Consider the following 57,462-nt stretch of genomic DNA (forward strand, 5'->3'; position numbering starts at 1 on the left):
CAACTGCTCATCCACGAACAGGCTGTTTCCCCGCCGACGGGCGTGCCCCTGCAGCGGCAGCGCGATCAGATTGCCGAACCCGCCGAGCGGCATGGTGTCCTGGCTCGGGAAGAAGCGATCATAGGAGCCGAACCCGATCTCCGGACGTCGCTCCATCGTGTCAGTCAACAGCGATGCGCCAAGAGCGCGGGCGGTTCGTGCCGGCACGGCGTCGGCGAAGAAGATCCAGACATGCCCGCCATTGCCGGAACGGGATCGCTCAAGTGCCGCAGGCACCCCTCGCAGGCGGCAGGTTTCCATCATGGCCAGCGCGTCCTCGGCCCAGCTTGCCTTGTCAAAGTCGGCTGCGAGGAACCGGCAACTCTCATCGGAAAGCAGCGGGTAAACGCCTGCCACGAAGTCGCCGGCATCCGATCGCGAGGATGCGCCGCCGCGCAGATGCTTGTCGATCACCTCGTTCGTCACGGGCAGGAAAGCCTGGTGCGCGCACTCGCCGCATTTGACCTGTGGCTTGTCGCAGAGTCCGCGTTTCCATTCGTTGCCGCAGGCGGGTGCATAGCCACCGCGCCCGGTCTTGCGATTGTCCCAGCGCAGTGGGAAGACATCCTCGCGACCGGCGAACAGCCTGCGGAACAACGCGACCTTCTTATCTGTCGGCGATGTCGCGGTCACCGGAGCGTCGGAGAACAGGGAGATCGCATCAGCTTTTCGGTGCTCGGTCGATTGTTGCGTCGCGACGGCGTCCAGCGCTGCGATCACCGCTGCCCGCTCGTCATCCAGCGCCTTGAGCCGGGCCCGCAGCCGCGCCGCTTCATCCGTGCCGGCAGATCCGTTCACATTGCTGCAGTCGTTTCGGGCAACCGATCACGGTAGACTCCGCGGATCACTTTTTCGGCGCTCTCGCGGTGATAGAAGGGCTGCAGCTTTCGGCTTCCAGCGATCGCCGGCACCAGACCGGCGCTCCGCAGATGTTGATGAACCCTCACGCATGCGTAGCTTTGCCGGGGATGCGCGCCAACTCGGCAGCGCTGACGAAGCGCGCGCCGAACGCTTCGACCTCTGCTCGCCGTAAGGCGGGCATGATCCTGAGGGGTGTCTGTTTCCTGTCGATTGTCAGCCATCCCATTTGCTTGAGCTTTGCGACCGTCGGGATGGTCACGCCGAGGTGCCGCGCAGCTTGCGCCATGAGCATGAACATCGGATCGTCCTCATATTCGAGGCCGGTGATCACTGCGTCGGTATCGACCAGTATCTGCGCAAAGCCCCGTTCGCCGCGCAAGCGGCCCGTAGCCCTGATCTGGCCACGCAGCAGCCCGCCGATAATCGCCTCCGAAGAGCGATAACAGATGCGCACGGCCCGCAGGATCGTCTCGCTGCCTGGCGGCGGCGCTGTGACGAACGGCGCATCGCCGTGCAAAGCCATAAGGAAGCGGTCGAGATCTGCCAGACGATACTGCGCCGGGATCGACGCTCCACCAAGCGGGAAGGCGCGGGGAAGATAATGTCGCGCTATGAGCGCCTTGAACAGCCCGAGACCGACGCCGAGATAACGCCGTGCGTCCTCGGGAGAACAGGACTCGCGGAAGAAGGCCGTCAACGGCTCCTCGAGGGATTTCGGCACGACCATACCCCGGGCGTTGCTCGGCAGCGAGTCGATCAACCTCAATGCCGCAGCTACGGTCGCGACCCGTTCAGCGGATACGCCGCAGAGCTTCGCCAGACCGCCTAGCGTGGTGAGATCGCCTTCTGTTGCGGGTTGGCGGAACAACATCGTGCCTGCTGTTATCGGCACATTCTTCACCACATGATTCCTGACGACCTCCCGGATCGGGTCGAGAGTCGGATTGGTGGACAGGCCGAGCCAGTATTGCAGACGCCCATAGACACCCACAGGCGTCAGACGCTTGAGCGGACATGCCGCCAGCATCCCGTCCAGCATCTTTTCGAACTGGTTGGGGAAGTCCTCGCAGACCGCAAAGCCCGCCGCCATGGTGCGGGCACGTTCCGCCGGCTCCTGCCGGCGCCAGCTGATGATCGATCTGCCCCAGCGTGCGACCGAGCCCACCCATTGCATGATCTCGGCGCGTCCGCGAACGCCAGGCTGTCGAGGAACGCGTGGGAGATACGGGGTCCATCACCAACCTGCCGACAAGATAGGCATCGCCGATCTTGCCGTCCGACGTGATCGCTTCAGTATATTCCTGCGTCAGATCGTGCCCACATGTGCAACGCGCTGGTGAGAGGTCCGAACGGCGGAACACGTGCCGACAGGCAGGACATATCGCCAGCAGCGCCCGACCGTGATGAGGACAACTCGATACCTTCGCCAGGTCCCACCAGGAGCGCCGCCACGGCCGACAGGCGACCGGCCCGTGACCCCGCTCGATATCCGATCGCATGCAGTCCGGGCAGATACGGGCGAAGTGACAACTATAGCTGATATTGCCGCTGCGGCTCACAAGCTCACCTGCAAGGACGCTCCCACCCTCGGTCTGCAGTATCGAGTTACGGAGCAATGTTTCGAGCGGGACGCCGCTGAGCCGCGCGATATCGTGAAAGCGTCGCCCACGCTCCATATCCCGAACGAAGTCGGTCCGGTCGACCAGCGGCACTTGACGCGCAAATTCCAGCTGGGTTTCACAGCCATGCCGCAGGGCAAGCCGGTTGAACAGTGCCCAGCCTGGCTCGAACGTTGCCGGCCGCACCCGCAACGCAAGTCGAGTTGCCGATGCTGTCATAATCCCTCGCGCACGAAGGGCCGCAGGGGTTGCGCGCCCCTTCCGCGCAGCTTTGTGACGCGGCTCATGTTCTTGGGCGACGGAGGTACGGCGTCGCGCAGCCAGATCTCGCGCAGGCGTTCGGCCGAACACAGGAAGGGGTTGTCGTGGTGAGCCGGGCCGCCGCTCGGAACTGACGGTACATCCTCAAGGATCGCATCGAAGTCCAGCATATCCCTGACGTCGGGCTCATAAATCGGATGCCAGCCCGCATGAACCTCTCCCAACAGGTTCAGATCGATCGACCGCTGGCTGATCGCCAGTGCCACGCTCAGCGCCTGGCTCAGATATTTGGAGACGATCCCGATCTCGCCGCCCGTCGCGACGTAGATGCGTTTTGCCATCTCGTGCTTCGCGAGGCCGGACGCATCCGGCAACCCCATCATCTTCTCCATGACGCCGAGCACGCCAGAGAACATCGTGCGGCCGCTCCGCGTCGCCCAGTCATAGGGCTTGAGGATGATCGTCGGTTGCAACCGGCGGCGCAGTTGCATCGTCTTCTCGCCCGCCACGGAGATGTCGAGCAACCGGGGAAGACCCGCGATCACGATCTGGACTTTTACCCGGTTGAGCAACGACTTGATGAACTCGGTCACTTCCGCCGTCATGTCGGGATTATTCTCGTTCACCATGTGATGCCCTTCGTCGATGAAGATCATCTCGGTGCCCGTCTCCTCGGCATAGAAGGCGATCTTCTCGATCACCTCGCTGGCGTTCCAATGGTCCCGCGCACGATAGCCGTAGGCGCCGAGGATCGCCCCCACCAGCGCCCGTCGCGTCGTCCGTTCCGGTGCTTCAACATAAACGATGCGGCGGATATCGGCATCCTCCGTCGCGCTATCGGGATAGTCGGCCATATAGTCCTCGAGCGCCGTCGTCTTGCCGGACCCAGCAGAGCCGATGATGAGCAGGGCCCGGGCCTTGAAGCGTCGGCCGTCCTCGCGCGGGCGGTATCGGCCATGTAACTCGCGGATCGCCGCCTTCGCGCCCATGTGCCGCGTATGCGGGATCACCGTGGTCTCGAACGCAAGCACGGCGTCGGGCACCGCTGGCCGTGCCGGTAACGTCGCGGCGCGACGACGATGTGTCATCGCCTCGGGTCCGACCATTGTGCAACCAGAGCCTCGATGTCCGCGTCGAGATCGATGACGGGAGGCGACGGCACCGGTGCCTGTTTCGCCGCACGTGGTGCGGTTTCTACCGCCGGTGCCGGCGTTTCTATTTCAGGCGGTCGCTCTTGGCCTTCGATCGGCGTGAAGTAGCGACCGTCGGTCTCATACCGCGCCGCCCGCGTCTTGCTGCGGACTTTACTCGCCTCACTTTGCAGATCTCCCGCCGTCTGTTCGGCAAGGCTGCGCGCCGCTTCGAGATCGGCGACCGTCACCGGCGCATTCTTCGGCAGGCTTCGCTTTGCGATCGAGCGATGGATCTTGTGCTGATATTTGGAGACGCCCCGCGATATGCACTGGTCGACACACGGGATCATCAGCCATTCGCCACGCTCGTCGTCGAGCAGCCAGACCTCACCCAGATCATAGGGATCGTAGCGTAACTCCCAGTCCTTCTCCAACCCGCCGCGCGCGCCAGCAGGGGTTCGAGCTTCTCCCGATCAGCATAGAGTAGCCCCTCATATTGGATGCCGATGTTGGAGATGCGCCGGAAGAAGGTCTCTCCGGTCAGCCGTACAATATGGTCGAAGTCGGGAACCGGGCGCACTGGGTAAAGTGCGCTGAGTTCTCGCCAGCGCTCATAGGGCGTGCATTTCAACGTATCGTGGACGCTGTGATGATAGTCGTCGACGATCCACTTGAGGATACGACTGCGCACATCCTCGAGCGACAGCCTTGCCCGCGCCACCGGATCATAGAGATCCATGGTCCGCGACGATGTCGTGCCTTCCTCATGGCTGAACACCTGCACGCCGATGGTCTGGAACACGCGCTCGACCGCGCCCTTCAACCATGGCATTTTCACCGGCAGATTGACGATGCCGATGTCGAGCATCCTGGCGGCCGTCTGCAGCGATTGCGACCGGAACTCCTTGCCGTTGTCGCAGATCAGCCATTCGGGCACGCCGTGGCACGGCCAGTCATGCTCGATATCGGCGAACCCGGAGAGATCCTTCTTCCACAAGGAATGGGCAAGCGCTCTCTGGAGTGAGGCATAGGACGGCGCCTCGAAGCTCAGATGGACCCCTATGATCATGCGGGTGGCGCGATCGAGAAGCGCGGTGAGCCAGGGCCGCCCCAAGGCGCGGCCGCTCTCCGGATGCACCACCACCAGATCGATCAGACAATGATCCACCTCCACTTCTTCGAGCGGCCGTTCTGGCGGGCGCCGCCGCTCGAAGATGCCGAACTTCAGCCAGGCGGCACGCCGGCCGAAGCGACGCTCATATTCCTGTCGCTCGGTATAATTGTCGCGGATAAACACCCGGAAGGTGCGGTCGCTGACCGCAGGAACATCCTGTTCGCGGCACAGATCGACATAGCGGCGATAGGCATAGTTCTTCCGCCGCCGCGGCATGCCCAGATACCAGACTTCGACGGCTTGCCGCATGAGCTTGTAGGTATCGGGATAATCGCCGTTCGCGCGCGCATAGCGGGGTTGGCGTGCCCCGCGCCGATGATAGTGCGGGATCAGGAGCCGGATATCGCGACCGTGCCGACTCCATATGCCATACCACGCCCGTACTGTATAAGGATTGGGCCGGGCCACTGCCTTGGTGCGGCGCGGTTCGCCGTTCCCTTTTCGCCGCTCCGCGACCATCCGGGCCGCAAGCGCGGTATCCTCGCGTTCCCATTGTTCATGATGCGCGTCGAACACGGCCTCAGCAGCAGCGGCATAGGCGCCCATAAGTGTTGGGTGCTCGCCGCGAATCGCGTCGACCATGCGTACATAGGTGTCCCTGCGCTCGCTCGCGCGCTCGGCGGATTTCTTCGGGCCAGAACTCCCAGGTTTTCTCCAGCGTCTCGGCGATGGCCTTGGGCAGGCCGTCCGCATTGCAAGGATGATGCGTCAGCCGCCGGGCACCATAGACGATGTCGATTTCATCGTCGCTCCATGTTCGCGCATCGCTGCCGCTCTGCGGTCGCATCAGATAGCCACGGCGCTTGCGCTCAATCACCAACCAGAGCGCCACCTGACCTTGATCGTCTCGGATCGAGAGCGTGTCGCCTTGCTGGAAGCGCATCGGCGTTGCGTTCATTTCGCATTCCTCCCCCCGCATGAGGACGGTATCGTCATCGAGCGGTCGCTCGAGATCCATCGCAAACTCGCCGACTGCCACGAGGCCGAGCACGATGTTGACATGCACGGGGCGGCCGCCGAGCGCCTCGGCGGCTGCGCCCAGGTTCGACGGAAAGGGGAGGCGGGTGATTGTGGTGTGGATCGCGTGGAGGTTTTCTGCCGCTAGCACCGCCACCGTTGCGCGCAGGCGTCGCGCATTCGACAAGCGTGGCTGTCGCCGGATATCGGTATCGAGCCACATCTCGTGCCGGGCCCCACGCGCGGCGCACTCGGCTTCGATTGCTGGCAACCGTCCGCCCAATGTCGGGTCAGCCGCCAATCGCGTGGCCAGTTTCACCTGCCGGTAGATGACCTCGCCGCCCACCGTCTCCAGCCGGATATCGGGGGTGTAACGCCGCTGTCGGCCCGCATCCGTCCAAACGAAGGTTTCCCGTTGCACCCCGAACTGCGCAACATCGGGATCGAAGTCGAGAAGTAACAGCGCATCGCGCTCGAGCAGGCTCTCATAAGGCAGCGCATCGCCAGCCTTGATCGACTGATACCAACCCGTGCACGATCTTCGGCCTGGCCGGTCTGCCGGGTTTCGGGCGAACCGCACCGTTGCGTCAGAACGCAAACGGGCTGATTTGTCGGTCACGCCGACATTCGCTATTCTCCTTATGGGAACGACTCGAATTGCCGGATCAGTATAACTGCTTCCGCAAAGGGCGTTAATCGGTTCCGCTCAGACGCTGCTTGTCGAGCTGTCAGCGCGCGGCGAGCCGCCGGATCTGGTCCTGACGGCTGACCCCGGGGCCGAGAAACCAGAGACCTATGAATATCAAAAGCTGATCGCCGCCTGGATGGCGGCGCGGCGCATTCCCTATGAGGTTGTCCGCTACGTGCCCCGACGCTTCAAGCACTGGCCTCCATATTATTCGATCCTCGCCAACGTGCTCACCAATGCGACGCTCCCCAGCATCAGTCTGGGACGCCACAGCTGCTCGCTCAAATGGAAGGTCGCGCCACAGGATGCCTTCCTCAAGCGATGGGCGCCAGCTCAGGCCGCATGGGCGCGCGGGCAGAAGGTGACACGCCTGATCGGCTATGACGCATCCCCTGCCGACACGCGCCGCTATGCCCACGCCTCAGCTATCGACGACCCGCTTTTCAATTGTCGTTATCCGCTTCGCGAGTGGAACTGGACGCGCGACCGTTGCATCGCTCGCATCGAAGCGGCCGGTCTGCCGGTCCCGCCCAAATCGAGCTGCTTTTTCTGCGGCGCGATCCGGCCCGATGAGGTGCGTGCGTTGCCGCAATGGTGCCTGCGCCTGATCGTCCTCATCGAAGCGCGGGCCGAACCGCGCCTTCGCACCGTCGAAGGTCTCTGGCGCCGGTCGACCAAAACCAAGCCCGGCAGGATCACCGATTTCATTCGCGCGGAGCGCCTTCTTTCCGAGGCCGAGGTCGACGCGATCCGCCGCGACGCGCCGACCGAGCTTGTCCGCTTCCAGGACGCCGCCGGCCTCGTGCCAGTGAGCGAGCGTCCGACGATGGAGGAATGGCTCGAGAGCTTCAACGCCGGCCTGATGGAGGCAGCATGACCGACCGAATGTTACGGATCGCCGCGCTCAACGACCGTTGCCGCCAGGGTCTGGATCCGACCGGCCGCATCGTCATCACCGCCGCCTGTCTCGCGACCTTAGCAGAGGAGAGGGGCAAGGTTGCTCAGATTTTGGCCCAGGCCGATTTGATGGCCGCAATTCGGCGATACGTCTTCAGGCCCGAAGAATCTCGCGAGCGGGCGCGCGGCGACCTCGTCGTCGCCGGCCACGCCGTCCGCTTCACGATCGATTATTATGACCTCACGCTCGAATGGGGGTCCGAGGACCCGGCTGACCCGCTGGTCACGGTGAGAGTCATGACGATCATGCTCCCCAGCGACGACTGAGCGTCGCGCAACTTTCCGACACCCAATCCGGAGACCAGCCATGCGGCGAATTACACCGGCCGGGCCCGAACATGGGCAGGCGATAGCAATAGCAGTTGAGCGTCTGCGCGAAGCCCGTACTCTGCTTCGGCAGGCCGGCGCGCGCCAGGCAGCCTCGGCGGCCGGCAAGGCGATCAGCAGCGCCGAGGGCGCTGCCCGGCACGTACAACACAGGATCCGGAGGACGACCCAATGAGCCGGCATGACCTTCAGCCCAAGGCCGATCAGCCGCATGTCGTGCGCGCGACCGTCGGTTGGGACCGTCCACTGCAGACGTTCTTCGCACAGGTGTTCTTCCGCACCGAGGACGAGCCCGATGAAGGTGAAGCCCTGATCTGGCTCGGCACCGAACCCGGCGAAATGCTGACGCCCGAGGCCGTGATCGCCGTGGTCGCGCCCCATGTCGAAATGCCCCCTGACCTCGCCGAGCGGCTCAACGCTGAAATGCGTCAGACAACCGGCATGAAAGACGGCCGCCATCAGGCCGCGGCCAAGCGGTCGCTCTTCGGCTCGATCCACTGATGCGTTGACGCGCTCCCGCTCGCGGCCACGCTCGCGTCGAGCCGTCTTCACTCATCCACACGCGTCGCCGGCATTGCCGGCAGCGCCCACCATCGCGTGCCCGGCGCACCGATGATCTAGGAGCCGTTTGGTAACACCACTCCGCCTCCGATCGACTTCGCGGTTGCGCCACAGATGCAGACCTATAGCTTCGTCGCCCGGAGACAGACGATGACCTCGATTCCGACCGATTATGATGCGGCGCGCGCGGCGCTGACGCGCTCTTACCGATCGCGATGTCCGACACCGGCCAGGCGCGTCGCGTTGCCAACTTCCTGATGGCCTGGTGGAACGGCCCGGACCTGGGCCATTTCGAGATCGCCGATATGTTCGGCCTCGACGTTGCTATCGCCAACGACATCACGACGGTCATCGGCTTTCTCGGTCAGAACGACCGCGGCGCCGTCTATATCGACAGCCTGGGGTTCGCCGAAGAGATGCAGGACATTATCGCGCTGTGGCGCAAGCCGGCAACGCCGCTCACAAACTGACGTCTTCTTACGCCCCTGAGACGATCAGGAACGACCCGACGGCGCCGAAGAGGCGTCCGTCGGAGCGGCGCTGGCGCGCCTTACTCGGCCGAACGGCCGAGGAGCTGAGTGGGTGAGAGAGTGTGTTCGGACAAGGGGTTCGAGCAACACAACTCAAGGAGACTTCCCATGAACATCGGCACCATCACCCAGAACGCCAGCGGCACCTACACCGGCAAGATCTCGACGCTCACCGTCGCGATCGTGATCGCACTGCGCACCGTCCAGTCCGCCAACCCGCGCGCGCCAAAGTTCGAGATCCTTGCGCTTTCGGCCGCCCGCCAATGGGTTCAGGTCGGCGCGCTGTTCGAGCTATCGTCCAACTCGACCGGCGAAAGCTTCCTCAACGGCAAGATCGAGGATCCGAGCCTCGACAAGCCGCTCTACGTCTCGGCATTCCGCCAGGAGGACGGCTCGTACAACATCGTCTGGTCGCGCCCGACCCGCCGCCGCGACGCACCGACTGACACGGTCGCGGCCGACGACGGCCTGCCGCCGCTGCCGGGCGCCGACGAGCCAGCTGCTCCTGCGGGTGGCGACGGTCTGGGTGAATCTTCGGCCGACGGCGCGTTCGGAAGCGAGCCCGCGACGCCCGGTGGCCGCAAGCGCCGCACGCCCGAAATGGCCGACTGACCGGTCACAACCCGTCCTCTGACGCGCTCCATACCCAGCGCGTAGATCCTGGCAGGGCTCGCTTCGCTCACCTGGCGAAGCGGGCCCTGTTTTTCGTTCGCCCGAATCCGTCATCCTGCGCGGTCGGCGCACTTGCATGCTCGCCAACCATGTATATGTTGATGTATATGCAAAGGAGGCCGTCGTGGCAGCTAATCATCCTCAGGCTTCAGTCTCGCGTGAAGTGAAGCTTTTTCGAAACAATAAAAGTCAGGCGGTGCGTATTCCCGCCGACTTCGAGCTGCCCGGCGACCGAGTGATGATACACCGCGAAGGCGACCGACTGGTGCTCGAGCCGATCAGGCGCAAAGACATCCTCGAAGTGCTCGCAAGCCTTGAGCCGCTCGGACCCGACGACCAATTTCCTGATATCGACGATACGCTCCTGCCAGCCAGGGCAATCGACCTGTGAGCAAACTCTACATGCTCGACACCAACATCGTGTCTGAGCTTGCGCGAAATCCTCACGGTATCGTCGCCTCGCGCATCGCCGAGGTCGGGCCAGACGCGATATGCGTCAGCATCATCACCGCGGCGGAATTGCGGTATGGCTGCGCGAAGAAGGGATCGCCCAGACTGCTGGCACAGATCGAAGCAATCCTCGGAAGCGTTCAGGTGCTCGCCCTCGATGTACCCGCCGACACCGAATATGGCGGGATCCGTGCCGAGTTGGAGAGCGCGGGGAAACCGATCGGTCCGAACGACCTCTTCATTGCTGCCCATGCCTATGCACTAGATGCGACGTTGGTGACGGCCAACGTCGGCGAATTTTCCCGCATCCGCGCGCTCACCGTCGAAAACTGGCTCACCGACCGCCCCTGAATCGGCGACTGGCCTGCCAAACCTGATGTCGCCTTCCGGCTTCTCCCGGTGAACGAGACTGCGACGCACAGCGGGACGGACTATCGCCGAGACCGTAGTGGACTGATGGTGCAAAGCTATCCTCGTCAGGTTCGCCGGCCTTCCTTCGCCTTTGACTGACACCTGCGGCGGACGGTCTCGCATCACAACCCCATCCAGTCGCCCGTGTTGCCGCTTCGCGGCTGCCCGCGCCAGCTCCCTCCAGGGGTTTCCCTCCGCATAGCGCTCCGGTGCGATGCGATCCCGCACGCCGCTCTTCGGTGTCACCGGCGGGAAGGCCGTCGGACCCAACAAGGAGCACGTCCATGAACATCGTCAACATCACCGGCCGCGTCGCCAAGGATCCCGAGACCCGCAGCACCGTCACCACCCTCATCGTCGCGACCGACCGCGTGAAGCTCAAGGACGGCAAGACCTACGTCGACGAAGCCACCGGCTACACGGCCAAGGAGACCGAATTCCACAAGGTCACCTGCTTCAACGGCCTCGGCAAATCCGCCGCAACCCGCGAGAAGGGCAACGTCGTCGCGATCTCCGGCCGGATCCACTATTCGAGCTGGGAAGACCGTGACGGCGTGAGCCGCTACGGCTGCGAGATCATCGCCAACAGCATCGACTTCTTCTGACCAACCCGGGGCGGCGCCTTACGGCGCCGCCTCTCGTTCGCTTTAAGCCGGCCGCGCCAGCAGCTCGGCAACGCTTTCGGCGAACCCCTGGGCAAGCAAGGCTTCGTCGCCCGTGAGCCGAATTTCGTCCGCCATGCTTTTGTCGAGGAGCGCCTTCAGCCTGTCGGCCAATGCCCGCGCCGCGTCCCTGATCATCGCTTCATCCATGCTGAACCTCGTGGGATCGACATCTCGCCACGCGCGATTCCGCGTGATCAACTGGGCGGCTGTTCGCCGACTCCGACTATAGCGCAAGTGAAGGCGGCCGACATGCCGGCAACAGCTTCGACAGTCGTAAAGTTCAATCGAGCTGTCCCGGAAAATTCTCGCGGCGTCCGGCCTCCAGATTGCGGACCATATTATCGATCCCAATCTCCAGGAACTCGGCGACGTGAAAGTTTGCCGTCTCCCTGAGCTTCCATTGATGCTCGGTGACGATCGCGATCACGACGTTGACCAGTTCGATGACGGCCGAATCCTCCAGCGGGAAATCGACGTAAATCCGCTCAGGCTCGCGAAAATAGCGCTTGTCGAGGTGCGCGAAGAACTTGTCCCGGCGGCCCATGATCGCGGTGATGGTCGCGCGTTGCGCCTCCAACCGCGCGACCTGCTCGTCGAACGTCTCGGCGGGCGGGGTTCCGGCCTTCCACGTGATGTGCGTACGGTTGGTCACGCAGAATTTGAGGAAAGCGAAGATGCTTCCTTCCGATCGGCCCGGATCTTCGAGCAGACGCGCCGCTGCTAGATGGAGATCGATCTCGGCCGAGTGCATCAGCGGATAGAGCATCGGCTCGATCTTCCAGAGCTTCTCGCCATGGATCTCGCGCTGGCGAAGGAGCTGGCGGTATATGGCGAGCTTTGCGACGAGCCCCGGCGGCTCGTTCGCATGGAGCAGTGTCGCATAGCGCGACAGTCGCGCCTCGTAATTTGTCTGGAGCTCGGCCTTCATATTTCGTCCTTCCTCCGCCGGGGCGGCATATGTCGGCGCATCCCGGCCGCGGCCGGGACCGGCGCTCTACTCGGCTAACGCCTCCCGAAGCCCCGGTGCCCGGGTCTTCGTAGGGTCGACGCGGAACGCCTCTTTCGAGGATGTTCCAGCGCCTCCCCCCGAACCGTGCTTGCACCTTTCAATGCACACGGCTCTCCATTCCGCTGGTCAACCGACCGCCGTGGAGATGGACGTGGCATGAGCGACACAGAACGACAGTTCCGCGCCGCCGAGCCGATTGTTTCCACGCCGTCATCGGGCTGCGCCGCTTGTCCTTCAGTCTGTTGGGATGATGCGCTTCGAACGGACCATCGACGTCGCCACAGCTCTCGCATTCGCGGGCGCTGAGGCGCGTGATGATATCGTTCGTGCTCAACGCGAGGCGTGACCCGACCGTGGTGTTGTCCACGACCGCCTGTTGCCAAGGCCGAACATTCAGGTGCTTCAACCGCCAGAGCATCTGGACCCGCAGTTCACCCCGAACCATGGTTTTCACGCCATAGTCCGTCCCCAGTTTCAGATTTGCCATGGCCCGCGCCGCGTTATGCGCTGCCGTGCCGCGATGGTCGCCAGCAGGCTCCTGAACATGACGAGTTCAAGGCCATCGAGCGAGCTTTTCACGCCGTCTGCAATCGCATAATAATTGGCGAGGCCACGTAGCTCCGAGTTGTAGGCAATGACCATTTCCGCAACACTGGAGTCGAGGAACTGTGGACGCACCCGGCCATTCCTCAGATCGAGGTTGCCGAGTTTCTTGCGCCTGCAAAACCCATAGACCCGCGACCTTGGCACCCACAGCTTGATATTGCCCCGCGTTGGTCGGCGACGGACACGACGTGATCCGCCACCGACCTTCGACCGGTCTGCCATTGACCCGGCAGATCGCAACGTGAAGGCGCAAACATGGAAGCCAAGGAACGGCGATCCCTTCGATGCATCACTGACCCGCGTCTTTTCGGGTGACACCTCAAGGTTGAGCCGATCACGAAGGAACGCTTCGATTTCAGCCCTGATCCTTTTTGCATCAGCCTTGCTGCCGATTACACCGACGAGGAAGTCGTCGGCGTAGCGACAATAGCGAAGGCGCCGGAAGTCCGGGTCCATCGGATCGACAGACGAACATGCCTGCCTTTCCTTCGTGACTGCCTTGATCCGCTTCAACAGGTTACGGACCTCGGCATCGTCCGCGCCACCGGCGCGGAGCGCATCGATCTCGGCACGATAATCGGCGATCTGGCGAGATAGACGCGTATAGGCGGGATTTGCCCTGCGCGTTTTTTTCCCTGATCGAAGCCGACCCGCATTTCCTCCATGAACTCATCAAGCTCATGGAGATATATGTTGGCCAGCAAGGGCGAGATTACGCCGCCCTGCGGAGTGCCGCTATAGGTCCGCTCGAACGTCCAGTCGTCCATGACGCCCGCCTTCAGCATCTTTTCGATCAGACCGATGAACCGTGGATCATCGATGCGTTTCGAGAGAAGCCTGAGCAGGATGTCATGGTCGATGTTGTCGAAGAACCCGCGAACATCCACCTCGATCAGCCATTTCATGCCTGTCCAGGTATTACGGATCTCTTCGAGCGCCGTATGGCACGAGCGCCCCGTGCGGAACCCATGGCTATGTCTTGAGAACACAGGATCATAGATTTGCGCGAGGACGATTCGAGCCGCTTCCTGAACAATGCGATCATCGACCGTAGGGATGCCCAATGGGCGCATTTTGCCATTGCCCTTGGGGATATAGACCCGTCTGACCGGTCGGGGGCGGTAAGTGCCATCGGCCACCTGCCGGGCGAGATTGGCTAACCTCTCAAGCGTCATGCCGTCGAAGCTTTGCCCGTCAACGCCCGGTGTCGCCGCACCCCGGTTCCGGGACACTTTGACATAGGCCCGTTCATAGAGATGCGATGATCTCAAGAGACGGTGAAGACCATTGACCCGCTTTCCCGCCCGCGACAGGGCCGGAAGAGTCTCGAGCCTTCTCAGGATCATAGCGGTCTGCATCAGCAGTTCCTTTCCATCGATTGGTCGAGTTACGCAGAACTGCCGTCCTTCCCCCGCACCGGGCGGATTTCACGGGCGATCACTCGCCGCTTGTACCGCCGGTCCGTCCACCTCGCGGTGGCTGTCCCGGCCATTGCACCGGGCATTTGAGTACTATGACGGCTCCGTCGCCATGCAGGTCCGTTACGCTGGCCTGTTTAGGCGATCCCGTAGTTGCACGAGGAGGAGTCGCGATGCGTTTAGGTGCCCCGTTCGTTTCCTTGATCCCCTGACCGGGGCCGCGCCGTGCAGACTGGCGGCGATTCGCTAGGCCGCGCTCCTCGCCCTGCACGAAATGGCGTGTCATCCGCGTTCGCCATCGCTCACCTATTAACCGCTGGAAACTGGGATTCAGACAATCCAGTCTTCACCATGCGCACCTTGCCCGGAGGTCAGCCGCCCGACTGCGGAGTCAGGCTTCGATCCCTTCACCGACATGCTATGGTCCCGTTTCCCTTTCGGAATCTCAGCCGGCTCATCACCGACACCGGTAAGTCGGTCAGGCAGAAACTGTGCCAGTAAGTTTCGTTCGGTAGAACACTCCTTTCTTCTCGCGCCACAACGGCGCACGCCCTGCGGGTAACGATCACCTTGCGGTGGCCCTTGGGGCGAGGGGGTACCTTAAAAAATCTCTCTCTCTGAATGCCTAGATATGACGTGCGGGGATCCGAGCCCGTCAAGGATGAGCGGTTCCCCCAATTTTCGCGCGGCCCGCCACTCTCGCTTCGCTTCGTTCTGGGCCCCGATAAAATCGGCTCCCCCACTCCCCGCTGGCGCGGCGTTAACCGGGGTCCGGCTGCGCCGGCTTCCCGGTTAACGTCCCTGACTGCCACGACCGCCGCACGTCGAATGAGAAGCCTCATCGAATGGATGAGATTCATGGAGGCTATCATGACCAACTTCACCAACTTTGCCGACCTCGCCAGCCACATTGCGGCCGCGCGCGAAAATGAAGACCTGACCCAGACCTATGAGGGAGCGTTCATCGAGCATAGCGAGATGGCGAAACTGAGCATTGTCGAAGCGCCCGAGGCGCTGGACATGCCCGATCCGGAGCAGGTGCGAGCGGCTGTCGAAATGATGATGCAGACGATGTTCGATGTGCTGCGCGACACGCGCATGGAGCCGTTTGCCACCGATCTGGTCTGGGGGTTCGCCAACAGCTTCCATGTCGTCGCCAAGCGGATCGAAGGGCGGGAGGACGACGCTGCGAAGAAGCTGGGAGAACTCGCCCGTGCTTACGATCCGTCAGAAATCTACGCGACCGAATTGGAGGACACGCAGCTGCTCTGCCAGACGCTGCAGGGGTGCCGCGAGGCCATGGAGTGCATGCGCGACCACGCCGCCGAAATGTACCGCGTCGAGACCGGCAAACCATTCTCCCCGGTCCGGGGAAGCCGGGGTGTCGAGCGCGCTCAACGCCTCGATGATCGATGCCCGCGACTATCTGGCCTCGCGTGCCCGGGAGCGGCGCGAGCAGTTCGCCCCCGAGGGACCGGTGGTGGCATTCTCCGGAGGACAGGCATGGGAAGATGCCGATCTGCTCTGGAACGGACTCGATGGCATCAAGGCGCGCATCCCGGAAATGATCCTTGCGACCACGGCTCAGGCCAAGGGCTGCGATGCCGTGGCGCACGCTTGGGCGGCCTCGCGCGGCGTGAAGGTCATACAGTTCCGGCTTGACCGGAGCCAGGGCAACCGCGCCGCCTTTGTCCGCAACGACCGCATCCTCAACCTCAAGCCGGTTGAAGCCGTCATCTGCGAAGGGTCAGGCATCCAGCAGAACCTCGCACAGAAGCTGCGGCAGGCCGGCGTCCCGCTGCACATCGTCCGCCTCGCGCATCAGCGCACCGCACAGCGGGCGTGAGCCCCTTGTGGAGAGGTCCTGGCTGCGGCCGGGGGCCTCTCCTCTTTTTCTTTGCGTCGGCATGCGGCGCTCAGGGGCATCGAGCCCCTTCGCGCCGCCCGGGACTGACCTTCGGTCGTGGAACAACCTTTCGTTTCGCCGGCGCAGCAGTCACGATAGGAGGGAGGGATGTTCACGATCCATCCCGACGAAATCAAAGACTTTACGGGCGACCAGCTCGTCGGGCTGCTGCGCCGCCTGCTCTATGCGGAAGCCCGCAAGGCTGGCGTTCCGCTGCGGGGCGTCGAGGTTCCTCTCCAGATCACGGTGGCCGATGGCGGCCAGGACGGAAGCATCTTTTGGGAGGGCGGCAAGGATTCGACCGACTATTTCCCGGGCCGCGACATCGTCTTCCAGTGCAAAGCCAAGGACAGCGGCGACGCACAATGGAAGCGCGAGGTCTGGACGAAGCCGACCCAACCGCCGCGCATCGAGAAAAAGGCGCTGAGCGACGCCGTCCAGGGCGCGCTCGACCGCGGCGGCAGCTATATCGGGATAACCGCCAAGCCGCTTGTGAACCCCAAGCCCGATGACCGCGTCGAGGCGATCCGGCAGGGTATCATCTTGGCCGGTGGCAATCCCGACAAGCTCGCGGCGATCAAGGTCTATGAGGGCAACGCGCTTGCCGCCTGGGCCAGTACACACCCCGCCGTCGCGGTCTGGATCAAGCAGATCAACGCCAGGATCGACCTCGCCGGTTTCTCCACGCTCGATCATTGGGGGACGCGCGCCGACATAACGACGCCGCCCTTCGTCGACAGCCCCGACCGCCGGTTCTCGCTGGGGCCTCAAACCGCCGATGCGATCGACTTCTCGCAGCTCGCCGAGCGCCTGGCGGACGAACTGGACCAGCCTCGGACATCGGCTCGCATCTGGGGCGCCTCGGGTATCGGCAAGACGCGGTCGCTCTATCACGCCCTCAGCACCAGCACCGGCCTGCGCGGGGGCTCGACCGCCGCCAATTTTATCTTCTGCGACTATCGTGAGGTGCGCGACGACCTGTGGAAGGTCGCCAACCAGATCGTCAAGGAGCGCTCCGTCGCAGTCCTCGTCGTCGATGGCTGCCCGCTCGAAGAGGCGCGCCGCCTCAACGAGATCGCGCGCGCGGCCGACAGCGAGCTTCGCATCATCACCCTCGGCGCCGATGGCATCGACCATGACGATCAGTGCGTGATGATCCGGCCCAACCAGGCCGATCGTTCCACCATTCGCGCCATCCTGAAGGCCGGCCTTCCCAAAGCAAAAGGCGACGAACTCGATTATCTTACAGACTTCTGCGACGGCTTCCCCAGGATCGCCGTGCTGGCGATCGAAACCTATGGGAAGAGGAGCATCCTCAAGTCGGCCGACGATGTCGCCCAGCAGATGCTTCACGCCGCCGGTGCCCACCGCGAGACCATCCGCGCTCTGGAATGCCTCTCGCTCTTCGAAAAGCTCTCGCCCGACGACAATCCGGCAGATTTCGACGACATCGCCGAGACGCTCGTCCACATGAAGGGCGAGCTGATGTACGAGAATCTCGTCATCGCCGCAGGGCAGCATCTGGTCGGTCGCAACTATGGCGCGATGAACGCTCAGCCCCGGCCGATCGCCGATTTCCTCGGTCGAAGGCGGCTTGAGTATCTGCGATCTTCGACTCTAGTCGACTTTCTCGATCGGGCGATGCCGCACCACCGCGATGCGACGCTCGCAAGGTGGCGCTATCTCAGGCCGTCGCCGACGTTGAGCGCGGTCATCAACATTCTCCTGCGCGGCATCCTCGCCGACGACAAGATCGTGCATCCCGACGCGGCGGCCTATCTTTCGGCCGTCGTCCGCGTCGAGCCCGATCGCATCGCCAGAGCACTTTTCGACGCCATTGGCCGACCGCCGCTCGACGATCTTGCCGCGATCCCCGTCACCGACGCGCTGATCGACGCCCTGCGGTTTCTCGCGGGCCGAGAGGACAGCTTCTGGGCTGCCGCTCGAATGATCTTGCGCCTCGCTGCCGTCGCCGAGACCGAAGGTTCGCCGCCGATCGTCAGTCTTTTACGCCAGATCTTCCAGGTCGCGGCGGCCGGAACACAGGCTGACGATCGTCATCGCCGTGAGGCGCTGGAGGAGGCGCTGGAAGAAGACGACCCACGCATTCGGCGCGCCGGCGTCGAGGCGCTCGGCGGCATGATCCAGACCTATCTCACCCGCTCTGCGGAGTTCGAGCAGACCGGCGCCGAGCCCTTTCGTCCCGAATGGAGGCCGCCCGACCAGAGCACGATGTACGCCTATTTCAACTGGGCGCTGGAGCGTCTGCGCGAAATCTGGGGCAAAGCCCCGGAACTGCGCGCGGCGATCGAGGAGCATGTCGCGGGCGACTTGCGCAACCTGCTCGCGCCTGAGCTTCTCCCGGCGATCGACGCTTTCGTGCGCGAGGTCGTCGCGGGCGCCGGCCATTATTTCCGCGCCACGAAGAGCATCGGCGACTGGCTCTATTTCGACAGCACGGAAAAGCCGACCAAGTTCTCGCGCGCGGTGCGCGCCCTTTACGACGCGACGCTCCCCAGAGATCCCGTCGACCAGGCCCTGCTCCATAGCCGTTTCTGGATGTCCGACCTCCACGATCCCGACAAGCGCTACGCACAGGACCAGGAGAGACCCGATTATGATCGGTCCGCCAGAATTGTGGCCACGCTCGCGCCCGGCATTGCCGGAGATGATGACCAACGCTTCCGCGCGATCGAGGCGTTCGCCACTCAAAAGCTGAACACGCCTGGCCCCTTTGCTGTCGCCCTTGCCGACCATCTGCCCGATCCGGTGTCTGCGTTCGAGCACGCGGTCCGCGCGCTCGATGCCAGCGGCAACCATGAAGGCGTGAACTTCGTCGGGACGCTCCTCTCAGCGCTCGACAAGCGGCTCACCGAACGGCCTGACGATGTCAAAAAGCTCGTCGGCATGGCGCGAGCATCCGAGATCTTCGCGGCGAACCCGATCTATATACCAACGTCGCTGCGGGTCACCGACGACCGGCTGGACGAGTTCGCCACGGATGTCCGCGAGGGCAAGGTCTCGCCCCGCCAAAGCACGGTGATTTCCCATGGCAGGCGCCTCGAGCAGGTCTCCATGGCCGCGCTCGAGCGGTTCATTGCCGCGTTGCTCGATCGAGGTGAAGACGGCGGCGGATGGGCGGCGCTCGAAATCCTCTCGCTCCTCCTGCACGACAACAAGGCACCGTCGGCCGAGATGATCGAACTGGTGAAGCTCGCCTTGCTTTCGCCCTCGATCGCCGATGATAGCGACGGCCATGCGGCGAACTCGGAGTATAATTACGACCGGCTGTTCCAAGCGCTCGAAGCGTCCGCCGCGATCGACAAGATTTTTGCGCGCGCCGTCGCCCTCCAGATCGAACAGGCCTGCCGCACGACGGGCGCGCGCTACGGCCGTCCTTCGGACGCGCTGCGCGTGGGGCTGGCGATGGTCGTCAGGCACGCACCGGATGAAGTCTGGCCGGTCCTGGCCGGCTTCTACGAGATCGCGACCCGCGTTGAACGCGAGCGCCTGAATGCCATCGTCTCGGCGGCCAAGCCGTTCGCTTATGACGAAACGCGTACCGGCGCCGGCGCACTGTTCGAGGTACCGCTAAAGCTCATGCTCGATTGGGTGAAGGCCGATCCGGATGCCCGAATCGGGTTCCTCCTCACCTTCTTCCCGATCCTTGAGCAAAATGGCGAAGTCTTCGCCTGGCATCCTGCCTTGCAACAGCTCGCCAAGCTCTATGGCGGCCGCAAGCGTTTCCGCGAGGCCCTTCGCGAACGCATCTATCCCAGCTCTTGGGGCGGGTCGCTCAATCCGCATCTCAGCAGCTTCAAGGCGCCGCTCAAGGCCTGGACCGCCGACTGCGTCATTGGTGATTGGGCGACCGGCATGCTCGCTAGTGTGGAGCGGTCGCTGGAGAATGATTTCTACGGGCGCTGAAGTGCCCGGACCCCCCGAGACGGATAAAGAAGAGGAGGAGCGAGCGAGCGGTTCCAACGAGGGAGGACGAGATGTCCATCACGTTCCGCATAGCTACCGCCGCCGACGATCAGCCGCGTCCGATCGCCGCCATCAACGCCCGCCAACTGGCTGCCTTCAGAGCGTTCCTTCGCGAGGAAAGCGAGCGAACCGGCACCACGCTTCTCGATCCTGACTCGGCCGAAGACGCGTTCCTGTCTTATCATTTCGAAGCGCGGGTCTGCCCGTTGGCGCTCGCTGCGGTGACCGTTATCTTCGACTTCCAGACCGACGTCATCAGCGTTGTCGAGGAAGCGCAGTTTCGTTGCCGACGGGTGAGCGTCTACCGCGTCGACGAGAGCGGCACGATCAACTTGGCGGTCGCCTTGACATCAGACATGGGCCTCGAGCTTGACCTGGCCTCTGCCAATGCGTTCGCACTGCTCGAAGGCCTTGGCCTTCGCCCCGACAGCGTCGGCGAAATCCCGATCGATACGGTGCGCGCCCGGCTCGCCAATCCGGCCGTCCGCGCCGCGCCGCCGAGCACGGCGTGACGGCCTATCTCGACCAGCTCGATCAGCTGCTCGCGACCGCAGATGCCGACGACACTTCGCGGCTGGAATGGGCCTAGCCTCCGTCCAAACCCGCCGACGAGGAGGGCGCGCCGCTAACGCTGGCGCGCCCCTTTTTTTGCCCGCCTGTCTCAAGCCTTGAAATCGACCCGACCTGTCCCGATCTTCCCTATAAGGGCGTGGCCACGCCCTTCCATGGACAGCGAATCAGAACCAGCGACACCGAAAACTCGAAACCAGCAAAACTCAGCAAACCGAAAAACAGCCAGCAAAACTCAGATCCAAACAGCGAACCCGAAAAACCAGCAAACAGCGAACCCAGATCCAAAAGCGAAACATGGAAACATAGAGGTTCGGCCTCTCAAAACACCGAGCAAGCGCGTTGCAACGTATTACCCCTTCAATCTGGGGGCGCGTCCCCATCGCTGGAAGTCAAAGCGATGGAATGGCACAATTTCGCAGAGATCCTGTTTGGACTCGCGGCTGTAATCACTGCCCTCAAACAGGGCGGCAAAAAGAAATGAACGACGGGGCGGCAGGTGCGAACCTGCCGCCCTTTCGCGTTCTGGAAAATCCGGCCTGGCGCGCGCTTCAAGATGCGCCGGGAGCTTGATCCGGACGCTTCCGCAGAAGCGTGTCGATCGCGCGTTGAAGCTGCGTGACGCTCGCTTCTTCTTTTACGTCCTGAAGCAGATTTTGAGCCTGCCGCATCAGCGCCAGTGCCACCGCCCGGGTGACGGCCGAGTCCTTCTCGTGATGTTCCATATCGCCAACTCGGAGGCACGCTCATGTCGCAACAGTGCTGGTGCGCCTTCCCAGACAACTCCCGCGCGCTGGGCGCGGGAGCCGGGGCTGGTAACACGTCGAGACATGCGCCTACGCTTTTAGTGCCGAGGCACCTGGACATATGCGCAGGCACCCCGGCGTGAAGACCACACCGAGTTGCCGTACTCGACGGGATTACCAGTCCCGGCGCCGCCGTCCGCAGCGCCTCTCGGGCCTAACACAGCGCCTTGGTTGAACCAACCAGAAGGTCACTTCTCACCATCTCCAATCCCGCGCGCGGGCCTCATCGAGCCGCAACCGCTACCGGCCGGAGTGCGTTCGTTATTCGGGGATAGGAGGGCGAGCTTGGACTGGAGGCGCTGCGCGTCAGCATGAATTCGGTCGGCCAGGTGGCGCGCTTCTTCTTCCTCCCAGACGAACATGGTCCGCTCCGCACGCCGATTTTTGAACGACGTCATCCGCACGACCAAAGTCCAACGACCGGCCTGATCGACGCTGATCTTGCCCAGGCCGTGGCAAAGCGGCGCGCGCACGCTGTCATGGTCACGGAATGCCTGGAGCGTCTTGAGAACCGTGGCCGCGCCGTCACCGAACGGGCCGTCCGGGGCGATCGCAGCAGCCAATGCCTCGAAGCGCTGGCCTACCAGATGAGGGAGTTTTACCAGGCTCCTCGCTCCGCGTCCTGAGCCAACCGGTCCAGCGCCTCGGACACGGCATATTCGGCGCGCGAAAACGCGTTCAGGCAGCGGCCGCGCCATGCATTGACCGCCTCATGGACACTCGCCCACACGACGGTGTCGCCGGCGGCAATAGAAACCTGTTCGTTCACGGCGCTACCGTAGGTGTCGCACCTTAAGTTCAGGTTGCCACGCGCAAATGGCAGCCGGTGCGCCCCCATCAGAGGATAAAATCTCTCACAGAATTCCGAACATGTCGTTGAGGGAGCCACCGCGTCAAGGACGGCGGGGCCCCACCATTTTCTTCGGCGGAGCGAGCGGCAGTGCTTCCTTTCGGCGGCGGTGGCCGCCGAAGAAAATCGTGACCCCCACCGCCGCTACGCGGCGCCGGCTGTGCCGGCGTCCCTGACCCGGCGGCTCCCTCAACGACGACCTTTCCCCTGTCATTCAAGACGACAGGAGGACAACATGCAGATCATCACGACCGCCGCCCATGCCGACACCGCCAACTATCTCGCCGCGCTGGCCTTCGCCGAGCGTCGCGCTCTGCACAGTTTCTTCGATCAGCACGTCATCGAGGACGCGCCCGGGCGCTACGTCGCCATCGACGAAGGCGACTACAATGCGCTGCCGATGACGCTCATCGACCGGGTGGTCCACACGGTCCCGGGCCGGATGTCCGACGAGTTCTAAAGGATCAGGGGAGGGGCTCCGGCCTCTCCCTTTTTTTTGCTGGGAGAGGTACGGACATGGGGGGCATCGAACCCCCCATGTCCGTGCCGCGCCATTGGCGCGGCGGGTCAGGGTCAGGCTGCCAGCCGCTTCTCGACTGCCTCGATTCCGAGGGTCTTGATCCGGTCGGTGAGGGCCGCCAGCCGTTTGGCCTCGAGCTTGAGCAAGCCTGATCTTTCGACCGTCAAAATGGCCTGCTCGCGCTCTTTTTCTTCGAGCCTTCTGCGCCGCTCTTCCAGCCGACGCGCATCCTCTTCGAACGCCAAACGCTCCTGTTCCAGTGTCTTTGCCATATGGGCCTCGTGTTCAACGCTAATCGGGCTGTGAACACCGTGACTATAACGGCGATTACAGCGCGCCGGAAGAAGCAGGTGAAGGTGGGGGCGCATCGGGCTCATCGCCCGATGACGGCTCTATTCGCTAGAGATCCCGTCGTCCTGGACGGACGCCGGGATCAAAGCTCACGGAGCCAAGGCGTTTGCCTTGTCTCCGCCCTGCCGGGTTACGATCCTCGCCTGGCCAATGGGGCCGGTGGCCCCTATTGATGCGCGCTTCGGGACCAAAGTCCCGGCGCGCATGGGGGAGGGCATCGCTCGCTTGCCCGTCCCCGATCGCGCAGCCTGACTGCTTCGCAGCAGACGCTATGCACGTTCCGCCCGTAGGCGGAGCGGTCCCCAGCCGGCCCCGGTAACGGGCACCCCAGCAGACATCGCCAGACAGCCCAGGGACAGGGTATCGGTCTCTGAGGATATGCACACCCTACGCACCAAGGTGCATTCCTTAGAAACAGAATGCAGCAATAACAACGGCATAGGGCCTCGCGATACAACAGACGATACCGCGAAATGCCCGAAACGTAGTGGCCATTTGCTTCCAGATCTGACCCCTTTGCTGGGCGAATCCAGCGCCTTTGCGTCAGACGATAAGCGCCCTCCGGACGGCAATCTCGCCCGCCGGGCAGCGGTGGCCGAAGGGTTCTACTGGGATCGGGAACTGCCGGGCTTCGGCCTCCGCGTGTACCCGTCAGGCCGCAAACGTTGGATCGTTCAGCTACGGCAGCGCAAGGCCACGCGGCGGATCACCCTTGGTGATCCCGAGGGAATGAGCGCGCCAGACGCGCGACGCGCCGCCCGTGTCATCCTCGCGCAGAATGCGCTGGACGGCCTCCCCACGAGGCAGTCTCGCGCCGAGCGTAACGTTCCGCGTTTCTCCGCTTATGTCTCCGAGTTCTGGAAGGATTATTCAGGACACTGGAAAAGCTCGACCCAGAGGCGCAACCGGCAGGCAATAGACGGCACACTCGTTCCCTATTTCGGCCGCCGTTACATGGGCACCATCACGCGAGTGGACGTTGTGGCGTGGAAGGACTCGCTTCGCGAGAGGCAGGGCACCTTCAATCGCGACTTGCCTGTCTTGGCCGCGATGCTCGGTTATGCCGAGAAACTCGGCTATCGTCAGAAAGGTTCGAACCCGTGCCGGGGTATCCCGCGCTACAAGCGGCAGCTTTCCGAACGCTACCTCACACCCAAGGAGTTTCGTCGCCTCGGAACGGTCCTTGCCGATTATGAGACCGTCCATTCTGAAGCTGTCGCCGTGATCCGAATGCTGATCTTCACGGGGGCCCGCTGCTCGGAGATCATCGGTCTGCAATGGGACTGGATCGACCCTCCCTACGCGCATCTGCCGGACAGCAAGACCGGCCCGAAGCGGCTCTATCTCAACCGGCAGGCCATGAGCGTCCTTGATGCGAGGAAGGGGGAGGGAGGAGGGGACGTCTTCCCTGGGGCAATCAGACGGAAAAATCTGTTGCCGAAGGCTTGGGAGACGATCCGACGAAGAGCTGCAATCCCCGACGTGCGCGTGCATGACTTGCGGCATAGCTTCGCCTCGACCGGGATCATGAACGGTGTTTCGCTCGCCCGCGTAGGAAAGCTACTCGGCCACGCGCTTCCGGAGACCACGGCGCGTTATGCCCATCTCGCCGACACGGCTATAGCCGACGCTGCCTCGCGCGTTTCCGGCTCGATTGCATCCGCCTTGGGGCTGCGGTCGTGAACGCTGTTACGCTACGCGCGATCCTCGCGCAGGAACTGGCTGCGGTCGGCGTTGACCATCCCGGCGAGCGATCGCGGCTCGGCCGGCAGCGCTTCACCGAGTGGTCAGCCAAGCAGCCTGGGTTTGGGACGCGCTGCTATCCCTCCGGTAGGCGCGTCTATATCGTGCAGATGCGGATGCACGGCACGTTGCGGACCATTACCATCTGCAATGCGGCATTCGTTTCCTATAGCGTCGCGCTCGGCGTCGCCCGTCGTGTGATCTTGAGAGCCCAAGTCGGCGAAAACCCCGCCGACGATCGTAAGCGGGTCCGCTCGCTGCCGCCATTCGACCGTTTTCTCAATCTGTACTGGCAGCGAGTCGCAGCTTCGTGGAAGCCGTCCACTCGCATCGCGCACGACAAGTACCGGCGCTATCATCTCGACGGCGCTTTCCCCGGCAAGACCATCGACACCATCGACGAAAGCGACGTGACGGCCTGGTATGCCTCCGTCGCCGACAGCGCAGGCCCGGGCGCAGCTAATCGTGTGCTCGACATCCTGCGAACGATGCTGAACCGAGCGGAAGAATGGGAACAGCGCCCGGCAGGTTCAAACCCGTGCCGGGCGATCCACCGATTTCGGGGGCGCAAAGTAGAGCGCCATTTGAGCCAGGCCGAGCTTGAGCGCCTTGGGCGGGCGATCGAGGGCAGGCGCGAGGCCAGCCCCGTTCACGCGTCGGCGCTTACGATGCTGCTGCTTACCGGATGCCGCTATTCAGAGATCGTCGGCCTGACATGGGGCGAGGTCAAAGGGCAACGTTTGAAGCTTGCTGATAGCAAGACCGGCGCGCGCACCGTTTGGCTCGGCGAAGAAGCGCGATCGGTCTTGGATCGCTTCCCTCGTGGAAAGTCCGACGAACTTGTGTTCCGTGGCCTGAAAACCGGCAAACGCATCGACCTGACAGGTTTTTGGCGATCAGTGAGGCAGGAGGCCGGTCTCGGCGCGATGCGGCTCCACGACCTTCGGCACAGCTTCGCGAGCCGCGCTGCCGCGATGTCCGAAACGCTGCCGATGATCGGTAAGCTACTCGGACATAGCTCTGTCAAAAGCACCGCGCGCTACGCCCACCTTGACGACGCGGATGCCGTGGAAGCCGCTCAGCGGATTGGCGATCTCATTGCTTCACTGTTGGGCAATCCAGAGCACGAGGATTACCCGGTCAACAGCTGACCGACTCGTTTCGTCGCCAAAACGAGGCAAACCGTCGGCAAAATGCATTTTTTGGGTTGTCTTCGGAACAGATGTGGAACACCAAGGCGGTCGCTGATGAGCACGACGATGCTTCGCGGGTTGATTCCAACCCGGAGCTGTATTCCGTGCCAAGGTAGGGGTAGAGTGTTATGACGAAAACGGTTAGCGGGCCGCACGGAGACGGTGTGCCCACAGTTCTTGATCTGTTCTGCGGTGCCGGTGGGCTCGCGGAAGGTTTCCGACAAGCCGGGTATCGCATCTTGGGGGGTGTGGATTATTCAGCACCCGCCATCGAAACGTTCGAGGCAAATATTCCAGGGGCAGTCGGCGTTCTAGCCGATCTCCGGAATCCCGATCTCGACGATTTTGAGAAGCGCTTTGCCGGTGTGGATGTGATCGTCGGCGGCCCCTCATGTCAGGGGTTCAGCACATCGGGCGGCCTTAGCAAGTCGTCCGGTCGCGATCATTCCGATCCGCGCAACCGGCTTTTCATCAATTATACCGATATCGTTGATCGCCTTCAGCCGAGCTGGATCGTGTTCGAGAACGTTCCGGGCCTCCTCCTTTACGAGAACGGAAAGGTTGCGCTTCAGATCGTGCAAGCGTTCCGCGAGATCGGCTACGAGCTCGTTCCGATGATCTTGCTCGCCGCCGACTACGGCGTGCCGCAGCTCCGGCGGCGGTTGGTGTTTGTGGGTAATCGGACCAATTCCGACATCTCTCTTCCTGCTCCGACGCATGGCGATGTGAATCTCTGGAAAGGATTCTCGCTGCCATTCGCGCACCTTTCGCGCATAGGCCACGGACGGGAAGAAGGCCTCCTTTCTCACGTGACATTCGCTGATGCCTGCTCCGATTTGCCCAAGGTGGCTGAGGGGAAGGAGATCGATAGCAAGGCATACAGGGCCAAGCCCAAAACCGATTATCAGCGGGAAATGCGCGTCGCTCCGAAGTCGTGCGCCAGCACGCCGCCGCCGATTTGTCTGTACTCGATCGCGTAGCGTCGCAGACACTGAAGCCAGGGCAGAATTGGCGCGACCTATCGGATGACGTGCTACCGGATCGCTTTAAAAAGATAAGGCGTTACGATGCCACGACCTTGTTGAAGAGGCTGCGGGACGATCTGCCGACCTATACGATAACGACCAAATTCAACGAGGCGACGACGGGCGCGTTCATTCACCCTTCGCAGGCTCGAACGATCACTTTGAGAGAGGCGGCTCGGCTTCAGTCGTTTCCAGACCGGTTCGTATTTTCGGGTTCTCATGCACAGATCCGACAGCAAATCGGCAATGCGGTGCCCCCGCTCTTAGCGAAGGCGATTGCCGAGGCAATCTATCCCGCCGTTATGCAAGACGCCTTCGGGATCGAGGTTGAGCCTGTGAGAGATTCCGTCGTCGTCGATCACGGCGTTTCCGAGGCAGAAATTTTGAAGCTTCACGGCGCGCGAAAAAAGCCCAAAGGTCAGCCGACCGAAGCGTTAGCTGCATGAGGCCCGATGCCGTACTTTTCACCTGACCAGATCGAGCGCGGCTTAGCGTACCTCGCCGAGACGGGCCATCAGTCGCTCGTCAGCCTTTTGGCGATGCTCAGGGCGGACGTTCCGGTCAGCGACGATGGGGCGGGCGCGGTCCAGTTCGGGTCGAAGCAGGAAAAACGCCTTAATGGCGAACTTCTTCCGGCCCGAACTCGGACCCAGTGAAAAACCGTACTTTATCCCGTTCGGCGACGCAGGGGGAAAGCCTCGCTGGCATGACGACGGCTATGCCGGCAGTAGCCTCCAACGCCAGCGCAAGGACCGCTCAACGGTGTTCGCCCAGCCGTCTGGCGATAAAATGCGGTGGTTCTTCCGCCCAGACTATGTAGCTCAAATAATATCCAACCCGGCGACGGCCGGTAAAACCGCGATTTCGCTGCCTGCGCTGGCTTCTTGGCTCTTTCGGCGCGATCAGATCGATAGCGTGTCGGACGCGGTGGAACGGGCGATCGACGCCCTGAAGTTGGATCGTGACGGCCTGATTGGCCCAAACTCTGTCTTCACGCGGGACGATGTCGCGCACATCGGAGACCTACCGCTTTCGGACGCTCCGATCGAGAACGAAGCCTTACTTGCGTTACTCGCGAAGTTCTCTCCTGCCCCGAAATCGAAGGGGGACGCGCTTGAGAATGATGGCGATCAAGCGACCGGCATTCTCCATGAAATCGCCGCCCCAGGGAGTTGGGAGGTTCCGGAAGAGTCGCTCGACGATTTCGCCGGTTTGCGCGGCCTAAGAGAGCCGGTAATGCGAGCTATCGCCGCCCTCCATTCCGGTATGCACGTTATTTTCACCGGGCCTCCCGGCACCGGCAAGACGACGCTTGCCGAAGCAGTCTGCAAGCTCGCCGGGTTCCCATCTTGGACAGTGCCGGCGACCGATCAATGGACGACGTTTGAGACGATCGGCGGCTATTTTCCCGTGCCGTCCGAGACGTCGGCGGAGGACCGATTAGACTTTCTGCCCGGAGCGGTCGTCGGGGCGATTGAGCAGCAACGCTGCCTCATCATTGACGAAATCAATCGCGCAGATATCGATAAGGCGTTCGGTGAGCTTTTCACACTTTTGACCGGCAAGTCCGTTACCCTCCCTTACCGCCGTCGCTCTGAGTCTGGTTTTCGCCGGGTCCGCCTGCAGATCGGGACCGGCTTGGTCGAAGAAGACATCGATGCCATCCAAGTGCCCGACTGGTGGCGTCTCATCGGTGCGATGAACGATGCCGATAAAGCCAGCCTAAAGCGCCTTTCTCTAGCGTTCATTCGGCGTTTCGCTTTTATCCCGATCGACCTGCCAGAGAAGGAAATTTACATTTCCATTCTCAAGGCGGAATTGGATCGAGCGGAACCGAGCGTGCGGGCGCGGCTGAGCCATTTGGAAAACTGCCTTGTCGAGCTGTTTCCGGATCGGGCAGCCGGCCTCGGTTCGATCGGATTGCCGCTCGGACCCGGTATTCCGCTCGCAATGATACGGCACGGTGTCTCAGAAGCAATATCTTGGCCGACCAGAGGCAGCGAAGAGATTACCGCCTCGGCGATCGAGTCGTATCTGGTTCCGCAGTTCCAGGGACGTCCTGACAAGCACTCTGACATCTTGGCGGTGCTTACATCCTACGTTCCGGACGCGGACGGCTTGGCCGCGGTGCTCGGCGTTTGGACGGGCGTTTCGCCGTGACATTCAGTCGCGCCGAATGGCGCGATTTTGTTTGCGCACCTGACCATCCCTACCGGCATCTGGCCAGCTTGGGCGCATCGGTCAAAGGGGCGAGTTCGGACGCGATCGATCTCGCCGGCCTCACGGATTTCCTGCAAAAACTGCGCGGCGATCATGAGATTGGCTTGCTTGCCGATATGGTCGATCTTTTGTCGGGCGGTTACACTGAATTTGCGCAGACCCAATTACCTCGACTTCTCGATTCCCTGGCCAACGAGATGGAGAGCCGGGACGAGATTGTCGGCCCCGGATTGAGGGGCAATCCGCGATGGGACCGTACTGTTGTTTCACGAATGGCAGGCATGCTGCCGATCGGCCGGTACCATTCTCGGACGTCGCATCGATCGTTCTCGCTGCCGGAAAACGAACTGCTACGCTGGTTCGTCAATGATCTGATTGGTTCGGTTAGAGATCTGGCACGCCGCTCCAGCAGCGCCTCTCCTCATGCCGCACTGGTCACCCTTCTTCAGCGATGCGAAGAGGCGGCCGCGCATCATTGGCTGTCACAGCTTGCGGTCCCGCCGTACCTTACTTCCGCGATGATCTCCGCAGCGCGCAGGAGCCGCCATCCGGAGTACCGAAAGGCGGCCGAACTCGCGGAAGCGAGAGCCCGACTGAAATCAAGTTCCGAGGAGTCGCGATGGTACGCGACACTGATGCTGCTGGCCGTTGGCTGGCTGGAGCCGGTGTCCGACGACGACATGTTCGAACTCTATTCCTTGACGCTCGTCATCGATGTCATCGCCCAGGAACTGGGTTTCGGAGAACCCGAGGAATACGGGCTAGTCACGTCCGGGCGTGGGCACGTTGCCGCCTTTAGAAATGAGCACGGAAGACTGCGGGTGATCTTCGACCAGAACCCTTCCGCTGCCGTGCGGTCACAGGATCGCTACCGAGGTGTCGTGGCTGCTCATCGCGGCGTGACCGGAACCGCGCGACGGCCCGACATCTCGATCATTTATGACCGGTCCGATGGACAGCGCTTCGTCATTGTGGAGGTTAAAAGGACCGCCAACGAGCGCTATGTCAGCGACAGCATCTATAAGCTGTTTGGGTATCTGTACGACTTCGCTTCCTTCTGGCCGCAAGGGCACCCTAGTCCCCGTTCAGTTTTGCTCGTACCAGAAGGCATATCTCGCCTGCCTGACGAGCCATTCCGCGATGCCGCAATCGTGTCAGGAGATGATCGCGCGGGACTAGCCGCCGCACTCGCAGCGGCGATTCTCTAAGGTGCGAGATTTCCTCGGGAATGACGCCGTGTTGCCCGCTTATTCCTTCGAGGCACTATCTATCTTATGGTCTAGGTCTGATCGATTGAAGGGGGCGGCCTATCCTGGCCGTTAAAAGAGCAATGCTGCAAATAATAAAGAGCGAAAACGTACCAAACTCTTTCCTGCCAGCGCTCAATGGTCGAGAAGTCAGCCTCTGGATTCACCGCACTCCCGATGGTGTCGACGTCGCCGAACTTGTCGACTTCATTGGCTTGCCTTGGCGCGATGTCTTTATAAGCGAGACCGACAAAGCATTCCGGGATGCCCTCTCCGCAATCGACAAGCCCGATATGGTGCGCAAGAGGGGGTATGCGCAAATCATTCGCAGTGACCCAAGCCTCCTATCATTACCTCCCCGGGCATTGCCAATTTATCTCTTAGACGGCGGCGAGGCGCAGGAATCTAACTTTGATAAGACCCTGCGTCGCTTCGCGATGTTGGGGGGACTTCGTCGCTCTGGAGTCCGCCAGCTGCTCGTGATTTCCGACGAAGATGCAACGCTTCCGCCTGAGTTAGCTGATCTGCTGGATGTCCAATTCCGCCCGATCATAACCCAAGTTTCGGAAACGCAATCCGGTGAACAGATCGCTGAGTCTTGGGTCCAGAGCGACGCTACACGACCGACCGTGCAGTTCGTCAAGATTGCGCCCATCGACTTTTATTCATGCGGTAGTTCGCGACTACGCTAAAATATACCCATTCGAATCGACGGTTGTGCGATTCCGTAATGTTGATAGTTCAATGTCCTTGATCGATTTGAGCGAGGTGGATGACGCTGAGCGGCCGATCCTTCGATCTTACGACTTGATCCAAGAACGAGACCTGGCGCCGGTCGCTCCACAAGACCTTTCCGAGGCGGAGTTTATTGAATTTTTCGAAGGTGGGCAGGGCTCCTGGCGACCCTGGGCTGCTGAACTACCTTGGCTTCAGGATCGGAGCGTCCCATCTAAATTGAAGCGCCTTCTCGGCGAGCTAGACAGCGTCGGATCCCCTGAAAATAAAATCGCGTTCATTGCATCTGAGCCCGGTGCAGGTGGCACGACGCTTGCTCGGGCTATCGCACTCGAGGCAGCACGGGCAGGCTATCCAACACTTGTAGCGAAGTCGATCCCGTTCACTCCCGAAGCGCTGCCCCTCGTCGGCTTTCTGACGCGGGCACACCATGTCGCACTCGAACAAGCTGGAAGCGAGGCAAACTCGGAAGCGCGCACGTTATATGAAACGCCGTGGGTGATTGTTTTCGATCGCGCCCATTTTGATCGGCGGGAAGGTGAGCTTCGCCACTTTTTTGAATGAACTTACGCGCTCAGGTCGCCCTGCGATCCTGTTGGCGGTAACAGGTCCAACCAAACCGCTAGAGTTTTATGACTCCGTGGCAAAGGAGGTCGCGACGCCGACCCACTTTCTGGATAGCAAAGACGCCGAGGCGCTCGGTCGACATCTGAATATCTTTCTCAAAAACTACGATAAGGCGCGGGCACCGGAAGCGTGGTCTCAATTCTACAACGATCACGGCGTTGATCATATGCACGGTGTCGCTGCATTCTGGGTTACGCTTTCGTTCTGGTTGAGGATGAGTCGGGACATATCTGGCTCGGTGCAAGACTGGGTGTACGCGGCATTCAAAGAACAGACAGACTCCGAGGCTGTCAGACTAGCCTTGATCGAGATCGCCGCTCTTAGCTCGGAGAGGCTGCCCCTTAACGAAGCGCTATTGCCAGCGTCCGACAACCAGTGGCCGTTAGCGCTCCGATTGGAGGACCAGCGGAGGAGCCTTGCGGCGCTGGGGTTAATGACTGTCAAGGCAGATGGGGAGCGGTACTGGGGATTGGCCCATGATATCCTTGGGCGCCTTTTGCTGAACGCGCTTTTTTACGACTTTGAGACCCGCAGTGAACTAGGCTTCGGAAGTGCGCGCGACCCCGAGCATCTGCGATTTCTTGCTCTCAAGCGAGTAGCAGTAAAGCCCGCGATGGCTGAGATTCGCCATCGAGCTTTGGCCGAGCAGTTTTTGACCACGATCTTCAAAATCGATCCGGACCACGGCGCTCGAGCGTTCGCTGGAATGTGGCGGGAAGTTCTCGACGCTTTCGATGAGATGCCGAAGCTTTTCCGAGACTCGAGTCGCGTGTTTCGTCATCACTCTGCGATCTCCCGCCGACGCATTTCTGCGCTCGATCCGCGCATTTTTTGGAGTGTCCTTGGAGGATAGAGAGTCCCTCCTAGAGAGGGCCATTAATGACATTCGGTATGCGCTGTTTTCGATCGACAAGGGGCCTGGCGATGAGCCAGATTTAAACCTCTATAACTCGCTGGCAAATGCGTATCTGAACCTTGCTGATGTGTTGGCGAGCAACCAAGGCAATCGCGAACGCGTAGCCGACCTGCGTGATCTCGCAAGCGATGCAACGCATCGAGCTTATAGCGATAATCCAACGAACCCGTGGGTTGTCGAAACCCATATAAAGAACCTGCTTAGCATAGCCAGGGCGGAACCCGAACGGTCTGTTCAATCCGCGTTGGAGGCGCTGTTAGCGGTGTACGACGCGATCAGGGCGTCAGACGCAAATTTGCGGGGAGCACAGCTGGGTCGCCTTGCAGAGGATGCACTCGCGATACTCTTCTCTAATTCTACTGCGGGAGGGGATGTCACCGATCTTCAAACGCCTGTGGACGTACTCGTCGCCACTTGGCGGGTATTGTCGAGCGCGGGCGTGTCGGCCTTTGACGAAACGCTTTCTCGCTTGCCGCCTGCTGAGGCAGAGCGTGCGCTGCGTGTACTCGCCGATCCTGCGGGGAGCGGTGACATCCAAGTGCTGAAATTGAGATACGGAATCCTCAGTTCTGCTCGTCCATTTGCCTTTGCAGAACGCCTCGGATTGGTTGAAAATCTTGACGCCACGGACGGGCGTTTATCGCCTCAACTACGCCTCGAATATGCTCTGCTGCTTTACCAAGTCGGGCGTGCTCGCGAAGCAGACCGCGCGTTCCGTGATTTGCGGCGGATCTGGCGAGACGGCGAGCATTTTGTGAACATATCCGAGCCGCTGAATTGGTTGCGCGAGGGAGAGGGTGAGAGCCTCAGGACGGTCCAAGCTAGAGTGAGTTCGGATCAGGGCTTCCGACCCCAGGCCCGCGTATCAGACTTCGCGGACGTTTTGGTTCCGTTCCGGCCGGAAGAGTTTGGCGTTCGAAATTTGAGGCCCGGTTCATCTTTCCGCGCCCGCGTCTCATTCGGACATAACGGCCCATTTCTTCGGCCAGCGCTTGCTGGCCCGAAGCGCGGTTGACGGTATGGACATGTTGGCAGCCTATGTGGCCTCCAAACCCTGGGTTCTGCGGCCCAATATCGTCTTGGTCGAGGGCACGACGGATGAGGCCCTTTTTCAACGTGCAGACGAGCTGTCTATTCAGGCAGGCGGGACGCTGCTTGGTAACGAACTAAGTATCGTCGCAGCCGGGCAGCGAGACCGAGGCGGGACGTTCGGGGTGGCACGAGAACTGATCACATTGCGTTCGATGGTCCCCCTCGTCTTGGATCGGCAGGGACGCCCCGCTTATCGCGTGATCGGTTTGGTAGACAACGATCACGCTGGGCGGCAGATCATCAAAGACGTATTGAAGCTAGACCGAGCCGCCGCTGAATTTCGGGACATAGTAGCAATGCGGCCCGTAAGCCTTAACTTTGCTAGCCGCTTCCCGGCAGATCGGAAGCGCGAGTCCGAGCTTGCAAACGGCCCTTACCGCACGCTCGATTGGGAGATCGAGGACGCCGTCTCGGCCCGCGTGATCCGGCTCTTCGAGCAGCGCCATAGCAATCTGAAGCCCCGCAAAGTTCGCGCGGCGGACAAGACGCATCATGAGTTCTCGAAGGACGGCAAAACGGCATTTCATCGCGTGGCGCAGGCTGAAGCAACGCTCGATGACCTGAAGGAAGTGGTTTCGATCGTTGCAATGATCAAGGCGGTTATGGGTTTGCGTTGATCCCCTGAAACCGTGACCGTTGCTGCAATTGGTCATCGAATGTGCTGGCCATTTGCTTCCGGATTTCCGAATCTAGGCTGTCATCTCGCTGTTTTTCAAACGCCGGATCGGCTATGAAATGCCTAGCCGGAGCCCGGATTTCCGGCGTTATCGACAGTCGAACAGCCTCGACGTGACCGTCACAAGAGCAGGAGCATTGCATGCACACCCTACGCACCTGAAGGTGCAAGATTTCCGTTGCTGCGCAACGGTTTAGCGCGGATGGAAAGGCGACTACATTGTAGTACGGTTCTTGCGGCGCGTAAAAGCCACGCAAATCCGCCACTTGGCCGTAGTACGGACGACTACGATGGTTTGGCGCTCGACGATCAACTTGCCGCGTGCCAGCCTCTAGGCTATAAGTCAGGCCTTCTTCAGTCCCCACCAGCCTCCCTGCTAGGAGGTTGGTCTTGGCTACCAGTTACCGGCACTATAATGTGCGGCTCGAGCGGACCCAGTGGGATCGGCTGAGCACCATAGCTGCGGAGCGCAAGCTCAGCGTCGCCGACATCATCCGGTCGGCGCTCGACGTCTTCCTTTCCTCGTCCGATCTGCTGACCGCCAGCCACCGCCGTCTCGCCCGCATCAGCGAGTTCCAGCAGCTCGCCTTGGACATCATCATCCGCGAGCAATATCCCGAGCTTCGCGAACGGCTCGTCGCCGAAACCGACAAGCGCCTGGTTCAATATCATGGCGCGTGAGGACATCCGCTCGAACGGGAAGAACATCCCGCTGACCCATCATTCCGCGCGGGGCCGGGTTCAGCGCAACTCAGGCAATTTCACACGCGGCAGCCAGCTCCTCACCCATGAGATGCTGATGTGGTTTTCGGGCGCGAAGCTGCCCATCATCGCCTGGTTCTTCGCCTTCCTCGCCGCTTGGTTCATCATCCTTTCGCTGCGCCTCGACGAGCATGGATTCCAGCTCGTCTGCATGAAGCTCTATTCGGCGCTTTGGAACTGGGTCGATCTCAATCCCAACAAGCGCGTCAACGTCACGCTGCCGAACGGCGAGATCTACAAAACGATCATGCCGGCCGTGCCCTATATCCCCGCCGTCCAGAAGGCGTGGGCAACCACGGTCCACGCGTTTATCGGCTCGATCCTCGTCTCGGTTTTCGTCATCGCGCCGATCACGATCTGGTTCGTCGATATCTCCCGGCGGCGCGGCAAGACCATCCTCCAGGAACGCCACGAACGCGGCGCGATGCTGGTCGAGCGCGATGTCCTCTTCGCCGAAATCGCCCAGCATAACGCCGCCAAATTCGAGGAAGATGCGCGTCAATTCTTCCCGCGGCTAAGCCCTTCGGCCGTGCTTCGGCTGCCCTTCGCCGAGCGAAAAGCCGGCGGCATCCATCACCCTTATTCGCTCGCCGGCGTCCCCTATCCGCACCGCATGGAGCAGTCGCATACGATGCTCATCGGCACGACCGGATCGGGCAAGACTACCGAGCTTCGCAGCCTCGTGGCGCAGATGCGCGAGCGTCAGGACAACGCCGTCATCTTCGACCTGACCGGCGCCTATGTCGAAGCCTTCTACGATCCGGAGCGCGATACGATCCTCAATCCGATGGACCAACGCTGCCCGGCCTGGTCAATCTTCAACGATTGCCGCACGCACAGCGAATTCACAGCCGCCGCCGCAGCCCTGATCCCGTCGGACGGTGGATCCTCGGAGCCCTTCTGGGCGCTGGCGGCGCGCACGCTGTTCATCGAAATGTGCGTCCGCCTCCAGGAGCGCGGCCAGACCACCAATCTGGCGCTCAGCGAAAACCTGATGACGGCCGATCTGAAGCGCGTTCACCGTTTCCTCGCTAACACCATCGCCGACCCGCTGACCGCCCCGGAAGCCGCCCGCATGGCGGAATCGATCCGTGCCGTCTTCAACACAAATGCGCAGGTACTGCGCTTCCTGCCCGACGAAGGGGAACAGTTCTCGATCCGCGACTGGATCACCGGCGACAAGCAGCCCGGCGCGATTCTCTTCATCACCTCAAACTATGTCGATCTGGCGATGAACCGGGCGCTCCTGACGCTCTGGATGGACCTGTGCATCAACCGGCTCATGACCATGCCGCGCACCCGCTCCTTGCGCATGTGGTTCATGTTCGACGAGCTCGGCGCGCTCCACAAATTGCCCGCGATCGAGAATGGCCTCCAGACCGCGCGCGCGTTCGGCGGCGCCATGATCCTGGGCATCCACAGCTTCGAAAAACTGGTCGAGGTTTATGGCGAACAGGGCGCTCGCAACCTTGCCTCGCTCGCCCGCTCAAAGCTCATCCTGGCTACCGCCGATCTCGACACGGCCGAGCAGTGCGCGCGCTACATCGGCAACCGCGAGGTGCGCCAGATGGATGAGGCCTACAGCTATGGTTATAACAACAATCGCGACGCCTCGACCCTGACCCCGCGCAAGCAGGTCGAACCGCTCGTCATCGCCGACGACATCACCAACCTGCCCTCGATGCATGGCTTCGTGAAGTTCCCCGACGGCTTTCCGGCGGCCCGCATTCTGCTCGAATGGCAAGACTATCCCCAGGTCGCCCAGGGCTTCATCGCGCGGCCCACCATGAGCCCGGTGCGGTCGAGGCGCGGAGAGGAAGTGTTCGCCGAAGAGGACGGCGCGGGAGGCGAGGCGGGCGGGCGTGATGGCGCCGTCCAGATCGTCGAGGAGGTCGTCGAGGCGACCAATCTCGCAAAGGAGATGGCAGCGCGGATCCTCAGCACCCCGACCGAGGAGGAGAATGCCGAAACGATGCGCGCGGCGCAGCGCAGCGACGATCGGAACGAGCAGACGGCGCCTGCAATCCATGCGGCCGACAAGGCGCAGGCGGCGCGCGACAAGCCCGAGGACCAGACCGCCGGCACCCGCACCAGCGAGGAGCGCCGCGACGGTCGCGACGCGCAACCGCGCGGGACGCAGGTCGAGGATCAAACCCTGGTCGAGCTGAGGGAAGGCTTTGCCAGCGGACGGGATTCCGATGGCATGGACATGGGGATCTAGGGCGTGCTCTCGGTCGCTCGGTCCGCTCCGCCTCGGGTGCGGCGAACTATTTCGCGAAGGACGACTTCAAGGACAATTACTACACCGCCGACGGCTCGGCCGAGCAGAGCGCTTGGGGCGGGGAAGGGGCCGGGGGCTCTCGGCCTCGAAGGCGAGGTTTCGAAACAGGCCTTCGAGGAAATCCTGGGCGGGACGCTGCCGTCAGGCGAGGGCGTCGCCCAAGTGGAAAACCGCCGCAACGGCGTCGATCTCACCTTCTCGGCGCCTAAGTCGGTGTCACTCATGGCCTATGTCGCCGGCGACAAACGCGTGCTCTCGGCCAACATGGCTGCCGTTCAGAAGACCATGGCCTGGGTCGAGAAGAATCTCGCTGAAGGTCGCAAGGATGTGGAGGGCCGCAAGGTCCCGGTCCAGACCGGCAATCTGGTCTATGCGCTGTTCCAGCACGACACGAGCCGCGCGCTCGACCCGCAGGCCCATGTCCATGCCGTCGTCGCCAATCTGACGCAGATGCCAGACGGCAAATGGCAGGCGCTCCACGCCGACAAGATCTGGAGCAGCAACACGACGATCGGCGCCGTCTACCACGCCTATCTGAGGGCCGGCCTCGAGAAGCTTGGCTACAGCGTAGAGCTCAAGGGTAAGCACGGCACGTTCGAGATAGCGGGCGTGCCCAAGGCGGTGATCGACGCCTTCAGCCAGCGCCGCGAGGCGATCCTGGAAAAGGCGGCGGAACTCGGCATCGTCTCGGCCAAGGCCGTGACGGGATCACCACCAACACCCGTGATCCCAAGCTCAATGTCGATGACCGCGACGGCCTGCTGAAAGGCTGGATCGACAAGCTGCGGCGCTCGGCTTCGACGGCAGGGGCCTGCTCGCGTCGGCCGAGGCACGCTCAGGTCTGAGCGCCGTCGACAGCCGGCTCGATCGCGGGTTCCGCGCGGTCGGCGAGGCAATAGCCGGCGCGCGCGACCTGGTCGGTGGTTTCCTTCGCCCGCACGATCCGCTGGTTGATTCAGCCTTGCACGCGTCACCCAATCCCCCGCGACCGCCCGCTCGCAGCTCGCCGTCGCCTCCGCCGTCCGGATCCTTTCCGAACGCGAGGCGGCGTTCAACGTCCACCTCCTGGCGAAGACCGCGCTCGATCTCGGATTGAAGGGCGTGACGATCGACACGGTCGAACAGCGCATCGGCCAGTTGGTCGAGAACCGACAGCTTATCCCCCGGCGTCGCCCGTGCCGGCGACAAAGGCGTGAGCATGGTCACCACCCAGGAAGCGCTACGCACTGAAGAGAGCATCCTGAAGGCAGTCGAAGTAGGGGCAGGAAGGGCCGCACCGATCGTACCGGCCGCCGATGCGCCCACACGGCTACAGGCGGCCGCTGACCGCCCGCTCAATGCAGGCCAACTGGCGGCAGCCACGCTGATCCTGTCGTCAGACGATCGCACGGTCACCGTCCAGGGCGTCGCCGGCGCGGGCAAGTCTACCATGTTGCAGGCCGTCGCGCGCGTCGCGGCAAGCGAAGGGGGACAAATCCTCGGCCTCGCATTCCAGAACAAGATGGTGGCCGACCTTTCGGAAGGCGCCGGCATCAAGAGCCAGACGATCGCTTCCTTCGTGCTCGCCAACGAGCGGTTCGTGACCGAGCGCGACACGCCGAGGTTCGAGGCTGCGCAGGCGAAGTTCGCAGGGGCCATGCTTGTGGTCGATGAAACGTCGATGGTCTCGAGCGACGATATGCTCAAGCTGCACCGGATTACCGAGGCGCTCGGCGTCGATAAACTCGTGCTGGTCGGCGATCGCCAGCAGCTCTCCTCGATCGACGCCGGCAAATCCTTTGCGATGATCCAAGCGGCCGGCGGGACCATGGCGCGGATGGACGAGAATATCCGCCAGCGTACCGATATGCTGCGGACCGTCGCGGCTCTCGCCAATGTCGGCAAGGCAGGCGAGGCGATGAAAGTGCTGGGCGACAACGTCCATGAGAGTGCCAGCGCGCCAGAAACAGCCGCCGATATGTGGCTCGCTTTGCCGGGAGGTGACCGCGAGGCGACTGCGGTCTTCGCGTCCGGCCGGGAATCTCGCGCGATCATCAATCAACGCATCCAGGACGGCTTGGCGGCAGAGGGGACTGTGCGAGGGGAGGGGATCCACCTCACCGTCTATGAGCGCGTCAATCTGACTCGCGAGGAGCTGCGCTACGCGTCGACTTACCAGCCCGGCCAGACGCTCGATGTCGGCCGCGGCGGCGCGCAGGACATCGGCCTCGAGAAGGGGCGGTACGACGTCACGCGCGTAATGCCGAACGGCAAAGTCGAGCTCAGCGACGGCCGCCGGAAGATCCGCTTCGATCCGCAGAAGCTATCGCCCACCGAAAAAACGCGACAGACTCGAGCTCACCCATAAGAAAGACCTCCATGTCCGGGAGGGCGACCGCGTCCGCTGGACCGCCAACGACAAGCCCCGCGACCTCCACAACGCCGCCTTGGCGCGCGTGCTGACGGTCGATGCCAATGGCGTGACCGTCGAGACCGCCGGGCAGCAGCGGCTGACCCTGGATCTGGGCGATCCGATGCTGTCGCGTCTCGACCTTGCCTACGCGCTCAACATGCACATGGCGCAGGGCATCACGACCGACAAAGCCATCACGGTCATGGACAGTCATGAGCGCAATCTGTCCAACCAGCGCCTGTTCAATGTCGGCGTGACCCGCGTCCGCGACGAGCTGACGATGGTGGTGGACAACCGGGAAAAGCTGGAGCGCCAGCTCGATCTGAACCCCGGCAACAAGACCTCAGCCCTCGAGACGGTCGGCCGCCTCGACATTGACGGCAAAAAGGGATCGCCGCCGCCGGTGAAGTTCGATCCAGGTCCGATCGACGGCATCAACTTTGCCGATCACCCCGATATGCTCGCTGACCTGCCACCGGTTCCGGACGGACCGATCGCGCCGGCGGCCGCAGCGACCAAGGCGAGTGACCTCAAGGCGCCGCCCGAGCTCAAACCCGACAAGGGCGACCTTCTTCCACCGCTGCCCGAACGCAGCCTGGGCCTCGATTTGTGAGAGTGAACCGCCGGCGCGGTGCCGGTCCAACCAAGGAGACGAAACATGGCATGGGATTTTGACGAGGGCGGCAAGTTCGGCAGCGAAAAAGCGGCCGAGGATTATGCACGGCGCAACGGCCTCAACGACGCCGATTTCCGCACCCGTCGCAAGGGCGACCAGGTTGAGCTCGAGATTCGCCGCTCAGCGATCGACGGCCGTAGCCTCAAAGACAGCAACGAGGGCCGTCGCGACGGCTGGAATTGAAAGGCGCTCCGGCATGGGGCGCGAGCCTCGTGCCCTAACCGGGAGAGGTTCAATGTCAGAGTATTTCGGCCGGCTCGGCCAACAACCGATCGGCAACCTATTGCTCGCCATGGGCGCGCTGATCGTGCTCTGTTTGGCGATATGGATCGCGCCACGCATCCGCCAAGGCATGAGGGATAGGCCTTTACCGGTGCCGTGCCGCGCCGGTAGCGAAGCCCTTTCTGACAAACCGGAAGCACGCGATGCTCTCCGCTCTCGAGCGGGTCCTGCCGATGTATCGGATCCATGCCCAAGTCTCGATGGGTGCGCTTCTCGCGCCGGGTGGTCGCCTGGGCCCGTGGCAGCGCGGGACGGATGGCGGCGCATTCCTTTGGAGGATTGTCGACTTCGTCGTTGTCGATCCCACCTCGAGTTCGATCGTCGCTTTGATAGAGATGGACGAGCGCTTCGCCGAACCTGACGAAAATCGGCAGCGTGAGGCGCTGACGACCCAGGCGGGGTATCAGACGATCCGCATTCCTGCGTCAGACCGCGCGACGATGGCTACCGCGCAGGCCGCGGTAGGGCATTTGCGGGACGCCGCGCTGAAGGCAGCGCCCGCTGTGACGCGCTTGCCAATGCCTGTGCGCACATGGCCACTCGAGGGGCGCTTCAATGGGACTCGATGATCGGGACTATATGCGCGATCGTCGGCGCGCTGAGCGCGAGGCAGCGCGGCTGGGCAGTGCGTCCTGGATCGACAGGAACGGGCGGGTGGAGCACCACGGACTCTGGTTCGACGGTCGGTATCGCTCCGGTCCGCGCGTCGTGCCGCACCCATGGCAGAAGTGGCTCTTCCTGCTCATGGCCCTGTCGATCCTGATCCCAATGTACGGTGAAATAAAGCGCGAAGGATGGCTGCCCGACTTCGACACGGCGGTGAGGTTTCCCGAAACGGGGTCGGTGACGGTGGCGAGAACCATCCGACGCGCCGATATTGAAAGCAGGCTGACGGTAGAGGCCAGCGAAGCAAACGCTGTCGTGCAGCTATTCGACCCAGCGACCAACCGGCATATCTTCTCACTCTATGTGGCGCGCAATGATCGCATCACCGTCCCCGCTCCGACCGGCACTTTCCTGATGCGGCTGATCGAGGGGCAGAAGTGGCATGGAACCACGCGATATTTCGGGCCGAACACATCTTACGAGACGGTTGCCGAACTGATGACATTCGAGCCGCGCAGTGGCCACATTATCGATCTGCATCGAAGGCCCGGCGGCAACCTCAAGACGCAGCTAATGCTATCGCGACCATTGAGCCTGTGATCCCCAGTGCCATCCGTGACACTTTACCCGAAAACGCTGGGTAAAGTGTCATTGCTGACAATTACTTGGCTGAAGGAGGGGCCTGTCCCGTAACTGCTGCCCGAACGATGAAGGCGTGTTAGCTAGGGTTCCCTGAGCAAATAGCGAGAATCGCCACCTGAATGCCGCACCATATCTTCTACTCCTGGCAGAGCGACACCGATAATCGAATTGGCCGCGGCTTCATCCAGCATGCATTGGATCGCGCCATCCGCGCAGTGAATGCGGACGCGGACGTCGATCCTGCCGATCGCAACGTGCAAGCCGACCGTGACACGGTCGGGATATCAGGTATGCCGCCGCTCGCCGATACTATCTTCGGCAAGATCGACCGTGCTGTCGCCTTCCTCTCCGACCTCACCCATGTCGCCAAACGGGCCAAGGGGCAGCTTTCGCCCAATCCCAATGTCCTGCTCGAGCACGGCTGGGCGTTGAAGTCTCGCGGCTGGGCCAGGATGATCGGCGTGATGAACACGGCCATGGGTCACCCGGATGAGCATCCTCTCCCGTTCGACCTTACCCATTTCAAGCGGCCGATCCTCTTTCACTGCCCGCCAGATTCGACCGACGAGGATCGTCAGGCGGCCCGGCTCGGACTGCAGAAGGATCTGGAGAGCGCGCTTCGCCTGATCCTTGATGACGAGGTTCTTCGCGCGGCTCAGCCGCCGGAGCAGCCACATCCTCACGATATCGCATTGCTCCAGCGGTTCCGGACCCAGATCCCGGAGCGGCTGCGCCAGTTCCTGCGCGAGCATAACTTCGGTGAGCCCTATCCGCGAAAGGCGCTCGATCCGCTCGATGATATCGCTTCCACCTGGGCAGGAGCTGAGTTCGATTTCGAGGATAAGGCGCTGCAGGAAGCGTCTACGGCGCTGCGCGCAGCCAATAGCTCGCTGATGGAGCTGGTCTACGAACGCACCCATGTCATGGATCGCAATCCCAACATGGCGTGGGCGAAGACGGGCTATGATGTCAGTCATGGCCTTCAGCAGGGAACCCTGGACGCAATCCGGGATCTCAATGCGCGGTCGACGACTCTGATCGACTCGATCGACGCCTTCGAGAAGGTTGGCCGGTCACGGATCCGTGTCGCGGCACCGGCACCTACCGCGCCGCAGGTCGATCCCAGGTGGGAAGCCGCGAGGCAGGCGGTAGGCGAGCTTGCCGCCGATCGCATGCGGGGCGGGCTCCCAGAGATCGTCGCCGTGCCGAGCATGACCCTTCGCCTCGTTCCTCTTGTTGCGATGGATCGGCCATCCCTCGACCCGAAGGTCGTGCTGGCCGCCGCATTGCGTTTTCCACCGGACATGCAGGTCAGGGTCCAGTCGGATTCCGATGAGCGCCAGTGGTGGAGTTTCGGGCTGCCGCTGATCCGCACAGAGAACAATCCCGAAACCAGATGGCGGACCCGTTTCGTCCGTCCAGGTGTCATCGAATATGAAGCAACCATTGGTGGCCGCGTTGATGATGGGGACGAGCAAATCCTCGTTGATGGCCGCGCGCTTGAGGGATCGATCGTGGCGCATGTTGAACGGCTAGCCGGCGTCCTCGCGGCGATCGGGCTAACCGGACCAGGTCTCGTTTCCATCGCCTTTCGTGGCGTTGAGGATGTTGAGCTCACGCGGTCCCGCGGGGGCGGCAGGACGATACGAAAGCCGGAGCTGTTCCTGCCCGAGTTGCGGGCAGACGATCTTTCCGCCGCCATGCAGCCTCAGCTGCGCGACCAGCTCAATATCCTGTGGCAGGCGTCCGGCTGGGCGGATGGCTCGCCGTCGTTCGGCTGACGAGTGACACCATGATCCTCAAGCCTCCTCCGCCTGAAACGGGAGACGTCGGACTCGCGGAGTTTCGTGCGGCGGCCAAGCTGTATGAGGACACGTTGCGCAATCGGACCTTTCGCGAGCTCTACCGAAAGGATCTCGCCAAGTGGCGGAAACTCTATGGGACGCTTGCCGGGAAGCGCGAGCCGGGTTCGGCCGCAGCGACGCATTTTACAAGGCTATCGGCGCTCTGCGGTGAGTTGCTCGCGGAATATGGCCCGGAAGCCCCGCCGAAGAAGCGACCTTCCAAGGCTGTCGCGCCTGTTCCGTTGACCTATCCCGATTTCCCCGAGGAGCTCACGCACCGGATCCACTTCCTGGAGGGACCGGGTATCCGCCGGCAGCGCGCCGTCGAGCTGGCCACCTATGCGCCGGCCGTGTCGCGCCAAACCTCGACGCGTGGGCGCGTGCTCGTCTCGATCGGAGTGCGCATGGATCAGGTCCGGTTGTTCGAGCGCATTGTGGAATCGATAGGTGACCTCGCCATGGGTGACTATCCCGCCGCCGGCTTCGATATCGGCTATGTCATGCGGCCCGACGGAATCCCGCAGGGTCAATCTTGGACGTCCAATCCGCTCGACCCGATGTTGCCGATCGCGCGCATCTGGAACGACAATGAAAGGGCAAGGGGTTACGGCTTTCAGGCCCGCCTGCTTGGCGACCAATGGCGGGGCGTCGACGGCGAGGGCCTTCCCGAAGACCTGCCCGACCTGACCGGCGGACCATGGGACCCAGATCCCCACTGGCAGCGTGTGCTCGAGCTTACTGAGGCTGATTGCCTCGACGAAGCCCTCGTCTTGGTGGAGGCTATTCCCGGCCGCGACCGCGAGCCGATGTTCGACGAGGTCATCTACCTTCGGTTTCTTACGAAGACGCCGCTGCAGGCTCAGGATATCCGCGTTCTTGCCCGCAAGCACGTAGTGAACTCGCTGATCGCTGGGCGATTGCTCGAGGAATTCGATGCTTTCCTCGACCATCTCGACGCTCAGTTCGCCCTAGAGCCGCCGGTCCTTGAGGAGATGACCCGGTTGCGGCCGGATTTTGGATCGTCGATGATCCCGCCGCTCCCATCCGCTGCCGATTGGGCGACATACCGGCGCCACATGGGTCAGTTCTCAAACCCGAGCGGGCGGCGCGGCCGGATCTTTTCGAGGAATATTGGCGTCGCCGATACTGGCGCGTCGGAGTTTTTTGCGAGCGCCTTTGTGGCGGCCGAGGAAGCGTTCCGCCGGGAGCGTTCCATCCCTGAGATTGGGCGTGGCTGGGTTTCAGAGGTTACGCTTTTTGACCTGGTCCGCTCGATTTGGCCCTCAGCGGTCCACCAATGGCGGCCGGCGTTCCTCGGCATGCAGTCCATCGACATCCATGTACCGGAGCTGCGGCTCGCGATCGAGTATCAGGGGCAGCAGCACTACGAGCCGATCGCGCTCTTTGGCGGACAGGAAGGCTTCGAGCTTACCTGCGCGCGGGACGCGAAGAAGCGGATGTTGCTCGCGCGTCACGGCACGCGTTTGCTCGAATGGCGCTTCGACGTCCCTATAACCAGGGCGGCCTTGGTTAGTCAGCTCTCCGCGATGGCGATCGTCGTTCCCAACTAGAGCGCGAGTGCCTTTTGCCGCGGGCCGCTGGTGATCTCTTCGACGACGAAGGTCCGCGTCGGCGGCGTTTCCAGTAGCTCGATTTCCGGGATCGTGTGATCGAGCCACTGCATCCGCTGTCGGCGCAGGATGATCGCGCCATGGCGATCCTGATACCGGCTGATCTCTGGATTGGCGGCGACCGTGATGACCCGGAACGACAACGGCCACTCGGCCATCGCCGGCTCCAAGACCGCCGCCAGGTAGAAGAAGTTGCCGTCGTCGAGCTTCACTCGATATTGCTTGTCGCCCACGGTCATGTGAAATTCGGACGCCGGCACGAGGCAACGGTGGTTGGGAAAGGTCTTCCCCTCCGATCGCACGAACCGATACGAGGTGCCGTCGCTAAAGCGGGGATTGGAGCCCCACCTCGCTTCGACCATTTCCACTTCTTGCATATCGTCCGGATTTCGCCGGATGATGGGCAAGAGCTTCTCGAGTGGAGCCTCGGAGTCGAAGGCTGTTGGCGTAGCCATGAATAGAACATATATGGAACGAACTTGAGTCGCAAGGGCGAGCCGAACGGATGACCGATGTGCAATGACTATCGCCTCGAGGTCGACATAGCCTCGATTGTCGAGGACTTCGAGGACCTCAAGATCAGGATCAAAATGCCCGAAGGCACGCCCAACGTGGCTGCCCGCGCGGACATCAACATCAGCGATGTCGCGCCCATCGTGCGCAGCGGCGAGGGCAGAGGATCGGGCGAGGTGATCAATCGGCGATGGAGCTGGCCGGGCCAGAACGGGCGACCGGTATATAATTTCCGTTCGGAAGGCCGCACATTCACCTCGCATCGCTGCCTCATCCTGGCCGATGGCTTCTACGAATTTACGGCGCCGACCGATCCCGGTCAGAAGCGCAAGACTAAATGGCTGTTCACATTGAAAGATCATGCGTGGTTCTGCATCGCCGGCATCTGGCGGTCGCACCCAGAAATCGGGGAAGCATTCACGATGCTGACGATGGATCCTGGCGACGACATCGCTCCCTACCATTCCCGGCAGATCGTCCCGCTTCCGCGTGATCGCTGGGCCGACTGGCTGGATCCCTCAGTGCCTGCCGAGAACGTGCTTGGTTTATTGCCGAAGGGCAGCCTGATACCACAGCAAGTCTATCCGCCGATCGCCGCGCAGGCATCGCTGCTTTGAGGCCGCAAAGACGACGCTCTCGATCTCATTCACCCGGCGGCTCGACGTCTGGCGGGTTCATATATGCCCTGAACCCTGCGAGATCCTCATCACTTGGGTTCTCCAGCTCGGGAATGTAGCGGATGGTCTCAGCCACATCCCGGCGCGAAATATAGCCAATGATGGAGCCGCCGTTGCTCAGCTCATATTGCATCGCGCCGCAATGCCGGTCGACGGTCGCCAGCCCGGGCGCGAACGCGATCGGCTTTTTGCTCCCCTTCTTGCTCACCTCATGTTTGGCCAGCGCGACGCGCAGAAATTCCAGCCTGGTGAACCCCATTTCCGTCCGCCGCAGATCGACCCGCATCTGATCGACAAGTTCGGGTCGCTCCAGCGCGTCGCGGAGCTGCTGGGCGCGCAGCTCCCGGTCGTAGTGCCGGTAGCCCAATTCCCGTTCGAGGTTCGTGGCCTTCAGGTTGATCCCGCCATTCTCAGCGAGCTTGATGACCTCCTCGCATCGCTGACGCCAAGTGCGCAGCAGTTCATAGGCGGCATAGATCCACATAGGCGTTAGGGCGGAGAGCTGCGCGATCCGGCCGCGTGGTGGCTCATCATCGAGCTGGCGTTCCAAGATCTCCTGCTCGATCCGGTTGAGCATATTATCGACCAGGCAAAGCTGGCTTGCCTGCATGGCCAGAAACGGGTTCTCGCCAAACCCCGCGAGGGTCATCAGGGCTTCATGGAGCTCGGCGTGACCGATATCCGCCAGTGGGCGGTATCTGGGCTCGTCATCCAACTCCTCGGGATGAGGCTCGCCGTCCACGTTCAACCCCTCCGGGCCGCCCGAGGCAGTTGCTGCGCCCAGATGCGGGGCCTCATCATGAAACCTTCTCCCTCAGCCATGACGACAATCCAGCGTCTAGGACCATCCGCGCGAGCCGCTGTGGTCCGAGCAGAATCACGCCTTCCGGCCCTTCATTTTCCGGAATGTTGCCGGTGTGCCAGACGAAGAACATGCGGTCATAGGCTTCTGCCTCGGCAAGCCGGCCGGCATAATCGTCGAGCGACGCGCGCGTGGCTTGCGATTTCACCTGCACGAAGGCCCGTTCGGCGGTGCTCGGAAGCAGCAGTTCGAGATCTATCGTCTTCTGGGTTCGGCCGACCTGGCTGAGCCGGCGCCACCCGCTGCTCGAGAAGACGAGATCGACCAGCAATTCAAAATCTTGCCACGTCAGTAGGCGCATCAGCGGTATGATAGCGGTGGTGAGGGCGCGTTCGGCCTCTTCGGCAGCCGCGACTTCCGGCGACAACTCGTCGCTCAGCCTGCGCAGTAGATAGTCGGCCGCACCGACGTCGCAAATCGTCCCGCGAAACATCTGCACCTTGAGCAGTCGCCCCGACAGTCTATCGGCGGTCAACAAGCTCCCGCCAATCGACGCGTTGTGCCACCCGTGGAGGGTTGAGCGGCGGTGGCTGCTGTCCGCCAGGATCTCGATCTTGCCCGTCGGTCGGCACCAATAGAGCATGCCGCCGACAAAGGTGATGAAGATGGTGTCTTCGCCGCTCTCATAGAACGCCCGGATCTGCTTCACGTCGCGGGTCGCGGCACCGGCGTCCCCTCGGCGCGTCTTCATGGCGTCCCACACACCCGCCCAGTCGCCCGCGACGCACAGGTCGTGCGGCGCCTCGCGGTAGCCGAAGCGAAGCACGCCGTCGCGAATGCTCTCAGCTTCCCAATCGCCGCCCCGACCCAGCTTGATGTAATAGACCTTGGCAGCCGTGACTGCGGTCATTGGTTTCCCCCGTTTGGGCGAGCGCACCCCGGATCTTCACGCCGGCCCATCGCACGCTATACGTTAGACAAAGAAAAGATAATGAAGACGTTGCCCTTATCAGACTGAGGGCGAGATCGAGGGGGCAATGGGAAAGTCGAACGGCAACGCGCAGCGCAAGAAATCATCGAAACCCTACAATGAGCGCACCGACCTCGAGAAATTGCAGTCACAATGGACCAAACTGTCCGGCTTGCACCTTCGCGAGGAGCCATCCGCAGCGATAGTCCGATGCGCGACCGCGGCAGAGATCGCGGCGAACTATGCGATTCGGGCTGAATGGGCTCGCAAGACCGAGTTCGACGATACGATCATCGATATGTTTCTGCGCTGGGCGAACGGCCTTCCACTAAAGGTAACCCGATTGTTCGTCCCGATTTATTTTGCGACGCCGGACAAGAGTCCCATCGGGAAAGCGCTCAAGGCGTCGGCCGAGAAGATCAACACGGTCCGCAATGCCGTGGTCCATCAAGGGGCGTTCAGCAATCCCGATGAGGCCGAAGCCGTCATCGCCGAGGCGAAAACTTTCATCAACACGATCGTCGGTTTGTCGATTCCCAACTTCGACATCGAGGTGGCCGCACGCGAGTGGCAGGCCTCCCGTGAGACCGAGGCGGGCGAATGACTTCCACGCTCGGCGGCCTGACGGTGACCCTCGGCAAGAAGCTCACACAGTCTGACGACTACCTGAAGGGGAAGCATAACCTGTTGACCCAGTTTGACAGCATCGACGACTTGGTCACGGATGAGACGAAGCTGACTGCCAAGGATCGTCAGGCAATCGAGCATCATATCCTGCAGCTCCGTGCGGCGATCGCGCGCACCCTCTGGTCGAACGAATTCTATATCGGTCGCTCCCTGCTCGACGACTACATCCTTCACACTACGAAAGATGGTGGCGGGAATGTGCCGGTGCGCGTCATCGCGGCGCTCGCGGCCGCCGGCGCTGACCGCCCCGGTTTCGTCCTCTACCCACTGACCGGGTTCGGCATGGAGATGCCGCGGATTTTCGCGAAAGACAGCAAGCTCCGTTCCGAGGCGATTTTCAGGAAGGCTGGCTTCGCGGTCAGCACCCAAAGCAATTCGTTCGATGCGGCCGTTGCCAGCGTTGAACGGATGGCCCGGGGCCTGGGCGTGAAACAGCGCATCGACAAATCGGATTTTCGCCACTTTGCCTACACGGCGAAATGGTTCGGAAAAAACCCCCTCATGCTGGTCCGGATCACGTCGTTCACCGGCGACATGTACGAGAACCAGTTCGTTTATTCGCTCAAGATCCGGGTGGCGGCGGCGCATCTTCTGATGCTGCATTGTCTGTCGCAGGAAACGGTCGGGCCGCTCGACCGGCATCGCAACTCGTCTTTCGTCAACAATTTCGAAACGCTCGACATTGCCCACTATCTGATTGGCGAAGCGATCCGCGGACGCCCTATGTCGACCCGCCGCGTGCCAATGAACGTCTCGCAGTTGGAATTGGCGAAGCTCTCCGACGTAGCCGCGACGCTTTCCACTAGCGCTCTTGCAACGGCGCGGATGAAGAGGCTTGCACCCAGGGTGACGCAAGCCCTGAACACGGTCGAGCGGGGCTACTTCCGTCACGTCAACCTGGCCACTCGCTCAAAACCTGAGAACCGCCTCTATCGGCGCCTGCTCACCGCCTTGGACTGGTTTCGACAGTCTTTCAGCGCCCGCGCAAATGAGGCCGAGGCCATCGTTGCGCTCGCGGTCGCTTTCGAAACGCTGCTCACGGATCAATATGCCCCCGCAATCGCGGAGCGGCTGCGACGCCGGATCGGTATCTGCATGAAGGGCGTGCCTGGCCTTGCGAGTTATCAGGACAGCGTCGAAGCTATCTACTATGCTCGCAGTTCGATCGTGCACACTGGCGAGCCCGACCATTCGGTCGACATTCATCGAGGCCAGGTCGCTTTCACCCGATGCTTTTGTGCGATCGCCGACCGACTGACGGCCTGGGTGCCGACCGCGAACAACGCTATGGGCGATCTGCTAGGCGACGTCGGTTGAGCCTGTGATCGGTACGCCCCCGCGCTAGATCGCTATCTTGCGATAGCCGTTCCCTTGCACAAAACCCTGCTCGAGGCACCATCTCCTGGTCAGGCCGGCGCCGGTATCATTCGAATAGGCGTGCCCGTTTGCACGAAAGCGAAGGAATGAGGGCCACGCATCCGGAACAGGATGGTTGGTTGTGACATGGACGAGCACTTTCTCGCCGTTCCTGATGTCCGTGGGCTTTCTGACCGCGTAATATTCGCCCCAATCGCTCGTCTTCTCGAGGACCGCCTGCGTTATGGTGTGGCGTGCTTCGGGGCGGCCGGGCTTGGTCGCCGCGGCCTGCGTCGCGACTTGGTCGCGACCATCCCACTCCCGAAAATAAATGTTGGCCCAGCAACCGAGTATCTGGTGCACGTTAAGGGCTTCTATGTCCTGGCGCCGGTCGACTTCGATCCAATGGGCCCGGTGATCGGAGCTATAGACAGCTCCGTCGTACAGGATCGCGCAAAGCGTGGGCGAGAGCGGTAACAGGAAGACTGCTCCTGCCGTGTTCACGCCGAAGCTCGATCCGACTCTGCGCGGGCGTTGAATGTGCAGGCGGTTTGTCAGAATAGCCGGATCGTCGGAGGTGAAGAACGGTAGGCCAGTCCGATTGCGCACGATACACAGCGTCAGGTCATCGACGATCCGCATCGTATCCTTGTAGTGCAGCATCGCCGCCTGGACGGCCTCTTTCGATGCCTCGCGGACCGTCGGGACGGGGAGATCGGAACCGGGAACATCGTGGATGGCGAGTGCCATTTCGCTCGCTTTCCGCGACGCGGCCTCCGTTCGCATATACTGGAGATAGACGAAACGCTTCAGGACGATCTTGACCGCGGAGCCCACGGCGCTGCCCTCGGATAGGTGGCGAACGATCGGCCCATAGGGATCCTCGATGAAGTTGATCGCGTTCTCGAGAAGCCGGTTTTGGCCGTAGAAATAGTCGCCTGAGCACTGGTTCCTCACCGGCGCGTTGGGAATGGCCTTCATGCGATCGAGATTGAACAGGTTGATGGCCAATCCTTCCCCATTGACCGTGAATGGTCGGAGATGAATTCGCGGGACGAAGTGCTGATTCTTGTTTTCGGCCATCTACGAGTCTGTCCGCTAGTTGTTCGAACGGCGTTGTAGCGCCTCAACGGAAATTGCGCGGCCTGATCTTGATCCCCTCGGTCTGCTGGCCTGGAACGATGCCCGAGCCTAGCCGTAGATCAGGAATGAAGATGTCGCGCGGCTGCCGACCGAGTGGCGATTCCGCGTCGCGTGGATCAGGTCGCATCGGGCTCTTGACCACGTCGGCGCGACTTACTCGGTAGATATCGGCGACATCCTCCCCGGTTGCCGACGCTCGCGAGCAGGGGCGACAGGTCGTCGAGCCGCTGCGCGATCACATGGATCACCTCGCCCTCACGTTGGACCTGTCCCCGCACACCCATCATTGACGAACCCAGCACAGTACGGCGGTGCTTCTCAAAGACATTCGTCCAGACGACGAGGTTGGCGACATTCGTCTCGTCTTCGAGGGTGATGAACATGACCCCCTTCGCTGAGCCCGGCTTCTGCCTGACCAGCACGATCCCGGCGAGATTGATGCAACGGCCGTCCTTTACGGTCTGTAACTCTGCGCAAGTGATCATCTTGCGCGCCCGCAGCTCGTCGCGCAGGAAGGCGAGAGGGTGGGCGCGCAGCGACAGGCCTGAGGCACGATAGTCTTCCACCACCTCCGCACCCTCGCCCATCGGCGCGAGAATGACCGTGGGCTCGATGGCTTCCTGCCGTAACTTGCCCTCTCGCTCGTCCGCCGCCGCGAACAATGGCAGCGCCGCGGTGCCGAGGCCTTTCACGCTCCACAGACCCTCGCGTCGGTTGCCTCCTAGCGACCCGAACCCATCGGCCTCACCGATCCGGTCAAGCGCGCCGCGGCCGACGCCAGAGCGGCGCTGGATCTCCTCGATACTCTCGTAAGGTGTGTCCGCCCGTGAGCTCACGATCGATGCTGCGTCCCCGTTCGCCAGGTCACGGACCATGCGAAGACCAATGCCTTACGGCGAGATATTTGCCTCTTCCGGGCTCCAGCGTGCAGTCCCATCGGCTGTGGTTCACGTCGATTGGGCGGATCTCTACACCGTGCTGGCGCGCGTCACGCACAATCTGCGCCGGCGCGTAAAAACCCATCGGCTGCGCGTTCAACAACGCTGCGCAAAAGGCATCCGGATGATGACACTTCACCCAGCTGCTCGCGTAGGCGATCAGCGCGAAGCTCGCGGCATGGCTTTCCGGGAAACCGTAGGAGCCAAAGCCCTCGATTTGTTTGAACGTCCGCTCTGCAAATTCGTGGTCGTATCCGCGGCTCACCATCCATCGATCAGCTTGTCGCGGAAATGGGAGACGCCGCCGGTGAGCTTGAAGGTAGCCATTGCCCGGCGGAGGAGGTCGGCTTCGCTCGCCGTGAAGCCGGCGCACTCGATCGCGACGCGCATCGCCTGCTCTTGGAACAGCGGTACGCCCAAGGTCTTCTCGAGCACCCGTCGAAGCTCTTCGGTGGGGTAGGTAACCTCCTCCTCACCGTTTCGCCGCCGGCGGTAAGGGTGGACCATATCGCCCTGAATCGGTCCCGGGCGGACGATCGCCACCTGAATTACCAAATCATAGAAGGTACGCGGCGCCATCAGCGGAATGGAAGCCATCTGCGCGCGACTCTCGATCTGGAAAACGCCCAAAGTGTCTGCTTTGCGGATCATCGCGTAGGTCGCCGGATCCTCTGCCGGTATCGTGGCGAGATCGAGTTTCACCCCTTTGTCAGCCTCAAGGAATTCAAACGCCCTCCGCATGCATGACAGCATGCCGAGGGCTAGGACATCGACCTTCATGAACCCTAATAGGTCGATATCGTCCTTGTCCCACTCGATGACCTGTCGGTCTTCCATCGCCGCTGGCTCGATCGGAACGAGCTCGTCGAGCCGATCGCGGGAGAGCACGAATCCGCCTGGGTGCTGCGATAGATGTCGCGGGGTATTGATGAGCTGCCGCGCCAGCTCCAGCGTCAGCGCGAGCCGCCGATCGCTGAGGTCCATGTTGAGCTCCTCGGCATGCTTTTCCTCCACGCCCTCGCGGCTCCAGCTCCAGACCGCACCGGCGAGGCCGGCCGTCATGTCCTCGCTGAGACCCAGCGCCTTTCCGACGTCGCGGACCGCGCCGCGTGCACGATAGCGGGTCACGACCGCCGTCAACGCAGACCGCGTCCGGCCATAGGTCTCATAAATCCACTGGACCACTTCTCGCGGCGCTCATGCTCGAAATCGACATCGATATCGGGCGGCTCGCGCCGCTCGGCCGAAACGAAGCGCTCGAACAGAAGCTCAGATCGGACGGGATCGATCGACGTGATGCCGAGCACGTAGCAAACCGCGCTGTTCGCCGCCGACCCTCGCCCCTGACAAATGATCTCACGCCGCCGCGCCTCGGCGACGATCGAATGAACCGTCAGAAAATACGGTGCGTATTCCAGATCTGCGATCAGCTTCAATTCGTGCTCGAGCTGGGTGCGGACCTTGCCTTCGATCCCTTCAGGATAGCGCTCGGGCGCTTTTCCCAGGTGAGCCGTTCCAGCTCTACCTGCGGCGTTCGACCAGGAACGCTGATCTCGTCCGGGTATTGGTAGCGCAGCTCCTCAAGGCTGAACGTGCAGCGTTTTTGCCACCTCCAGCGTGCGCGAGACCGGGGGTGGCGTCCTTGAGGTAACGGCGGAAGAGTCGCTCCATTTCCTCGCCCGTCTTCAGGTGGCGGTCTGCAAATCGCTCCCGCCGATCGCCAAGCTCGTCGATCGTGCATCGCTCCCGGACGCAGGTCACGACATCCTGCAGCATCCGCCGATCTGGCGAATGGTAGAGAACATCATTGGTGGCGACGGTCGGCACGTGCGCGGCGGCCGCCATGTTCGCGAGATCGCGCAGTCGGATCGCGTCCTTCGGCCGGCGGCGAATGGATAGCGCCAGATATAGGCGATCTCGGAAGATCCTCCTGGCGCGCGCGAGCGCCCCTTCGGCCACTGTATCCGCGCGGTCCGGAACGAGGATCGCAATGAGGCCCTCATGCCATTGCTCGAGGTCGGACCAGTCAAGGTGGCACGCACCCTTTCCAGCGCGCTCTTTGCCGATGCTCAGTAAGCGGCACATATGCCCATAAGCGGTGCGATCAGTCGGGTAGACGAGAAAGGCGGTGCCATCCACGAGATCGAGGCGGCAACCGATGATCGAACGCACGCCTGTCGTCTTCTCGGCGTCCCAGGCGCGCACGACGCCCGCCACGGAACTGCGATCGACGATGCCGAGCGCGGGCAGTCCCAGCAAAGCCGCGGCGGCGAACAGCTCTTCGGGCGATGACGCGCCGCGCAGGAAGCTGAAATGCGTCGTCACCTGCAGCTCGACATAGCGAGCATCGCTTGTCATGCGAATGCGCCATGGATGAACCAGCGCATGTTGCCGGTGGCATGGCTGGTCCCGTCGCCTAAGCGAAACAGCCAGTAGCGGCCACCCGTCTGGGTCTCGACCTGATAATAGTCGCGGACGGTGAGGGCCTTTTCAGCTTCAATCCCGCTCTCACGCCACCATTCGCCATGGAGGCGTTCCGGGCCGTCTCCCTGGGTCACACGGTATCGTTTTCGCCGCCAGATGAACATGCGCGGAGCATCGTCCGGCAGAAGCGCAATCACTTCGATCTGCTCGGGCCGATGCAGCATCCGAGCGGGGCGGGGCAGGTCATCATCCCATCCCGCATCGGTGATTTTGCTCAGGGCCGGCAGCATGGTCGTGGAGCGCTCTGGCATCGCGCTCGCTTGTGGACTGACCCGATGAAGGCTGCGTTGGCCGAACCGATTGGCGAGAGCATCGACCAGAGCCGCGAGGTCTGGACCCTGACGCCCGAGGCTCTCGAGCCCTTCGCCCTGTGTTGAGCCCAGAGCTTCGGCTAGCGGGGTGACCAACGTCATGGCTTCGATGCCTTCGCCCGGCTCGATCGTCTCGATTTTGGCGCAGAGCAGCTTGGCGAGATGGCGCGCAGCTGTTCCGACCCGGACCGCCTGATTGTGCCCGTCGACCCTATGGAAATAGCAATCCAGGCGGCGTGCGCCCTTGCCGATGTGGCTGAGCTGATCGACGACATCGGACACGAGGTCGCCAATTACCAACGCGAAGGCTTCCGGTGTCGCGATAGGCTCCATGAAACCCCGCCGAGCCTTTGGAAGATGTTCGGGGAAGACCGGATCAATCGGCTCATGGAGCGTCCCCAACGCCTGGTCGAGACGTCGATGCAGCTCACGACCAAACCGCTTGGCAAGCGGTGGCCGCGGCGCGTCGATGAGCTGCTCAATGCGCTCGAACCCCAATTTTTCGCAGGGCTTCGACATCGCCTCCGGGAAGTCGGAGCGCCGATATCGGCAGAATCGCGATCGCTTTGCGGTGACCTCCGGGCTCGATTGTGACGGGCCGACCCGCAGGGACATGCCGCGCAACGGCGTGAGCACAGCCCGCAGTGTCGGCAACCGCGATTTGCACCGAGAGCCCGGACGCCGCGGTGCGACGATGAAGATCCTTCAGGAGCTCCTTCTCCGTCCCGAACAGCGACGCGCAACCCGTGATGTCGAGCCAGAGCCCGTCCGGTGCATCGGGGGACACAAACGGTGAGTAGCGCCGACCTGCCCAGAGCGCGAGACGGCGCAGGCCCTCGAGATCCGCATCGGGCTCCGCGTCGACCACCCGGAGTTCTGGCGCCAGCGAGCGCGCTTTTGTGACTGTCATTCCTGGTTTGATGCCGAGAGCGCGAGCGCCAGCATCGATCGCTGCGATGACGCGGCGACCGTGGTCCGGGATGGCCGTCACCAGCGGCGCATCGCAGGCGATTGGATCGTGCCGCTCAGGCGACGAATTTGCGTTCTTCCTGCGCAGCCGGTCGGTCGACCAGTGCGGCAGGAAGAGCGATACGACCCGTCGCATCGCAGCCCTCCACAATCCAGCTGTGCGGATTTCCGCCGCGCACGCGTTCCAGCTCAACCCGCCAGCGTGGTCGCCCCAGGCTCGGAATGCCGAGATCTTCACTTGGGTGAGCCGTTACTCGCCAACGCGTTGCGGCCGCCGTTCCCTCGACGGCCTGTTTAACCCTGGAAGCGCGCCGGAAGACGAAGGCGGCAACGCCCGAACCTTCTGCTGCAAGCTGCAGGCGCTTGGAGGCAGTAGTCGAATATTTCGCCACCTCCCCGACCACCCCGGCAAGGCCTGGTTGGCGCAAACATTCCTCCATCGCGAGGAGCACGTTGGTGTCGCTGCCAGCCTCGACGTGAATTACGCGGTCCGGATGCAGCCCTGCCAGGTGAAGGGCAGGGGCGAAGAGGTCGCGCCAGCGGAGGCACCAAAAAACCGGGCCCTCTACACGCGCGAGAATTCCGGCGAGAAATACGGTAGCGCTCGCCTCATCAGCCAGATCGGTACTGCCCGCGATCTCGTGAAGGGTGCCGGTGGCTATGCCACCGCCTGGCAGGCGACAATCAATGCTCT

55 protein-coding genes and 5 pseudogenes (1 of these 60 only partly in view) are annotated in these 57,462 nt (G+C 62.2%); 35 read left to right on the plus strand and 25 right to left on the minus strand.

The genetic code is table 11. The annotated features are described in order from the left end of the window. The 7 genes and pseudogenes from NW75_RS06110 to NW75_RS24975 all read right to left on the minus strand — a co-directional run. On the minus strand, positions 1 to 837 hold an 837-nt coding region (locus NW75_RS06110; RefSeq protein ID WP_033964330.1), incomplete at its 3' end, for a TOTE conflict system archaeo-eukaryotic primase domain-containing protein. 145 nt (positions 838 to 982) lie between these two features. Continuing rightward, positions 983 to 2,074: a hypothetical protein gene (locus tag NW75_RS26020; RefSeq protein ID WP_033964331.1), complete on the minus strand. Its 1,092-nt coding sequence runs from the start codon at positions 2,072 to 2,074 to the stop codon at positions 983 to 985. 226 nt (positions 2,075 to 2,300) lie between these two features. After that, positions 2,301 to 2,738, minus strand: a pseudogene (locus NW75_RS28125) (TniQ family protein); the annotation flags it as partial. Next, on the minus strand, positions 2,735 to 3,868 hold the full coding sequence (locus NW75_RS06120; RefSeq protein ID WP_197057719.1) for a TniB family NTP-binding protein: 1,134 nt from the start codon (positions 3,866 to 3,868) through the stop codon (positions 2,735 to 2,737). The gene NW75_RS06120 and the pseudogene NW75_RS28125, both read right to left, overlap by 4 nt. After that, positions 3,865 to 4,347: a hypothetical protein gene (locus NW75_RS06125; protein WP_156142970.1), complete on the minus strand. Its 483-nt coding sequence runs from the start codon at positions 4,345 to 4,347 to the stop codon at positions 3,865 to 3,867. The genes NW75_RS06120 and NW75_RS06125 overlap by 4 nt, the downstream gene beginning before the upstream one ends. Continuing rightward, a complete protein-coding gene (locus NW75_RS06130) occupies positions 4,263 to 5,669 on the minus strand; it encodes a DDE-type integrase/transposase/recombinase (protein ID WP_197057725.1) in 1,407 nt (468 codons plus the stop codon). The genes NW75_RS06125 and NW75_RS06130 overlap by 85 nt, the downstream gene beginning before the upstream one ends. After that, positions 5,608 to 6,663, minus strand: a complete 1,056-nt coding sequence (locus NW75_RS24975; RefSeq protein WP_197057726.1) for a hypothetical protein — start codon at positions 6,661 to 6,663, stop codon at positions 5,608 to 5,610. Before NW75_RS24975 ends, NW75_RS06130 begins: the two co-directional genes overlap by 62 nt. 55 nt (positions 6,664 to 6,718) lie before the next feature. Between NW75_RS24975 and NW75_RS06140 the strand changes: the two genes are divergently transcribed. From NW75_RS06140 to NW75_RS06175, 8 genes are all read left to right on the plus strand, one after another. Further along, positions 6,719 to 7,609 (plus strand): hypothetical protein, encoded by an 891-nt coding sequence (locus tag NW75_RS06140; RefSeq protein WP_052192258.1) that lies wholly within the window; start codon positions 6,719 to 6,721, stop codon positions 7,607 to 7,609. Continuing rightward, entirely contained in the window at positions 7,606 to 7,956 is a 351-nt protein-coding gene (locus NW75_RS06145; RefSeq protein WP_010405794.1) for a DUF3768 domain-containing protein, read from the plus strand. The genes NW75_RS06140 and NW75_RS06145 overlap by 4 nt, the downstream gene beginning before the upstream one ends. Positions 7,957 to 8,187: 231 nt before the next feature. Continuing rightward, a complete protein-coding gene (locus tag NW75_RS06150; RefSeq protein WP_010405793.1) occupies positions 8,188 to 8,517 on the plus strand; it encodes a hypothetical protein in 330 nt (109 codons plus the stop codon). 275 nt (positions 8,518 to 8,792) lie between these two features. Continuing rightward, the gene (locus tag NW75_RS06155) at positions 8,793 to 9,047 is read left to right on the plus strand and encodes a DUF7673 family protein (protein ID WP_231564994.1); all 255 of its coding nucleotides are present in this window, start codon (positions 8,793 to 8,795) and stop codon (positions 9,045 to 9,047) included. Between the two features lie 168 nt (positions 9,048 to 9,215). Continuing rightward, entirely contained in the window at positions 9,216 to 9,719 is a 504-nt protein-coding gene (locus NW75_RS06160; protein WP_010405791.1) for a DUF736 domain-containing protein, read from the plus strand. A 136-nt stretch (positions 9,720 to 9,855) separates the two neighbouring features. Continuing rightward, positions 9,856 to 10,170: an antitoxin gene (locus NW75_RS06165; RefSeq protein WP_010405790.1), complete on the plus strand. Its 315-nt coding sequence runs from the start codon at positions 9,856 to 9,858 to the stop codon at positions 10,168 to 10,170. Positions 10,171 to 10,181: 11 nt separating this feature from the next. Next, positions 10,182 to 10,580 carry a type II toxin-antitoxin system VapC family toxin gene (locus tag NW75_RS06170; protein WP_010405789.1) on the plus strand — a complete coding sequence of 133 codons (399 nt, stop codon included), beginning with the start codon at positions 10,182 to 10,184 and terminating at the stop codon, positions 10,578 to 10,580. 344 nt (positions 10,581 to 10,924) lie between these two features. Then, entirely contained in the window at positions 10,925 to 11,245 is a 321-nt protein-coding gene (locus NW75_RS06175; RefSeq protein WP_010405787.1) for a single-stranded DNA-binding protein, read from the plus strand. Between the two features lie 42 nt (positions 11,246 to 11,287). Here the strand turns inward: NW75_RS06175 and NW75_RS24980 are convergent, their stop codons facing one another. The 6 genes and pseudogenes from NW75_RS24980 to NW75_RS26040 form a co-directional block, all read right to left on the minus strand. Continuing rightward, positions 11,288 to 11,452 (minus strand): hypothetical protein, encoded by a 165-nt coding sequence (locus NW75_RS24980; RefSeq protein ID WP_169313331.1) that lies wholly within the window; start codon positions 11,450 to 11,452, stop codon positions 11,288 to 11,290. Positions 11,453 to 11,585: 133 nt separating this feature from the next. Then, the gene (locus NW75_RS06180) at positions 11,586 to 12,233 is read right to left on the minus strand and encodes an AbiU2 domain-containing protein (RefSeq protein ID WP_010405786.1); all 648 of its coding nucleotides are present in this window, start codon (positions 12,231 to 12,233) and stop codon (positions 11,586 to 11,588) included. Between the two features lie 178 nt (positions 12,234 to 12,411). Further along, positions 12,412 to 12,801 carry an HNH endonuclease gene (locus NW75_RS26025; RefSeq protein WP_231564995.1) on the minus strand — a complete coding sequence of 130 codons (390 nt, stop codon included), beginning with the start codon at positions 12,799 to 12,801 and terminating at the stop codon, positions 12,412 to 12,414. Continuing rightward, positions 12,789 to 12,992, minus strand: a complete 204-nt coding sequence (locus tag NW75_RS26030; RefSeq protein WP_231565021.1) for a group II intron reverse transcriptase/maturase — start codon at positions 12,990 to 12,992, stop codon at positions 12,789 to 12,791. The genes NW75_RS26025 and NW75_RS26030 overlap by 13 nt, the downstream gene beginning before the upstream one ends. Positions 12,993 to 13,232: 240 nt before the next feature. Then, positions 13,233 to 13,376, minus strand: a pseudogene (locus NW75_RS26035) (reverse transcriptase/maturase family protein); the annotation flags it as partial. 53 nt (positions 13,377 to 13,429) lie between these two features. Continuing rightward, positions 13,430 to 14,278 carry a reverse transcriptase domain-containing protein gene (locus tag NW75_RS26040; RefSeq protein ID WP_231564996.1) on the minus strand — a complete coding sequence of 283 codons (849 nt, stop codon included), beginning with the start codon at positions 14,276 to 14,278 and terminating at the stop codon, positions 13,430 to 13,432. A 930-nt stretch (positions 14,279 to 15,208) separates the two neighbouring features. On the opposite strand from NW75_RS26040, the pseudogene NW75_RS06190 reads away from it, so the two are divergent. The 4 genes and pseudogenes from NW75_RS06190 (at position 15,209) to NW75_RS24310 (ending at position 21,285) form a co-directional block, all read left to right on the plus strand. Further along, a pseudogene (locus tag NW75_RS06190) lies at positions 15,209 to 16,184 on the plus strand (DUF2493 domain-containing protein). Positions 16,185 to 16,352: 168 nt separating this feature from the next. Further along, entirely contained in the window at positions 16,353 to 20,171 is a 3,819-nt protein-coding gene (locus NW75_RS06195) for a hypothetical protein (protein WP_010405784.1), read from the plus strand. A gap of 71 nt (positions 20,172 to 20,242) precedes the next feature. After that, a complete protein-coding gene (locus tag NW75_RS06200; protein WP_331386010.1) occupies positions 20,243 to 20,743 on the plus strand; it encodes a hypothetical protein in 501 nt (166 codons plus the stop codon). Between the two features lie 197 nt (positions 20,744 to 20,940). Continuing rightward, positions 20,941 to 21,285: a hypothetical protein gene (locus tag NW75_RS24310; protein WP_137903286.1), complete on the plus strand. Its 345-nt coding sequence runs from the start codon at positions 20,941 to 20,943 to the stop codon at positions 21,283 to 21,285. A 67-nt stretch (positions 21,286 to 21,352) separates the two neighbouring features. On the opposite strand, the gene NW75_RS24315 is transcribed toward NW75_RS24310, so the two are convergent. The 3 genes from NW75_RS24315 to NW75_RS06210 all read right to left on the minus strand — a co-directional run bounded on the left by NW75_RS24315 (position 21,353) and on the right by NW75_RS06210 (position 22,376). Further along, positions 21,353 to 21,526, minus strand: coding sequence for a hypothetical protein (locus NW75_RS24315; RefSeq protein WP_154651314.1), 174 nt, complete (start codon positions 21,524 to 21,526; stop codon positions 21,353 to 21,355). A 269-nt stretch (positions 21,527 to 21,795) separates the two neighbouring features. After that, a complete protein-coding gene (locus tag NW75_RS06205) occupies positions 21,796 to 22,170 on the minus strand; it encodes a hypothetical protein (protein WP_033964335.1) in 375 nt (124 codons plus the stop codon). 35 nt (positions 22,171 to 22,205) lie between these two features. Beyond that, complete coding sequence (locus NW75_RS06210; protein WP_156142976.1) at positions 22,206 to 22,376, minus strand: hypothetical protein; 171 nt, start codon at positions 22,374 to 22,376, stop codon at positions 22,206 to 22,208. A 316-nt stretch (positions 22,377 to 22,692) separates the two neighbouring features. Between NW75_RS06210 and NW75_RS06215 the strand changes: the two genes are divergently transcribed. After that, positions 22,693 to 22,917 carry a hypothetical protein gene (locus NW75_RS06215; RefSeq protein ID WP_010405781.1) on the plus strand — a complete coding sequence of 75 codons (225 nt, stop codon included), beginning with the start codon at positions 22,693 to 22,695 and terminating at the stop codon, positions 22,915 to 22,917. Positions 22,918 to 23,030: 113 nt separating this feature from the next. Here NW75_RS06215 and NW75_RS06220 read toward each other — a convergent pair whose 3' ends face one another. Then, positions 23,031 to 23,249 (minus strand): hypothetical protein, encoded by a 219-nt coding sequence (locus NW75_RS06220; RefSeq protein ID WP_010405780.1) that lies wholly within the window; start codon positions 23,247 to 23,249, stop codon positions 23,031 to 23,033. 595 nt (positions 23,250 to 23,844) lie between these two features. Between NW75_RS06220 and NW75_RS06225 the strand changes: the two genes are divergently transcribed. The 19 genes and pseudogenes from NW75_RS06225 (at position 23,845) to NW75_RS06320 (ending at position 45,858) form a co-directional block, all read left to right on the plus strand. Next, complete coding sequence (locus NW75_RS06225; RefSeq protein WP_231564997.1) at positions 23,845 to 25,011, plus strand: tyrosine-type recombinase/integrase; 1,167 nt, start codon at positions 23,845 to 23,847, stop codon at positions 25,009 to 25,011. Continuing rightward, a complete protein-coding gene (locus NW75_RS06230; RefSeq protein WP_033964337.1) occupies positions 25,008 to 26,222 on the plus strand; it encodes a tyrosine-type recombinase/integrase in 1,215 nt (404 codons plus the stop codon). The genes NW75_RS06225 and NW75_RS06230 overlap by 4 nt, the downstream gene beginning before the upstream one ends. A 206-nt stretch (positions 26,223 to 26,428) precedes the next feature. Continuing rightward, on the plus strand, positions 26,429 to 27,244 hold the full coding sequence (locus NW75_RS22755) for a DNA cytosine methyltransferase (RefSeq protein WP_197057727.1): 816 nt from the start codon (positions 26,429 to 26,431) through the stop codon (positions 27,242 to 27,244). Next, the gene (locus tag NW75_RS06240) at positions 27,199 to 27,735 is read left to right on the plus strand and encodes a DNA cytosine methyltransferase (protein ID WP_052192261.1); all 537 of its coding nucleotides are present in this window, start codon (positions 27,199 to 27,201) and stop codon (positions 27,733 to 27,735) included. Before NW75_RS22755 ends, NW75_RS06240 begins: the two co-directional genes overlap by 46 nt. Before the next feature lie 172 nt (positions 27,736 to 27,907). Further along, positions 27,908 to 29,449: an AAA family ATPase gene (locus NW75_RS06250; protein ID WP_197057728.1), complete on the plus strand. Its 1,542-nt coding sequence runs from the start codon at positions 27,908 to 27,910 to the stop codon at positions 29,447 to 29,449. Then, the gene (locus NW75_RS06255) at positions 29,446 to 30,717 is read left to right on the plus strand and encodes a hypothetical protein (RefSeq protein ID WP_137903282.1); all 1,272 of its coding nucleotides are present in this window, start codon (positions 29,446 to 29,448) and stop codon (positions 30,715 to 30,717) included. Before NW75_RS06250 ends, NW75_RS06255 begins: the two co-directional genes overlap by 4 nt. Positions 30,718 to 30,839: 122 nt before the next feature. Continuing rightward, the gene (locus NW75_RS06260) at positions 30,840 to 31,448 is read left to right on the plus strand and encodes a hypothetical protein (protein WP_033964343.1); all 609 of its coding nucleotides are present in this window, start codon (positions 30,840 to 30,842) and stop codon (positions 31,446 to 31,448) included. A gap of 52 nt (positions 31,449 to 31,500) precedes the next feature. After that, positions 31,501 to 32,055 (plus strand): ATP-binding protein, encoded by a 555-nt coding sequence (locus tag NW75_RS06265; RefSeq protein WP_033964344.1) that lies wholly within the window; start codon positions 31,501 to 31,503, stop codon positions 32,053 to 32,055. Beyond that, a complete protein-coding gene (locus NW75_RS06270; protein WP_156142977.1) occupies positions 32,030 to 32,971 on the plus strand; it encodes a hypothetical protein in 942 nt (313 codons plus the stop codon). The genes NW75_RS06265 and NW75_RS06270 overlap by 26 nt, the downstream gene beginning before the upstream one ends. Next, positions 32,961 to 34,049 carry a hypothetical protein gene (locus NW75_RS24320; RefSeq protein ID WP_156142978.1) on the plus strand — a complete coding sequence of 363 codons (1,089 nt, stop codon included), beginning with the start codon at positions 32,961 to 32,963 and terminating at the stop codon, positions 34,047 to 34,049. The genes NW75_RS06270 and NW75_RS24320 overlap by 11 nt, the downstream gene beginning before the upstream one ends. Before the next feature lie 4 nt (positions 34,050 to 34,053). Then, positions 34,054 to 34,743, plus strand: coding sequence for a hypothetical protein (locus NW75_RS06280; RefSeq protein ID WP_033964347.1), 690 nt, complete (start codon positions 34,054 to 34,056; stop codon positions 34,741 to 34,743). A gap of 449 nt (positions 34,744 to 35,192) precedes the next feature. Further along, complete coding sequence (locus NW75_RS06285) at positions 35,193 to 35,483, plus strand: hypothetical protein (protein ID WP_010405779.1); 291 nt, start codon at positions 35,193 to 35,195, stop codon at positions 35,481 to 35,483. Continuing rightward, positions 35,473 to 37,785: a type IV secretion system DNA-binding domain-containing protein gene (locus tag NW75_RS06290; RefSeq protein WP_010405778.1), complete on the plus strand. Its 2,313-nt coding sequence runs from the start codon at positions 35,473 to 35,475 to the stop codon at positions 37,783 to 37,785. The genes NW75_RS06285 and NW75_RS06290 overlap by 11 nt, the downstream gene beginning before the upstream one ends. A gap of 20 nt (positions 37,786 to 37,805) precedes the next feature. Beyond that, positions 37,806 to 40,850 (plus strand): annotated as a pseudogene (gene mobF / locus NW75_RS06295) (MobF family relaxase); the annotation flags it as partial. A gap of 45 nt (positions 40,851 to 40,895) precedes the next feature. Next, positions 40,896 to 41,096, plus strand: coding sequence for a hypothetical protein (locus NW75_RS06300; protein WP_010405776.1), 201 nt, complete (start codon positions 40,896 to 40,898; stop codon positions 41,094 to 41,096). A 176-nt stretch (positions 41,097 to 41,272) separates the two neighbouring features. Then, a complete protein-coding gene (locus NW75_RS06305; RefSeq protein ID WP_269430285.1) occupies positions 41,273 to 41,764 on the plus strand; it encodes a DUF2726 domain-containing protein in 492 nt (163 codons plus the stop codon). Continuing rightward, positions 41,751 to 42,401 (plus strand): hypothetical protein, encoded by a 651-nt coding sequence (locus NW75_RS06310; protein WP_010405773.1) that lies wholly within the window; start codon positions 41,751 to 41,753, stop codon positions 42,399 to 42,401. The genes NW75_RS06305 and NW75_RS06310 overlap by 14 nt, the downstream gene beginning before the upstream one ends. Before the next feature lie 161 nt (positions 42,402 to 42,562). Further along, the gene (locus NW75_RS22760; protein ID WP_010405772.1) at positions 42,563 to 44,224 is read left to right on the plus strand and encodes a hypothetical protein; all 1,662 of its coding nucleotides are present in this window, start codon (positions 42,563 to 42,565) and stop codon (positions 44,222 to 44,224) included. Positions 44,225 to 44,235: 11 nt separating this feature from the next. Then, positions 44,236 to 45,858 carry a hypothetical protein gene (locus tag NW75_RS06320; protein WP_040601631.1) on the plus strand — a complete coding sequence of 541 codons (1,623 nt, stop codon included), beginning with the start codon at positions 44,236 to 44,238 and terminating at the stop codon, positions 45,856 to 45,858. On the opposite strand, the gene NW75_RS06325 is transcribed toward NW75_RS06320, so the two are convergent. Further along, positions 45,855 to 46,373, minus strand: a complete 519-nt coding sequence (locus NW75_RS06325) for an SOS response-associated peptidase family protein (protein ID WP_033964348.1) — start codon at positions 46,371 to 46,373, stop codon at positions 45,855 to 45,857. The genes NW75_RS06320 and NW75_RS06325 overlap by 4 nt on opposite strands. 57 nt (positions 46,374 to 46,430) lie before the next feature. On the opposite strand from NW75_RS06325, the gene NW75_RS06330 reads away from it, so the two are divergent. Beyond that, positions 46,431 to 47,048: an SOS response-associated peptidase gene (locus tag NW75_RS06330; protein WP_010405769.1), complete on the plus strand. Its 618-nt coding sequence runs from the start codon at positions 46,431 to 46,433 to the stop codon at positions 47,046 to 47,048. A gap of 25 nt (positions 47,049 to 47,073) precedes the next feature. Here NW75_RS06330 and NW75_RS06335 read toward each other — a convergent pair whose 3' ends face one another. Both NW75_RS06335 and NW75_RS06340 read right to left on the minus strand, forming a co-directional pair. Continuing rightward, positions 47,074 to 47,850 (minus strand): hypothetical protein, encoded by a 777-nt coding sequence (locus NW75_RS06335; protein ID WP_010405767.1) that lies wholly within the window; start codon positions 47,848 to 47,850, stop codon positions 47,074 to 47,076. Positions 47,851 to 47,905: 55 nt separating this feature from the next. After that, positions 47,906 to 48,820: a hypothetical protein gene (locus tag NW75_RS06340; RefSeq protein WP_010405766.1), complete on the minus strand. Its 915-nt coding sequence runs from the start codon at positions 48,818 to 48,820 to the stop codon at positions 47,906 to 47,908. A 403-nt stretch (positions 48,821 to 49,223) separates the two neighbouring features. Between NW75_RS06340 and NW75_RS26045 the strand changes: the two genes are divergently transcribed. Next, the gene (locus NW75_RS26045) at positions 49,224 to 49,484 is read left to right on the plus strand and encodes a hypothetical protein (protein ID WP_231564999.1); all 261 of its coding nucleotides are present in this window, start codon (positions 49,224 to 49,226) and stop codon (positions 49,482 to 49,484) included. Next, the gene (locus NW75_RS06350) at positions 49,481 to 50,884 is read left to right on the plus strand and encodes a HEPN domain-containing protein (RefSeq protein ID WP_010405763.1); all 1,404 of its coding nucleotides are present in this window, start codon (positions 49,481 to 49,483) and stop codon (positions 50,882 to 50,884) included. Before NW75_RS26045 ends, NW75_RS06350 begins: the two co-directional genes overlap by 4 nt. Positions 50,885 to 50,908: 24 nt before the next feature. Here the strand turns inward: NW75_RS06350 and NW75_RS06355 are convergent, their stop codons facing one another. From NW75_RS06355 to NW75_RS26050, 5 genes and pseudogenes are all read right to left on the minus strand, one after another. Next, complete coding sequence (locus NW75_RS06355) at positions 50,909 to 52,006, minus strand: DUF4238 domain-containing protein (RefSeq protein WP_033964349.1); 1,098 nt, start codon at positions 52,004 to 52,006, stop codon at positions 50,909 to 50,911. A gap of 43 nt (positions 52,007 to 52,049) precedes the next feature. Then, positions 52,050 to 55,362, minus strand: a pseudogene (locus tag NW75_RS28130) (error-prone DNA polymerase). Continuing rightward, positions 55,359 to 56,297 carry a DUF6504 family protein gene (locus NW75_RS27690; protein WP_331386011.1) on the minus strand — a complete coding sequence of 313 codons (939 nt, stop codon included), beginning with the start codon at positions 56,295 to 56,297 and terminating at the stop codon, positions 55,359 to 55,361. The pseudogene NW75_RS28130 and the gene NW75_RS27690 overlap by 4 nt, the downstream one beginning before the upstream one ends. Then, a complete protein-coding gene (locus NW75_RS27695) occupies positions 56,278 to 56,790 on the minus strand; it encodes a Y-family DNA polymerase (RefSeq protein ID WP_331386012.1) in 513 nt (170 codons plus the stop codon). Before NW75_RS27695 ends, NW75_RS27690 begins: the two co-directional genes overlap by 20 nt. Positions 56,791 to 56,824: 34 nt before the next feature. Next, positions 56,825 to 57,462 carry the 3' portion of an ImuA family protein gene (locus tag NW75_RS26050; protein WP_010405760.1) on the minus strand. The gene runs 94 nt beyond the window's last position, so 638 of the gene's 732 nt are visible here — the last part of the coding sequence; its start codon lies off the right edge, out of view — the gene reads right to left on this strand; the stop codon is at positions 56,825 to 56,827.

Origin of the sequence: Sphingomonas sp. Ant H11 (genome assembly GCF_000797515.1) — a bacterium.
Lineage (GTDB): Bacteria > Pseudomonadota > Alphaproteobacteria > Sphingomonadales > Sphingomonadaceae > Sphingomonas.

What these genes read in the sequence shown, in the direction of transcription:
- NW75_RS06150 (WP_010405793.1), top strand. Translation starts at nt 8,188, where the DNA reads ATGAGCCGGCATGACCTTCAGCCCAAGGCCGATCAGCCGCATGTCGTG.
- NW75_RS06170 (WP_010405789.1), top strand. Translation starts at nt 10,182, where the DNA reads ATGCTCGACACCAACATCGTGTCTGAGCTTGCGCGAAATCCTCACGGT.
- NW75_RS06355 (WP_033964349.1), bottom strand. Translation starts at nt 52,006, where the DNA reads ATGGCCGAAAACAAGAATCAGCACTTCGTCCCGCGAATTCATCTCCGA.
- NW75_RS06260 (WP_033964343.1), top strand. Translation starts at nt 30,840, where the DNA reads ATGCTGCAAATAATAAAGAGCGAAAACGTACCAAACTCTTTCCTGCCA.
- NW75_RS06175 (WP_010405787.1), top strand. Translation starts at nt 10,925, where the DNA reads ATGAACATCGTCAACATCACCGGCCGCGTCGCCAAGGATCCCGAGACC.
- NW75_RS06195 (WP_010405784.1), top strand. Translation starts at nt 16,353, where the DNA reads ATGTTCACGATCCATCCCGACGAAATCAAAGACTTTACGGGCGACCAG.
- NW75_RS06320 (WP_040601631.1), top strand. Translation starts at nt 44,236, where the DNA reads ATGATCCTCAAGCCTCCTCCGCCTGAAACGGGAGACGTCGGACTCGCG.
- NW75_RS06290 (WP_010405778.1), top strand. Translation starts at nt 35,473, where the DNA reads ATGGCGCGTGAGGACATCCGCTCGAACGGGAAGAACATCCCGCTGACC.
- NW75_RS06220 (WP_010405780.1), bottom strand. Translation starts at nt 23,249, where the DNA reads ATGGCAAAGACACTGGAACAGGAGCGTTTGGCGTTCGAAGAGGATGCG.
- NW75_RS06180 (WP_010405786.1), bottom strand. Translation starts at nt 12,233, where the DNA reads ATGAAGGCCGAGCTCCAGACAAATTACGAGGCGCGACTGTCGCGCTAT.
- NW75_RS06325 (WP_033964348.1), bottom strand. Translation starts at nt 46,373, where the DNA reads ATGGCTACGCCAACAGCCTTCGACTCCGAGGCTCCACTCGAGAAGCTC.
- NW75_RS24980 (WP_169313331.1), bottom strand. Translation starts at nt 11,452, where the DNA reads ATGGATGAAGCGATGATCAGGGACGCGGCGCGGGCATTGGCCGACAGG.
- NW75_RS26020 (WP_033964331.1), bottom strand. Translation starts at nt 2,074, where the DNA reads ATGCAATGGGTGGGCTCGGTCGCACGCTGGGGCAGATCGATCATCAGC.
- NW75_RS06165 (WP_010405790.1), top strand. Translation starts at nt 9,856, where the DNA reads ATGCTCGCCAACCATGTATATGTTGATGTATATGCAAAGGAGGCCGTC.
- NW75_RS06200 (WP_331386010.1), top strand. Translation starts at nt 20,243, where the DNA reads ATGTCCATCACGTTCCGCATAGCTACCGCCGCCGACGATCAGCCGCGT.
- NW75_RS06350 (WP_010405763.1), top strand. Translation starts at nt 49,481, where the DNA reads ATGACTTCCACGCTCGGCGGCCTGACGGTGACCCTCGGCAAGAAGCTC.
- NW75_RS06280 (WP_033964347.1), top strand. Translation starts at nt 34,054, where the DNA reads ATGGACATGTTGGCAGCCTATGTGGCCTCCAAACCCTGGGTTCTGCGG.
- NW75_RS06265 (WP_033964344.1), top strand. Translation starts at nt 31,501, where the DNA reads ATGTCCTTGATCGATTTGAGCGAGGTGGATGACGCTGAGCGGCCGATC.
- NW75_RS06215 (WP_010405781.1), top strand. Translation starts at nt 22,693, where the DNA reads ATGCAGATCATCACGACCGCCGCCCATGCCGACACCGCCAACTATCTC.
- NW75_RS06330 (WP_010405769.1), top strand. Translation starts at nt 46,431, where the DNA reads ATGTGCAATGACTATCGCCTCGAGGTCGACATAGCCTCGATTGTCGAG.
- NW75_RS26040 (WP_231564996.1), bottom strand. Translation starts at nt 14,278, where the DNA reads ATGCAGACCGCTATGATCCTGAGAAGGCTCGAGACTCTTCCGGCCCTG.
- NW75_RS22760 (WP_010405772.1), top strand. Translation starts at nt 42,563, where the DNA reads ATGCCGCACCATATCTTCTACTCCTGGCAGAGCGACACCGATAATCGA.
- NW75_RS06120 (WP_197057719.1), bottom strand. Translation starts at nt 3,868, where the DNA reads ATGACACATCGTCGTCGCGCCGCGACGTTACCGGCACGGCCAGCGGTG.
- NW75_RS24315 (WP_154651314.1), bottom strand. Translation starts at nt 21,526, where the DNA reads ATGGAACATCACGAGAAGGACTCGGCCGTCACCCGGGCGGTGGCACTG.
- NW75_RS06130 (WP_197057725.1), bottom strand. Translation starts at nt 5,669, where the DNA reads ATGGTCGACGCGATTCGCGGCGAGCACCCAACACTTATGGGCGCCTAT.
- NW75_RS06340 (WP_010405766.1), bottom strand. Translation starts at nt 48,820, where the DNA reads ATGACCGCAGTCACGGCTGCCAAGGTCTATTACATCAAGCTGGGTCGG.
- NW75_RS06250 (WP_197057728.1), top strand. Translation starts at nt 27,908, where the DNA reads ATGGCGAACTTCTTCCGGCCCGAACTCGGACCCAGTGAAAAACCGTAC.
- NW75_RS26025 (WP_231564995.1), bottom strand. Translation starts at nt 12,801, where the DNA reads ATGGCAAATCTGAAACTGGGGACGGACTATGGCGTGAAAACCATGGTT.
- NW75_RS06300 (WP_010405776.1), top strand. Translation starts at nt 40,896, where the DNA reads ATGGCATGGGATTTTGACGAGGGCGGCAAGTTCGGCAGCGAAAAAGCG.
- NW75_RS06145 (WP_010405794.1), top strand. Translation starts at nt 7,606, where the DNA reads ATGACCGACCGAATGTTACGGATCGCCGCGCTCAACGACCGTTGCCGC.
- NW75_RS06155 (WP_231564994.1), top strand. Translation starts at nt 8,793, where the DNA reads ATGTCCGACACCGGCCAGGCGCGTCGCGTTGCCAACTTCCTGATGGCC.
- NW75_RS06310 (WP_010405773.1), top strand. Translation starts at nt 41,751, where the DNA reads ATGGGACTCGATGATCGGGACTATATGCGCGATCGTCGGCGCGCTGAG.
- NW75_RS06160 (WP_010405791.1), top strand. Translation starts at nt 9,216, where the DNA reads ATGAACATCGGCACCATCACCCAGAACGCCAGCGGCACCTACACCGGC.